Annotated in this window: 60 protein-coding genes and 1 tRNA gene (2 of these 61 cut by a window edge); 37 read left to right on the top strand and 24 right to left on the bottom strand. The window is 64.4% G+C overall.

Features of this window, described 5'->3' with window-relative positions; translation table 11 throughout:
• The 5 genes from C8N34_RS05815 to doeA all read right to left on the bottom strand — a co-directional run.
• Window positions 1-690: the 5' portion of a PaaX family transcriptional regulator C-terminal domain-containing protein gene (locus C8N34_RS05815; protein WP_108128170.1), read on the bottom strand. 159 nt of this gene lie to the left of the window's left edge; 690 of the gene's 849 nt are visible here — the first part of the coding sequence; its start codon is at window positions 688-690; its stop codon lies off the left edge, out of view.
• Between the two features lie 30 nt (window positions 691-720).
• Window positions 721-797 (bottom strand) — tRNA-Arg (locus C8N34_RS05810).
• Between the two features lie 51 nt (window positions 798-848).
• Entirely contained in the window at window positions 849-1310 is a 462-nt protein-coding gene (locus C8N34_RS05805) for a GNAT family N-acetyltransferase (protein WP_054302367.1), read from the bottom strand.
• Window positions 1311-1425: 115 nt separating this feature from the next.
• Window positions 1426-2424, bottom strand: coding sequence for a N(2)-acetyl-L-2,4-diaminobutanoate deacetylase DoeB (doeB, locus tag C8N34_RS05800; protein WP_108128169.1), 999 nt, complete (start codon window positions 2422-2424; stop codon window positions 1426-1428).
• Between the two features lie 4 nt (window positions 2425-2428).
• Window positions 2429-3610, bottom strand: coding sequence for an ectoine hydrolase DoeA (doeA, locus tag C8N34_RS05795; protein WP_108128168.1), 1182 nt, complete (start codon window positions 3608-3610; stop codon window positions 2429-2431).
• 159 nt (window positions 3611-3769) lie between these two features.
• Between doeA and C8N34_RS05790 the strand changes: the two genes are divergently transcribed.
• Together C8N34_RS05790 and C8N34_RS25905 are read left to right on the top strand one after the other, a co-directional pair.
• On the top strand, window positions 3770-5143 hold the full coding sequence (locus C8N34_RS05790; RefSeq protein WP_108128167.1) for an aspartate aminotransferase family protein: 1374 nt from the start codon (window positions 3770-3772) through the stop codon (window positions 5141-5143).
• Between the two features lie 45 nt (window positions 5144-5188).
• Window positions 5189-5491, top strand: coding sequence for a hypothetical protein (locus C8N34_RS25905; RefSeq protein WP_145693523.1), 303 nt, complete (start codon window positions 5189-5191; stop codon window positions 5489-5491).
• On the opposite strand, the gene C8N34_RS05780 is transcribed toward C8N34_RS25905, so the two are convergent.
• Window positions 5466-5654, bottom strand: a complete 189-nt coding sequence (locus C8N34_RS05780) for a hypothetical protein (protein ID WP_054302372.1) — start codon at window positions 5652-5654, stop codon at window positions 5466-5468. The genes C8N34_RS25905 and C8N34_RS05780 overlap by 26 nt on opposite strands.
• A 49-nt stretch (window positions 5655-5703) precedes the next feature.
• Here C8N34_RS05780 and C8N34_RS05775 point away from each other — a divergent pair, with 49 nt between their 5' ends.
• The gene (locus C8N34_RS05775; protein ID WP_054302373.1) at window positions 5704-6021 is read left to right on the top strand and encodes an antibiotic biosynthesis monooxygenase family protein; all 318 of its coding nucleotides are present in this window, start codon (window positions 5704-5706) and stop codon (window positions 6019-6021) included.
• A gap of 45 nt (window positions 6022-6066) precedes the next feature.
• On the opposite strand, the gene uvrB is transcribed toward C8N34_RS05775, so the two are convergent.
• Window positions 6067-8244 (bottom strand): excinuclease ABC subunit UvrB, encoded by a 2178-nt coding sequence (uvrB, locus tag C8N34_RS05770; RefSeq protein ID WP_054302374.1) that lies wholly within the window; start codon window positions 8242-8244, stop codon window positions 6067-6069.
• Window positions 8245-8592: 348 nt separating this feature from the next.
• Here uvrB and C8N34_RS05765 point away from each other — a divergent pair, with 348 nt between their 5' ends.
• Both C8N34_RS05765 and C8N34_RS05760 read left to right on the top strand, forming a co-directional pair.
• Window positions 8593-8904, top strand: a complete 312-nt coding sequence (locus C8N34_RS05765) for an ETC complex I subunit (protein ID WP_108128165.1) — start codon at window positions 8593-8595, stop codon at window positions 8902-8904.
• A gap of 71 nt (window positions 8905-8975) precedes the next feature.
• Window positions 8976-9344: a hypothetical protein gene (locus tag C8N34_RS05760; RefSeq protein WP_054302376.1), complete on the top strand. Its 369-nt coding sequence runs from the start codon at window positions 8976-8978 to the stop codon at window positions 9342-9344.
• A 41-nt stretch (window positions 9345-9385) separates the two neighbouring features.
• Here C8N34_RS05760 and C8N34_RS05755 read toward each other — a convergent pair whose 3' ends face one another.
• Window positions 9386-11212, bottom strand: coding sequence for a M3 family oligoendopeptidase (locus C8N34_RS05755; protein WP_108128164.1), 1827 nt, complete (start codon window positions 11210-11212; stop codon window positions 9386-9388).
• A 312-nt stretch (window positions 11213-11524) separates the two neighbouring features.
• Between C8N34_RS05755 and C8N34_RS05750 the strand changes: the two genes are divergently transcribed.
• The 6 genes from C8N34_RS05750 to C8N34_RS05725 all read left to right on the top strand — a co-directional run bounded on the left by C8N34_RS05750 (window position 11525) and on the right by C8N34_RS05725 (window position 16705).
• On the top strand, window positions 11525-12916 hold the full coding sequence (locus tag C8N34_RS05750) for a circularly permuted type 2 ATP-grasp protein (RefSeq protein ID WP_054302382.1): 1392 nt from the start codon (window positions 11525-11527) through the stop codon (window positions 12914-12916).
• Between the two features lie 6 nt (window positions 12917-12922).
• Window positions 12923-13873, top strand: a complete 951-nt coding sequence (locus tag C8N34_RS05745) for an alpha-E domain-containing protein (RefSeq protein ID WP_108128162.1) — start codon at window positions 12923-12925, stop codon at window positions 13871-13873.
• Window positions 13873-14697, top strand: coding sequence for a transglutaminase family protein (locus C8N34_RS05740; protein WP_108128161.1), 825 nt, complete (start codon window positions 13873-13875; stop codon window positions 14695-14697). Before C8N34_RS05745 ends, C8N34_RS05740 begins: the two co-directional genes overlap by 1 nt.
• Window positions 14698-14766: 69 nt before the next feature.
• Window positions 14767-15492 (top strand): proteasome-type protease, encoded by a 726-nt coding sequence (locus tag C8N34_RS05735; RefSeq protein ID WP_108128160.1) that lies wholly within the window; start codon window positions 14767-14769, stop codon window positions 15490-15492.
• A 107-nt stretch (window positions 15493-15599) separates the two neighbouring features.
• Window positions 15600-16217 carry a GcrA family cell cycle regulator gene (locus C8N34_RS05730; RefSeq protein WP_108128159.1) on the top strand — a complete coding sequence of 206 codons (618 nt, stop codon included), beginning with the start codon at window positions 15600-15602 and terminating at the stop codon, window positions 16215-16217.
• Between the two features lie 77 nt (window positions 16218-16294).
• Window positions 16295-16705, top strand: a complete 411-nt coding sequence (locus tag C8N34_RS05725) for a PaaI family thioesterase (RefSeq protein WP_108128158.1) — start codon at window positions 16295-16297, stop codon at window positions 16703-16705.
• A 63-nt stretch (window positions 16706-16768) separates the two neighbouring features.
• Here C8N34_RS05725 and glpX read toward each other — a convergent pair whose 3' ends face one another.
• The 3 genes from glpX to C8N34_RS05710 form a co-directional block, all read right to left on the bottom strand.
• Complete coding sequence (gene glpX, locus C8N34_RS05720; protein ID WP_108128353.1) at window positions 16769-17737, bottom strand: class II fructose-bisphosphatase; 969 nt, start codon at window positions 17735-17737, stop codon at window positions 16769-16771.
• 117 nt (window positions 17738-17854) lie between these two features.
• The gene (locus C8N34_RS05715) at window positions 17855-19150 is read right to left on the bottom strand and encodes a homoserine dehydrogenase (RefSeq protein WP_108128157.1); all 1296 of its coding nucleotides are present in this window, start codon (window positions 19148-19150) and stop codon (window positions 17855-17857) included.
• Window positions 19151-19217: 67 nt separating this feature from the next.
• Window positions 19218-19508 (bottom strand): hypothetical protein, encoded by a 291-nt coding sequence (locus C8N34_RS05710; protein WP_108128156.1) that lies wholly within the window; start codon window positions 19506-19508, stop codon window positions 19218-19220.
• A 104-nt stretch (window positions 19509-19612) separates the two neighbouring features.
• Between C8N34_RS05710 and C8N34_RS05705 the strand changes: the two genes are divergently transcribed.
• The 4 genes from C8N34_RS05705 (at window position 19613) to C8N34_RS05690 (ending at window position 25704) form a co-directional block, all read left to right on the top strand.
• Window positions 19613-20218 carry a TetR/AcrR family transcriptional regulator gene (locus tag C8N34_RS05705; RefSeq protein WP_108128155.1) on the top strand — a complete coding sequence of 202 codons (606 nt, stop codon included), beginning with the start codon at window positions 19613-19615 and terminating at the stop codon, window positions 20216-20218.
• A gap of 134 nt (window positions 20219-20352) precedes the next feature.
• Window positions 20353-22947 carry a bifunctional lysylphosphatidylglycerol flippase/synthetase MprF gene (mprF, locus tag C8N34_RS05700; protein ID WP_108128154.1) on the top strand — a complete coding sequence of 865 codons (2595 nt, stop codon included), beginning with the start codon at window positions 20353-20355 and terminating at the stop codon, window positions 22945-22947.
• A 116-nt stretch (window positions 22948-23063) separates the two neighbouring features.
• Window positions 23064-24818 (top strand): tetratricopeptide repeat protein, encoded by a 1755-nt coding sequence (locus C8N34_RS05695; RefSeq protein ID WP_108128153.1) that lies wholly within the window; start codon window positions 23064-23066, stop codon window positions 24816-24818.
• On the top strand, window positions 24811-25704 hold the full coding sequence (locus C8N34_RS05690; protein WP_108128352.1) for a 4-(cytidine 5'-diphospho)-2-C-methyl-D-erythritol kinase: 894 nt from the start codon (window positions 24811-24813) through the stop codon (window positions 25702-25704). The genes C8N34_RS05695 and C8N34_RS05690 overlap by 8 nt, the downstream gene beginning before the upstream one ends.
• Here the strand turns inward: C8N34_RS05690 and C8N34_RS05685 are convergent.
• Window positions 25680-26681 (bottom strand): polyprenyl synthetase family protein, encoded by a 1002-nt coding sequence (locus C8N34_RS05685; RefSeq protein ID WP_108128351.1) that lies wholly within the window; start codon window positions 26679-26681, stop codon window positions 25680-25682. The two genes, C8N34_RS05690 and C8N34_RS05685, sit on opposite strands and share 25 nt — an antisense overlap.
• Here C8N34_RS05685 and C8N34_RS27290 point away from each other — a divergent pair.
• The 3 genes from C8N34_RS27290 to C8N34_RS05670 all read left to right on the top strand — a co-directional run bounded on the left by C8N34_RS27290 (window position 26571) and on the right by C8N34_RS05670 (window position 27974).
• Window positions 26571-26951 carry a putative signal transducing protein gene (locus C8N34_RS27290; RefSeq protein WP_422387658.1) on the top strand — a complete coding sequence of 127 codons (381 nt, stop codon included), beginning with the start codon at window positions 26571-26573 and terminating at the stop codon, window positions 26949-26951. The two genes, C8N34_RS05685 and C8N34_RS27290, sit on opposite strands and share 111 nt — an antisense overlap.
• Entirely contained in the window at window positions 26951-27709 is a 759-nt protein-coding gene (locus C8N34_RS05675) for a tRNA1(Val) (adenine(37)-N6)-methyltransferase (protein ID WP_108128151.1), read from the top strand. The genes C8N34_RS27290 and C8N34_RS05675 overlap by 1 nt, the downstream gene beginning before the upstream one ends.
• A gap of 97 nt (window positions 27710-27806) precedes the next feature.
• Window positions 27807-27974 (top strand): YdcH family protein, encoded by a 168-nt coding sequence (locus tag C8N34_RS05670; RefSeq protein WP_082400616.1) that lies wholly within the window; start codon window positions 27807-27809, stop codon window positions 27972-27974.
• Here the strand turns inward: C8N34_RS05670 and yddG are convergent.
• From yddG to C8N34_RS05650, 4 genes are all read right to left on the bottom strand, one after another.
• Complete coding sequence (yddG, locus tag C8N34_RS05665; protein ID WP_108128150.1) at window positions 27965-28846, bottom strand: aromatic amino acid exporter YddG; 882 nt, start codon at window positions 28844-28846, stop codon at window positions 27965-27967. The genes C8N34_RS05670 and yddG overlap by 10 nt on opposite strands.
• Before the next feature lie 124 nt (window positions 28847-28970).
• Window positions 28971-29696, bottom strand: coding sequence for an acetoacetyl-CoA reductase (gene phbB / locus C8N34_RS05660; protein WP_054300731.1), 726 nt, complete (start codon window positions 29694-29696; stop codon window positions 28971-28973).
• Between the two features lie 169 nt (window positions 29697-29865).
• Complete coding sequence (locus C8N34_RS05655) at window positions 29866-31041, bottom strand: acetyl-CoA C-acetyltransferase (RefSeq protein WP_054300732.1); 1176 nt, start codon at window positions 31039-31041, stop codon at window positions 29866-29868.
• Window positions 31042-31176: 135 nt separating this feature from the next.
• A complete protein-coding gene (locus C8N34_RS05650) occupies window positions 31177-32022 on the bottom strand; it encodes an EAL domain-containing protein (RefSeq protein ID WP_229825211.1) in 846 nt (281 codons plus the stop codon).
• Between the two features lie 85 nt (window positions 32023-32107).
• On the opposite strand from C8N34_RS05650, the gene C8N34_RS05645 reads away from it, so the two are divergent.
• On the top strand, window positions 32108-32686 hold the full coding sequence (locus C8N34_RS05645) for a DNA-3-methyladenine glycosylase I (protein WP_054300733.1): 579 nt from the start codon (window positions 32108-32110) through the stop codon (window positions 32684-32686).
• Between the two features lie 139 nt (window positions 32687-32825).
• Window positions 32826-33368, top strand: a complete 543-nt coding sequence (locus tag C8N34_RS05640; protein ID WP_054300734.1) for a DUF2087 domain-containing protein — start codon at window positions 32826-32828, stop codon at window positions 33366-33368.
• On the opposite strand, the gene C8N34_RS05635 is transcribed toward C8N34_RS05640, so the two are convergent.
• A complete protein-coding gene (locus C8N34_RS05635; protein ID WP_054300735.1) occupies window positions 33349-33897 on the bottom strand; it encodes a TlpA family protein disulfide reductase in 549 nt (182 codons plus the stop codon). The genes C8N34_RS05640 and C8N34_RS05635 overlap by 20 nt on opposite strands.
• Window positions 33898-33923: 26 nt before the next feature.
• Between C8N34_RS05635 and argH the strand changes: the two genes are divergently transcribed.
• From argH to C8N34_RS05605, 6 genes are all read left to right on the top strand, one after another.
• The gene (gene argH, locus C8N34_RS05630; protein WP_054300736.1) at window positions 33924-35348 is read left to right on the top strand and encodes an argininosuccinate lyase; all 1425 of its coding nucleotides are present in this window, start codon (window positions 33924-33926) and stop codon (window positions 35346-35348) included.
• A gap of 66 nt (window positions 35349-35414) precedes the next feature.
• Window positions 35415-35567, top strand: a complete 153-nt coding sequence (locus C8N34_RS05625) for an argininosuccinate lyase (protein ID WP_108128149.1) — start codon at window positions 35415-35417, stop codon at window positions 35565-35567.
• Window positions 35567-35785: a hypothetical protein gene (locus C8N34_RS05620; protein WP_054300737.1), complete on the top strand. Its 219-nt coding sequence runs from the start codon at window positions 35567-35569 to the stop codon at window positions 35783-35785. The genes C8N34_RS05625 and C8N34_RS05620 overlap by 1 nt, the downstream gene beginning before the upstream one ends.
• Window positions 35785-36066, top strand: a complete 282-nt coding sequence (locus tag C8N34_RS05615; protein WP_108128148.1) for a DUF2834 domain-containing protein — start codon at window positions 35785-35787, stop codon at window positions 36064-36066. The genes C8N34_RS05620 and C8N34_RS05615 overlap by 1 nt, the downstream gene beginning before the upstream one ends.
• Window positions 36067-36135: 69 nt before the next feature.
• Window positions 36136-37401, top strand: coding sequence for a diaminopimelate decarboxylase (gene lysA, locus C8N34_RS05610; RefSeq protein WP_108128147.1), 1266 nt, complete (start codon window positions 36136-36138; stop codon window positions 37399-37401).
• A 28-nt stretch (window positions 37402-37429) separates the two neighbouring features.
• On the top strand, window positions 37430-39877 hold the full coding sequence (locus C8N34_RS05605; RefSeq protein ID WP_108128146.1) for a DUF4175 domain-containing protein: 2448 nt from the start codon (window positions 37430-37432) through the stop codon (window positions 39875-39877).
• Between the two features lie 9 nt (window positions 39878-39886).
• On the opposite strand, the gene C8N34_RS05600 is transcribed toward C8N34_RS05605, so the two are convergent.
• Entirely contained in the window at window positions 39887-40726 is an 840-nt protein-coding gene (locus C8N34_RS05600) for a zinc-ribbon domain-containing protein (RefSeq protein WP_108128145.1), read from the bottom strand.
• Between the two features lie 172 nt (window positions 40727-40898).
• Here C8N34_RS05600 and C8N34_RS05595 point away from each other — a divergent pair, with 172 nt between their 5' ends.
• From C8N34_RS05595 to C8N34_RS05580, 4 genes are read left to right on the top strand one after another with little or no spacing between them, the layout of a single operon-like run.
• Window positions 40899-41570, top strand: a complete 672-nt coding sequence (locus tag C8N34_RS05595) for a cell division ATP-binding protein FtsE (protein ID WP_108128350.1) — start codon at window positions 40899-40901, stop codon at window positions 41568-41570.
• A complete protein-coding gene (locus C8N34_RS05590) occupies window positions 41570-42466 on the top strand; it encodes a cell division protein FtsX (protein ID WP_108128144.1) in 897 nt (298 codons plus the stop codon). Before C8N34_RS05595 ends, C8N34_RS05590 begins: the two co-directional genes overlap by 1 nt.
• Window positions 42467-43201, top strand: coding sequence for a lysophospholipid acyltransferase family protein (locus C8N34_RS05585; protein ID WP_170120534.1), 735 nt, complete (start codon window positions 42467-42469; stop codon window positions 43199-43201). It begins immediately after the preceding gene.
• Window positions 43198-43803: a pyridoxamine 5'-phosphate oxidase family protein gene (locus C8N34_RS05580; protein WP_054300744.1), complete on the top strand. Its 606-nt coding sequence runs from the start codon at window positions 43198-43200 to the stop codon at window positions 43801-43803. Before C8N34_RS05585 ends, C8N34_RS05580 begins: the two co-directional genes overlap by 4 nt.
• A 1-nt stretch (window position 43804) precedes the next feature.
• On the opposite strand, the gene C8N34_RS05575 is transcribed toward C8N34_RS05580, so the two are convergent.
• The 3 genes from C8N34_RS05575 to C8N34_RS05565 all read right to left on the bottom strand — a co-directional run bounded on the left by C8N34_RS05575 (window position 43805) and on the right by C8N34_RS05565 (window position 47197).
• Window positions 43805-44857 (bottom strand): Hint domain-containing protein, encoded by a 1053-nt coding sequence (locus tag C8N34_RS05575; RefSeq protein WP_108128143.1) that lies wholly within the window; start codon window positions 44855-44857, stop codon window positions 43805-43807.
• A gap of 106 nt (window positions 44858-44963) precedes the next feature.
• A complete protein-coding gene (locus C8N34_RS05570; RefSeq protein ID WP_054300746.1) occupies window positions 44964-45923 on the bottom strand; it encodes an acetyl-CoA carboxylase carboxyltransferase subunit alpha in 960 nt (319 codons plus the stop codon).
• A 314-nt stretch (window positions 45924-46237) separates the two neighbouring features.
• On the bottom strand, window positions 46238-47197 hold the full coding sequence (locus C8N34_RS05565) for an L-malyl-CoA/beta-methylmalyl-CoA lyase (protein ID WP_108128142.1): 960 nt from the start codon (window positions 47195-47197) through the stop codon (window positions 46238-46240).
• A 190-nt stretch (window positions 47198-47387) separates the two neighbouring features.
• Between C8N34_RS05565 and C8N34_RS05560 the strand changes: the two genes are divergently transcribed.
• A complete protein-coding gene (locus C8N34_RS05560; protein WP_108128348.1) occupies window positions 47388-48248 on the top strand; it encodes a D-amino-acid transaminase in 861 nt (286 codons plus the stop codon).
• Between the two features lie 18 nt (window positions 48249-48266).
• Here the strand turns inward: C8N34_RS05560 and C8N34_RS26270 are convergent, their stop codons facing one another.
• Together C8N34_RS26270 and C8N34_RS05555 are read right to left on the bottom strand one after the other, a co-directional pair.
• Window positions 48267-48419: a hypothetical protein gene (locus tag C8N34_RS26270; protein ID WP_158640449.1), complete on the bottom strand. Its 153-nt coding sequence runs from the start codon at window positions 48417-48419 to the stop codon at window positions 48267-48269.
• Between the two features lie 117 nt (window positions 48420-48536).
• Window positions 48537-49274 (bottom strand): N-formylglutamate amidohydrolase, encoded by a 738-nt coding sequence (locus tag C8N34_RS05555; RefSeq protein ID WP_108128141.1) that lies wholly within the window; start codon window positions 49272-49274, stop codon window positions 48537-48539.
• A 212-nt stretch (window positions 49275-49486) separates the two neighbouring features.
• Here C8N34_RS05555 and pyk point away from each other — a divergent pair, with 212 nt between their 5' ends.
• From pyk to pheS, 6 genes are all read left to right on the top strand, one after another.
• A complete protein-coding gene (gene pyk, locus C8N34_RS05550) occupies window positions 49487-50932 on the top strand; it encodes a pyruvate kinase (RefSeq protein ID WP_108128140.1) in 1446 nt (481 codons plus the stop codon).
• Between the two features lie 28 nt (window positions 50933-50960).
• Window positions 50961-51185: a hypothetical protein gene (locus tag C8N34_RS05545; protein WP_054300750.1), complete on the top strand. Its 225-nt coding sequence runs from the start codon at window positions 50961-50963 to the stop codon at window positions 51183-51185.
• Between the two features lie 109 nt (window positions 51186-51294).
• Entirely contained in the window at window positions 51295-51495 is a 201-nt protein-coding gene (gene rpmI / locus C8N34_RS05540) for a 50S ribosomal protein L35 (RefSeq protein ID WP_054300875.1), read from the top strand.
• 12 nt (window positions 51496-51507) lie between these two features.
• Entirely contained in the window at window positions 51508-51870 is a 363-nt protein-coding gene (rplT, locus tag C8N34_RS05535; protein ID WP_054300751.1) for a 50S ribosomal protein L20, read from the top strand.
• Window positions 51871-52072: 202 nt separating this feature from the next.
• Window positions 52073-53488: an alanine/glycine:cation symporter family protein gene (locus C8N34_RS05530; RefSeq protein WP_108128139.1), complete on the top strand. Its 1416-nt coding sequence runs from the start codon at window positions 52073-52075 to the stop codon at window positions 53486-53488.
• Window positions 53489-53578: 90 nt separating this feature from the next.
• Window positions 53579-54658, top strand: coding sequence for a phenylalanine--tRNA ligase subunit alpha (pheS, locus tag C8N34_RS05525; RefSeq protein WP_108128138.1), 1080 nt, complete (start codon window positions 53579-53581; stop codon window positions 54656-54658).
• Window positions 54659-54694: 36 nt separating this feature from the next.
• Here the strand turns inward: pheS and C8N34_RS27105 are convergent, their stop codons facing one another.
• Window positions 54695-54728, bottom strand: partial view of a calcium-binding protein gene (locus C8N34_RS27105; RefSeq protein ID WP_108128137.1) — the end only. The gene runs 881 nt beyond the window's last position; 34 of the gene's 915 nt are visible here — the last part of the coding sequence; the start codon falls outside the window, past its right edge; its stop codon occupies window positions 54695-54697.

Genomic DNA, 54728 nt, shown 5'->3' with positions numbered 1-54728 from the left:
CCAGTCGTCAGGCAAAGCGGCCTCGGGCAGACGCGGATCGCGCAGCAAAGCGCCTCGATAGGCATGAACCAGCAGCAGCCGCGCCACCAGCGCCGTCTCTGCTGAAACCGGCAGGCCGGAGGCAAGCCGGTTCCCCAGCGGCGAGAATTGCGCGATCATGGCGCGATAGGCGGCCGCATGACGGTCCAGCGGCCACAATCCGGCGACATATTCGGGCAAAAGCGCGATCCCCGTCAGAGGCTCGCTGCGAAAGCACAATCCCGGCGCGGCAAAACCCGGATGATCGGGGCGCAACCACAGATCCCCCGCCATGCGTGCCAGCGCGCCGCGCCGCGCCGCCTCCTCCGTCAGACCCGGCGCATGATGAATCTGCCAGCCGGTCGCGCGGGCGGGCTTGCCATAAAGCAGACGCGCCGCCGCCGAAAATTCCTGTCGGGCATTCTCGGCCAGCCGGTAGAAACTGCGCCGCCCTTCCCGCTCGCCTGCCAGTTGCCCGGCGGCCACCAGCCGCGACACCGCCGTGCGCACCAGCGTTTCACTGAAGCCCAGCGCGGCGCCGATCTCGATGAGGGTGCCCATCCACAGCACCCCCCCGCGCGGCACTACCACATCACCATAGATCGTGACGATCATCGCGGGCGCCCGCAGCGCCAGCCCGTCCCGCAGGGTCGTGATGAGTGTTTCGGCCATAGCCTGCCCGCCTGAAATGGCCTGAGAAACTGGCGATCCCGGTAGGACTCGAACCCACAACCTAGCGCTTAGAAGGCGCTTGCTCTATCCGGTTGAGCTACGGGACCGGAGAATGCGGGACGAGCCCGCGCCCGCCCCTTTTGCCGCGCAGATCGCGGTTAGGCAAGGCTCCGCGTCATGAAATAGCTGTTCGGGTCATCCCAATAGCCCTCAAACGGCGGGCATTGCACGAAGCCTGCGCGTTCATACAACCCGCGCGCCGGGCCGAACATATCCTGCACGCCGGTTTCGAGGCTGAGCCGGGTGAACCCCGCCGCCTGCGCCTCGGCCACCAGATGATCCAGCAGACGCCGCGACAGCCCGCCGCCCCGACGTTCAATGAGCACATGCATCGACTTGATCTCGGCATGGCTGTCGTCGATCCGCTTGAAGGCGCCCATCGCCACCGGCACGCCCGCATCGCGCATCACGAAGAAAAACACTTCGGGAATATCCAGTTCCGAGGCATCCATCATATGAATGCTCTCCGGCGGGGTATCCGCATGCATATCGGCGGTATGCCGTTCAAACAGCAGCGAAAGGTCGGCTCCGGTCGGGTTTTCCCGCGCGATGGTCAGCATCTGGCACATCCGTTCAGTCGTTATTTTCACCGCTTTGCGCGGAAGATGCGCGGACTATAGGAGCGCCGTTTGCCAGCGTAAAGCACCCGCGCCGCGGCGGAAACGGGAGGCCGGGTTACACTTCAACCGCGACCACAGCCACGCAATCGCCCGGCTTCACAAGGCCCGGAAAATGCCGCGCCATGAACAGGCCCGCCCGGCGTGCCGTCACCGTCACCGGCGCAAGCCCGGTCCGGCCGGTCGGATATATCTGCGCGACGGGCTGCCCGGCCGTGACCCGATCACCCAGATCGGCCAGAAATGTGATCAGCCCGCCATCCTCGGCAAAGGTGAAGCAATCGGCATCGGGCATGTCGAGCCAGCGGGTCGGGCGGGGCACGACCGCGCCCTGCATCACCCCGGCGGCGACCAGCAGGTTGCGCAGCCCCTCCTTCGCGATAGCCGCCGTCCGCGCCGATGCCGTACCGCCGCCGCCCAGTTCGGTGGTGACGAAGACCTTGCCCATTTCCTCGGCGGCGGTGTCATACATGCCGACCGCGTCGATTTCGAGCATCCGGCACGACCAGGGTGCCCCGAAGGCCCGGACCAGATCGAAGGCGCGCGCCTCGACCGCCTTGTCGGGCAGAACATGCGCTGCACAATAGGGCAGGAAATCCAGCGTCTTGCCGCCCGAATGGAAATCCAGCACCACATCCGCCACCGGCAGCAGCACCCGTTGAAAGTAGTCGGCGATTTTCTGGGTCACCGTGCCATCGGGGCGGCCGGGAAAGCTGCGGTTCAGATTGCCCCTGTCAATGGGCGAGGTACGGGTTCCCGCCAGAAAGGCCGGGTAGTTCATCGCCGGAATGATGATCAGCCGCCCGCTCACCTCCCCGGCCTGCACCGTTGCCGCCAGATCGAACAAGGCAATCGGCCCCTCGTATTCGTCCCCGTGGTTTGCGCCGGTCAGCAGCACTGTGGGCCCGCTGCCGTTGTTCACCACCGTCAGCGGGATCATCACCGAGCCCCAGGCCGCATCGTCACGACTGTAGGGCAGCCGCAGGAAGCCATGACTGACGCCCTGTGCATCGAAATCCACCGTTGCGGTGACCGGCGACGGAGGAAGCTGTGACATCGGCTCAATCCTTCACGAAAAGCTGGCGCGGCACATTGGCCAGACATTCGACCCCGGTTTCGGTGATCAGGATGGATTCGGTGATTTCCAATCCCATATCTTCCAGCCAGAGGCCGGTCATGAAATGGAAGGTCATGCCGGGTTGCAGTTCCGTCCGGTCGCCGGGCCGCAGGCTCATGGTGCGTTCGCCCCAGTCCGGCGGATAGCTGACGCCGATGCCATAGCCGGTGCGGTTGTCCTTCACGATGCCGTATTTCGCCAGCACGCCGAAGAAGCCGCGCGCGATATCCTCGCAGGTATTGCCGGGTTTCGCGGCGGCAAGGCCAGCCTCCATCCCTTCCAGCGTCGCCTTCTCTGCCTCCAGAAACGCCTGGGTCGGCTTGCCCAGAAACACGGTGCGCGACAGCGGCACATGATAGCGGTGATAGCAGCCCGCGATTTCAAAGAAAGTGCCCATGCCACGCTGCATCGGCCGGTCATCCCAGGTCAGATGCGGCGCCGAGGCGTCGCGCCCCGAGGGCAGCAGCGGCACGATCGCAGGATAATCGCCGCCCGCCCCTTCCACGCCTCGAAGACCTGCATCCTGGATTTCGGCCACCAGATCGCATTTGCGCATCCCCGGCTCGACCTTTTCCAGAATGCGCTCGTGCATCTTTTCCACGATCCGCGCGGCTGTGCGCATGTAGGCGATTTCCTGCGGGCTCTTGCAGGCGCGTTGCCAGTTCACCAGCGCGGTGCAATCGCTGAACCGTGCATTCGGCAGATGCTTTGTCAGGCTGGCGAAGGCCGCGGCTGTGAACCAGTAATTGTCCATCTCGACCCCGATCCGCGCCTTCCCGTGGCCCCGGTCGGTCAGAATCTGCGACAGCAGGTCCATCGGGTGCCGTTCGGTCGACTGCACATAATGATCGGGATAACCGATGATGTTGTCGGGGCGCAGATAGGCGGTCAGCCGCGCGCCATTGGCATCCTGCCCCCGGCCATACCAGACCGGCTCGCCCTGCGGCAGCACCACGACACATTGATGGACATAGAACGACCAGCCGTCATAGCCGGTCAGCCAGTTCATACTGCTGGGATCGGTGACGATCAGCAGATCGACCCCTTTCGCCTCCATCGCCCGCCGGGTCTTTTCCAGGCGGGCGGCATATTCCTCGCGGCTGAACTTCAGGATGACATCCGACATTTCCACGCCTCCGCTTCTGCGACGCATTCCCGCTCCGGCAGCGCGTCACGCCGATGCAGGTTAGCTTGCCGGGAGACATTATCAAGCGCCTGGCCTTGCGGCTGGATCGGCAGGGCGCCTTGGTCTAGCCTTGGGGCAAAGCGCAGGGAAAGGACCGACATGGCCGACCACGACAACGAGCTGAATGCCTGGGACCGCGACCATTTCTTTCACCCCTCCACCCATATGGGCATGCATGCGCGGGGCGAAAGCGCGCGCCGGGTCATCGCCGGGGGCGAGGGTTGCCATATAACCGATACCGCGGGTAAGCGCAGCCTCGACGCCTTTGCCGGGCTGTACTGCGTGAACGTGGGATATGGCCGGACCGAGATCGCTGAAGCGATTGCCGAACAGGCCCGCGAGCTCGCATATTACCACGCCTATGTCGGGCACGGCACCGAGGCCAGCATCACCCTGGCCCGCATGATCATCGAACGCGCGCCTGCCCATATGAGCCGGGTCTATTTCGGTCTCTCCGGGTCGGACGCGAATGAAACGAACATCAAGCTGATCTGGTATTACAACAATATCCTCGGCCGCCCCGAGAAGAAGAAGATCATCTCGCGCTGGCGCGGCTATCACGGCTCGGGCGTGATGACCGGCAGCCTGACCGGCCTTTCGCTGTTCCACGCGCATTTCGACCTGCCGCGCGCGCCCGTCCTGCATACCGAGGCACCTTATTTCTTCCGCCGCGAGGATCGCTCGATGACCGAGGCGCAGTTCAGCGCCCATTGCGCGGCAAAGCTGGAAGAGCTGATCCTTTCCGAAGGCCCCGACACCATCGCCGCCTTCATCGGCGAGCCGATCCTTGGCACCGGCGGCATCGTGCCCCCGCCCGAGGGCTATTGGGCCGCGATTCAGGCCGTGCTGAAGAAATACGACATCCTGCTGGTGGCGGATGAGGTGGTGACGGGCTTCGGGCGCCTCGGCACCATGTTCGGGTCGACCCATTACGGGATGGAGCCGGACCTCATCACCATCGCCAAGGGGCTGACCTCGGCCTATGCGCCGCTGTCGGGGTCCATCGTGTCGGATCGGCTGTGGCAGGTGCTGGTGCAGGGATCGGATGACTTCGGGCCGATGGGCCACGGCTGGACCTATTCCGCGCATCCGATCTGTGCCGCCGCCGGGGTGGCGAACCTGCGGCTGATCGACGATCTGAGTCTGGTGCAGAACGCCGGCACAATCGGCGCGCATTTCCGCAGAGGGCTGGCCGATGCGCTGGCCGGGCATGCTCATGTCGGTGAAGTGCGCGGCGACGGGCTGATGGCGGCAGTGGAATTTGTCGAGGACCGCGACGACCGCCGCTTCTTTGATCCCGCACGCAAGGTCGGTCCCGCCATTGCCGCCGCGCTGCTGGATCGTGGCGTGATCGGCCGCGCTATGCCGCAGGGGGATATTCTGGGTTTCGCCCCGCCGCTCTGCCTGACGGAGGCCGAGGCCGATACGGTGATCGCCGCCGCCGCTGATGCGGTGAAATCCGTGCTGGGCTAACCTGCGTTAGGCATTCGTCAACCAATCGGCGCGCAAGGTGGCAGGATGCGAATCCTGCTTTTGCTCCTGCTCTGCGCCGGTTGCGGCGCCCAGCCCGCGCCGCTGATGTTCGGCGGCGCGCGGCATGAAACCGTTGTCGACGGCCATCGCTACACCGTCTACCGAAAGGCCAATCAGGTGGAGGTCATCCGCGAAGGCTGGGCCGCGCCAGGGGAACATGCGAACATCCGGGCGACCATGATCGCCGTGGTTCCGTGGCTCACCGGCTGCGACGTGCTGCCTTCGACCGTGCGGGGTGACAGCGGCGAGATGCGCGCCCGCGTCACTTGCCCGAAGGGCCGACGATGATCAGTTCGTATACTGCAACCGCGCCCGCCAGACCGAACATGACTGCCCAGCCGGTATTCCCCGCCGCCAGTTCCAGCCCCGCCCAGATCAGCGGCAGCACCGCCGTCAGCCAGCGTACCACGGGCCGGGCGAACATCGGATGGTCGGCGTCGATGAGGCGCATGTTTCCTCTGGCTTTTTCTGTTAGGCTGCCTGGGCAGGAGGAGCCAACCATGCCAGACATCCGCACCGCCTTTCAAGGCCAGACTGTCATCACCACCTTCGAACTCAGCCCCGGCACCGCCCATGACCTGATGGAGGCGCTGGAAGACGCCTATCGCGAATTCATCAGCAAGCAACCCGGTTTCATCGCGGCGGGCCTGCATATGAATGATGCGCAGACCCGGATCTGCAACTATTCGCAATGGCAGCGGCGCGAGGACTATCAGGCCATGCTGCGCAGCCCCGAGATGCGCCAGCGCAACAAGGTTATCGCCACGCTCTGCCGCAGTTTCGAGCCGGTGATGTACGAAGTGGCGGCTGTTCTTTAACGCCGCAACCCGGCGGGCGGGCCCTGCCGGTCCGGTGACGCCGGTTCAGCGCCGCCGCTTGTTGCCGCCGCGCTGACCCGCCCGCCCGGCGGTGGACCGTCCGCTTTGCTTCACCGCTGCATCGACGGCCTCTTCCACGGCTTCCTGCCGGGCCAGAGGATCGTCCGCAACGGCAAGCTCCACGGCCTCCAGACGCTTGACCTCGTCCCGAAGGCGCGCGGCCTCCTCGAATTCGAGGTTCTCGGCGGCCTTGCGCATCTGCACCCGCAGCGCTTCCAGATGCGCCGCGAGGTTCTGCCCAACCATGGGCTTGTCCACCCTGGTCGTGATACGCGCCTGATCGGTATCGCCCTGCCAGAGACCCGCGAGCACATCCTCGACGTTCTTCTTCACCGTCTGCGGCGTGATGCCATGCGCCTCGTTATAGGCCATCTGTTTCTCGCGCCGCCGATTGGTTTCGGCGAGTGCGCGCTCCATGCTGCCGGTGATCCGGTCGGCATACATGATCACCCGACCCTCGGCATTCCGCGCCGCCCGCCCGATGGTCTGGATCAGCGAGGTTTCCGACCGCAGGAACCCTTCCTTGTCCGCATCCAGAATGGCAACCAACCCACATTCGGGGATATCCAGCCCCTCGCGCAGCAGGTTGATGCCCACCAGCACATCAAAGGCCCCCAGACGTAAATCCCGCAGGATTTCAATGCGTTCGATCGTGTCGATGTCCGAGTGCATATAGCGGATGCGGATGCCCTGTTCGTGGAAATATTCGGTCAGGTCTTCGGCCATGCGCTTGGTCAGCGTGGTGACCAGAACCCGCAGCCCCTGCGCCGCGACGCGGCGGATCTCGTCCAGCAGGTCATCGACCTGCATTTCCACCGGGCGGATCTCTACCACCGGGTCCAGAAGGCCGGTCGGGCGGATCACCTGTTCGGCGAAGACGCCGCCGGCCTGCTCCATCTCCCACGCCGCCGGGGTGGCCGAAACGAAGATCGACTGCGGGCGCATCGCGTCCCATTCCTCGAACTTCAGCGGCCGGTTGTCCATGCAGGAAGGCAACCGGAAGCCGTGTTCCGCCAGCGTGAACTTGCGCCGATAGTCACCGCGATACATGCCGCCGATCTGGGGCACGGAAACGTGGGATTCATCGGCGAAAACAATGGCATTGTCGGGGATGAATTCAAACAGCGTCGGCGGCGGCTCACCCGGCGCGCGACCTGTCAGATAGCGTGAATAGTTCTCGATCCCGTTGCAGACGCCGGTCGCCTCCAGCATTTCCAGATCGAAATTGCAGCGCTGCTCCAGCCGCTGCGCCTCCAGCAGCTTGCCCTCCCCCACCAATTGTTCCAGCCGCTGCTTCAGCTCCAGCCTGATACCCTTGATCGCCTGCTGCATGGTCGGGCGCGGCGTGACGTAGTGGCTGTTGGCGTAAATACGGATCTGCTTGAACACATCGGTCTTCGCGCCGGTCAGCGGGTCGAATTCGACGATGCTTTCCAGTTCCGGCCCGAAGAAAGAAAACCGCCAGGCCCGATCCTCAAGGTGGGCGGGCCAGACTTCCAGACTGTCGCCCCGCACCCGGAAACTGCCGCGCTGGAAGCCCGAATCGTTGCGCCGGTATTGTTGGGCCACCAGTTCGGCAATCACCTGCCGCTGTTCATACATCTGCCCGACGACCAGGTCCTGCGTCATGGCCGAATAGGTTTCGACCGAGCCGATACCGTAGATGCAACTGACCGAGGCCACGATGATCACATCGTCGCGTTCCAGAAGCGCCCGGGTGGCCGAGTGGCGCATCCGGTCAATCTGTTCGTTGATCTGGCTTTCCTTCTCGATATAGGTGTCCGACCGCGGCACATAGGCTTCGGGCTGGTAGTAATCGTAATAGCTGACGAAATACTCGACGGCGTTTTCGGGGAAGAAGCCCTTGAACTCGCCATATAATTGCGCAGCCAGCGTCTTGTTGGGCGCAAGGATGATGGCGGGACGCTGGGTTTCCTCGATGATCTTGGCCATTGTGAAGGTCTTGCCGGTGCCGGTGGCGCCCAGCAGAACCTGATCATGCTCCCCCGCCTGCACGCCCCCCACCAGTTCCGCGATAGCCGTCGGCTGGTCGCCTGCGGGCTGGAAGGGCGAATGCATGACGAAGCGACGCCCGCCTTCAAGCTTGGGACGGGTCAGCACCTCGGGCCGTTCGGTCGGGGCGTTGGTATTGTTGTGCGGCATAGCGATTCCTTGGCTTGCCCTCAAGATGATCCGTTTTTGTTCCGGTTCAAGGGGCGAATACCTGCTGCCTTTCAGACAGCGTTAACCCTGATTGCCAGAGTCTGAAGACGGACGGATCAATTTTACAGAAAATTGATTGCGTCGGTTTCAGCTTTTGGTTGCGAAGTTTTGCAGAATGCCGCATCGTAACAGGGCAAGCAACGCACTGTCGGCTGGTCGCACCCCACACCCCAACCACACTCCCAGACCAGCCGACAGACCTTGCTCAGGCGGCGGATTTCGCTGCGGCGGCCCTTGCCTAACCTGCGGTTTTCGCCAATAAGAAGGCAGATCTGCAAGGAGCTTCCCATGCGCGCACGCATCTACCAGCCCGCCCGCAACGCCATGCAATCGGGCACCGCCAAGACAAAGGGCTGGGTGCTGGAATTTGCACACGCCAGCGCGCGCGAGGTCGATCCGCTGATGGGCTGGACTTCGACCACCGATACCACCACCCAGGTCAAGCTGCGCTTCGACAGCCGCGAAGCTGCGGAAGATTACGCCCGTGACAACGGGATCGAGTTCGAAGTGCTGGAAACCCACAAGCGCAAACCCAACGTGCGCCCGCTGGGCTATGGCGAGAATTTCGCCACCAACCGTCGCAGCGCCTGGACGCACTGACCCTGCCGTGCCCTTGACCGGGCGCACCGCTGGTCCCATGTGATTTCCCGGACCGAAGCAAAGGACAGGCCATGCGCAACGCCGCTCTGGTATTGGGATTGATTGGCGGCATCTTCGCCATGATCGTGGGCTTCTTCAGCTTCGGCTATACCGAGGTCGTTCAGAATCACGCCGAAGTCGGGCGGATGTTCGGCCAGTTCGAGAATGCGCAGACCATCCGGCTTGCGAGTTTCCTCGCCCCGTTGCTGGCCATTGCCGGCGGCGCCATGGCGCGGGCGCGCGCGCTCTGGGGTGGTATTCTGATGCTGTTGTCGGCGGGTCTGATCTATCTGGCCTTCGGCTTTGGCGTCTTCACCATGTTCCCGATCGGCTTCTGCCTTGTCGGCGGCTTGCTCGCTGTGGCGGCGGGCAAACCCGATGAGCCCAAGGCACATTTCTGACGACCACAAATGAAAACCGGCCCCGAAGGGCCGGTTCAGGATCAGGCTTCCATCGCCTCAAGCTCGTCAATGAAGCCCGCGATCATGTCGAGCCCCTTCTGCCAGAAACCGGGATCAGACAGATCCAGCCCGAAGGGCGCCAGCAGTTCCTTGTGGTGCTTCGAGCCGCCCGCCTTCAGCAGATCGAAATACTTCTCCTGGAACTCCGGCAGACCATCGGCATAGGCCGCGTAAAGCGCGTTCACCAACCCGTCACCGAAGGCATAGGCATAGACGTAGAACGGCGAATGCACGAAATGCGGGATATAGGCCCAGAAGGTCTCATACCCATCCATGAAATCGAAGGCCGGGCCAAGACTTTCGGCCTGCACGCTCATCCACAGGGCATTGATGTCGTCGGGGGTCAGTTCCCCTTCCGCCCGCGCCGCATGCAGCTTGCATTCGAAATCATAGAAGGCGATCTGGCGCACGACCGTATTGATCATGTCCTCGACCTTTCCGGCCAGCAAGGTCTTGCGCTCGGCCGGGGTTCTGGCTCCGTCCAGGAGCTTGCGGAAGGTCAGCATCTCGCCAAACACACTGGCGGTTTCGGCCAGCGTCAGCGGGGTGGAGGACAACAACTCCCCCTGTGCCGCCGCCAGCCGCTGATGCACGCCATGCCCCAGTTCATGCGCCAGCGTCATCACATCGCGCGGTTTGCCGAGGTAATTCAGCATCACATAGGGATGCACGGTGGTGACGGTCGGATGCGCGAACGCACCGGGGGCCTTGCCGGGCTTCACACCTGCGTCGATCCAGCCCTGCGTGAAGAACGGCTCGGCCAGTTCGGCCAGACGCGGCGAGAAGACGGCATAGGCATCGGAAACCGTCTTGCGTGCGGTATCCCAGTCCACGGTTTTCGGCTGTTCGATGGGCAGCGGCGCGTTGCGGTCCCAGACTTGCAGCCGGTCGAGACCCAGCCATTTCGCCTTCAGCGCATAGTAGCGATGGCTGAGCTTGGGATAGGCGGCAACCACGGCATCCCGCAAAGCCTGCACCACCTCGGGTTCCACATGGTTCGACAGATGGCGGCCATGCTGCGGGCTGGGCATCTTGCGCCAACGATCATGGATTTCCTTTTCCTTGGCCAGCGTGTTGTGCACCCGCGCAAACAGCTTGATATGGCGATCAAAGACTTCGGCCAGCGACCGCGCCGCAGCCTCGCGTTTCGCGCGGTCGGTATCGGTCAGCAGGTTCAGCGTGGCTTCGAGGTTCAGCTCCTCCTCCTCGCCCGCGACCTTGAACATCAGGCCTGCCATCGTCTCGTCGAACAGCTTGTTCCAGGCCGAGGCGCCGACGACGCTTTCGTCATGCAGGAAGCGCTCCAACTCGTCCGAAAGCTGGTGCGGGCGCATGGCGCGCATCCGGTCGAACACCGGCTTGTAGCGGGCCAGATCGGCATTGGCGGCCAGCAGCCGGTCCAGCGCCGCATCTTCCAGACGGTTGAACTCCAGGCTGAAGAACACCAGCGGCGTGGTGAAGGTGGTGACACGGTCCTGCGCATCGGCCATGAACTTGGCGCGCTCGCTGTCCATGGTGTTCTGGTAATAGCGCAGCCCGGCGTAAGACATCAGGCGCCCGGCGATCACGTCGATTGCCTCGTATTCCTGCACGCAGGCCAGCAACCCGGCAGCATCGAGGTCCGCCAGCTTGCCTTCATAGGCCGCCGCGAAATCGGCACAGGCTTTTTCCAGCCAGGCCATGTCGCGCGCAACTTCGGGCGCATCCGGCGCGGGGTAAAGATCGGTCAGATCCCATTCGGGCAGATTGCCCAGCCCGCCCCCGGCGGCATTGGCATCGAAAACCGGCGAAGGAAGCGGAAGAGTCATGGAGGAACCTCAAGCATGTTTGTTCCCATCTAGGTTCCCGAAGGGACCAAGCGCAAGCCTCAGGCCCTTCCGGGCCATGCAAATCTGATGCACGCGATAGGGAATTTTCGCCCGGATTCGGCCATCCGAAAGGCTTTGGCTCCTGCAATTCACCAAAATTTGCTCAAATATTAGGCGAATGACCCTGTTCCCGGCAGGTTTCAGGCCTTTTTGCCGCGAAAACCGTCACCGCCGCTTTCATGTCCGCCGGGGCGACGCTTAACTGAAATCAGCAAGATCGGGGGCGCTTCAGTGACGACCTATTTCAACGAAATGTATGATAACGGCGCAGTGCGCGCGCCTTATGCGCGGCTGGAAGACTGGATGCGGCATATGCCGGCCGAGCTCAGGCAGATGAAGCAGGCCGAGGCTGAAACGTTGTTTCGCCGCATCGGCATCACGTTCGCGGTCTATGGCGAGGGCGGCGACCCGGATCGGCTGATCCCGTTCGACATGTTCCCCCGCGTGTTCACCGCCCCGGAATGGACCCGGCTGGAACGCGGCATCAAGCAGCGCGCGCGGGCGCTGAACATGTTTCTGGCCGATGTCTATGGCCGGGGCGAGATCGTGAAGGCCGGGCGCATCCCGGCGCGTCTGGTGTATGAAAACGAGGCTTACGAAAAGGCCGTCGTCGGCTTCGTGCCGCCCAAGGGAGTTTACAGCCACATCGTCGGCATTGACCTCGTGCGCACCGGGCCTGACGAGTTTTTTGTGCTGGAAGACAACTGCCGCACGCCCTCGGGTGTCAGCTACATGCTGGAAAACCGCGAAATCATGATGCGGATGTTCCCCGATCTGTTCCGCGAGAACCGCATCCAGCCGGTCGACAGTTACAGCGAAAGGCTGCGCCGTACACTCGCCTCGGTCGCGCCCGCGAAATGCACGGGCGAGCCGCGCGTGGTTCTGCTGACCCCCGGCCATTTCAACAGCGCCTATTACGAACACAGCTTCCTCGCCGATCTGATGGGGGTCGAGTTGGTGGAAGGGCAGGATCTGTTCGTGGAGGGCGAATTTGTCTGGATGCGCACCACCGAGGGCCCGAAGAAGGTGGATGTGATCTATCGCCGGATTGACGATGCCTTCATCGACCCGCTGTGCTTCCGCCCGGATTCCATGCTGGGCGTGCCGGGGCTGATGGATGTCTACCGCTCCGGCGGGGTGGCGATCTGTTCCGCACCCGGTGCGGGCGTGGCGGATGACAAGGCGGTCTATACTTTCGTGCCCGAAATGGTGCGCTTTTATCTGGGGGAAGAGCCGATCCTCAACAACGTGCCGACCTGGCAATGCGGCAAATCGGATGACCTGAAATATGTGCTCGACAACCTGCCCGAACTGGTCGTGAAAGAGGTGCATGGCTCAGGCGGTTACGGCATGCTGGTCGGGCCGAAATCCACCAAGGCCGAGGTCGAGGCCTTCCGGCTGAAGATCCTTGACGATCCCGACAATTATATCGCTCAGCCGACGCTTGCGCTGTCCACGACGCCGACTTTCGTGGCCGAAGGTATCGCACCACGCCATGTGGACCTGCGGCCCTATTGCCTGGTCGGCGAAAGCATCGACCTCGTGCCCGGCGCGCTGACCCGCGTGGCGCTGAAAGACGGCAGCCTTGTGGTGAACTCGTCTCAGGGCGGCGGGGTCAAGGATACCTGGGTGCTGGCGGAGTAATCATTGATGCTGAGCAGAACCGCAGACAACCTCTACTGGATCGCCCGCTATATGGAACGCGCCGACATTGCGGCGCGGCTGCTGGAAGTGGGATCGCGCATCACGCTGATGCCCTCCACCCATGGCTATCGCAACGAATGGGACAGCCTGCTGCAATCCTCGGGCACGGCCAACGGGTTTTCCCACAAATACGGCGACCCGGTGCAGCGCAACCTTGAAAGCTGGCTGTTCTTCGACCGCGACAACCCCTCCTCGGTGGCAAGCTGCATCACGGCGGCGCGGGAAAACGGCCGCATCGTGCGCACAGCGCTGACCAGCCAGGTCTGGGACGCGCTGAACACCGCTTTTCAGGAGTTGCGGCAACTGGAACGCACCCCGCGCAGCGAGCTGGAACTCAGCCGCCTGACCGAATGGGTGATGCGCCACACCGCCATGGTGCGCGGCGCCATCGACGCGACGCTGCTGCGCAATGACGGCTACAACTTCCTGAATATCGGCTACTATCTGGAACGCGGCGACAACACCGCCCGGATGCTGGATGTGAAATATTACGTCCTGCTGCCACGCATCGAATTCGTGGGGTCCGGGCTCGACAATTATCAATGGACGACGCTTCTGCGGGCCATGGGGGCGCATCGCGCCTTCCACTGGGCCTATGGCGGCGAGGTGACGGCGGCCAAGATCGCGGATTTCCTGATCCTCAATCCGCAAAGCCCGCGTTCGCTCATCACCTGCCTGTCCGGCGTGAACAACCACCTGACGCGACTGGCCAAGGCCTATGGCCGCACCATGCCTGCACAGGGCAAGGCCACCGCCATGCTGAACGAGCTGGAAACCACCAATGTCGAGGCGATTTTCGACGAGGGGCTGCACGAGTTTCTGTCGCGGTTCATCCGCGATTCCGCCGAACTGGGCACTGCCATCCATGAATCTTATCTGAGCGGGGATCTGCGCTGATGCGTCTGACCGTCGATCATGTCACCTGTTATCGCTATGCCGCGCCCGTGCGCGGTGTGGTGCAAAGCCATCGCCTGACGCCTTCGGTGTTCGAAGGGCAGACGGTACTGGACTGGAAGGTTACCGTCAGCGACGGACTTCAGGGCGGCAGCTTCCGCGACGGCGCGGGCGACCGGATCAGCGCCTGGTCCGTGATCGGCCCGGTCAGTGAAATTCTGGTGCAGGTCACCGGCACGGTCGATACCCGCGACCTTGCCGGGGTTCTGCGTGGCCATCGCGAGACGGTGCGCCCCGAAGTCTATCTGCGCGACACCCTGCCCACCCGCGTCGATACCGCGCTGGTCGATCTGTCAGAGGCGGCAGAAGGCGCCGACGGCCCGCTGGATGCCGCGCACCGGCTTTCCGCTGCGGTGGCAGAAGCGATCACCTATCGCCCCGGCGTGACCGAGGCGCATACCACAGCCGCCGAAGCACTGGGTCTGGGCGAAGGTGTCTGCCAGGATCACGCCCACGCCCTGATCGCCATTGCACGGCACCGGGGGATGCCCGCGCGCTATGTCTCGGGCTACCTGTTCGCGGATGCCGGGGGCAAGGCGCATGAGGCCGCCCATGCCTGGGCCGAAATCTGGTTGCCCGGTCTGGGCTGGGTCGGTTTCGATCCGGCCAATGCCTGCTGCCCGGATGAACGCTACATCCGGCTTGCCTCCGGCTTCGACGCACAGGATGCGGCGCCGATCCGCGGCATCGCGCGCGGTCCCGGCGCCGAAACCATGGCAGTGCGCGTGGCCGTCTGCACGCAGGGCCAGCAGCAGGAACAGCAGTGACGAAGCGGTGGTTGCGCCCGCGCGGGCGCAGCCCTAGTGTTGCGTCAAACGCCACTCACGGAAACGAACATGACCTATTGCGTAGGCCTTCTGCTGAATGAAGGCATGGTGCTGCTGTCGGACACCCGGACCAACGCCGGACTCGACAATATCTCGACCTACCGCAAGATGTTCACTTTCGAAGAGCCGGGCGAGCGTGTCATCGCCATCATGACTGCTGGCAGCCTCAGCGTGACGCAGACCACCATCGCACGCCTGCGCGAAGCCATCGAAGAACCCGACGCCGACGGCGAAACCTCGATCCTGAAAGCGCCAACCATGCTGAAGGTGGCCGAGATTGTCGGCAACATGCTGGCCTCCGTCCGCAATGAGGTGGACGAGAAGATGAGCGCGATGCGCCAGAGCGCCTCTGCCTCGATGATCGTTGCAGGTCAGCGGCGCGGCGGCGTGATGCGGCTGTTCCTCATCTACCCCGAGGGCAATTTCATCGAGGCGACCGAGGATACCCCCTTCCTCCAGATCGGCGAACACAAATACGGCAAGCCGATCCTTGACCGGGTGGTGCGGCCTGAAACCTCGCTGGCCGATGCGCAGAAGGCGGTGCTGCTGAGCATGGATTCCACGCTGCGATCCAATCTCTCGGTCGGCATGCCGCTCGATATGTGCGTGATCGAACGCGATGCATGCCAGATCAGCATGCGGCGGCGGATCGAGGCCGGGGACGAACAGTTCCGCGCCATGAGCGAGGCCTGGTCCAGGGCCCTGCGCGACGGCTTTACCCAGATTGAGGTCTGAGGCGGACGCGCTTCATCTGCATGGCTTGTATCTGCGGCGTGGCAGGGTAAAATAGCGTCCGACCCCGCGCCCGGCCGTGCCGCGGGAGACCCAAGCCGGAGAACAGCATGTCGTGGACTGACGAGCGCGTCGAGACGCTCAAGAGGATGTGGTCTGAAGGCCAGAGCGCCAGCCAGATCGCCAAAGAGCTGGGCGGCGTGACCCGCAACGCGGTGATCGGCAAGGTTCACCGTCTGGGCCTGTCGAACCGTGTCGGCGGCGCTGGCGGCAAAGAGGATGAGGAAGAGGTCGCGGTCGAGGCTCCGGCCCCGCGCGTCGAAACCCCGCGCCCGGCCCCCGAACCGGCCCCGCGCGCGGCAGAGCCGCCGCGCCCTGCCCCGCCCGAACGCCCTGCCCCGCAACCGGCAGCGGCTGCCCCGGCCCCCTCGGCCCCGATCCCGCTGCGCAAGGCCATCGTTCCGGCAGGCCAGCCGCTGCCGCCGCAACCTTCGGCCAACGAGATCAGCCCCGAGGCGCTGGCCTCGGTGCGCGAGGTGGAAAAGCGCGCCCGCAAGCTGACGCTGATGGAACTGACCGAACGCACCTGCAAATGGCCGATCGGTGATCCGGCGACCGAAGATTTCTGGTTCTGCGGCCTGCCCTCGCAGGCGGGCAAGCCCTATTGCGACGCCCATGTCGGCGTGGCCTTCCAGCCGATGAGCGCGCGGCGCGACCGCCGCCGCTGACCCGGCCTTGTGAGATTCGAACGCCCGCCCCGCAAGGTGGCGGGCGTTTTCTTCTCAACACAGTCCCCGAGTTTCACATGTCTGACATTCCGCCCATCGCTGCCGATCAGCCTGCCTTCGCCCGCCTGCTGGGTCTGAGGATCGTGTCGGCCACGCCCGACCGGGTGGAGGCCGAACTTGAGGTGACCGAGGCTCTGGGAAACCGGAACGGCGTTCTGCATGGCGGCGCCATCATGGGCCTAGCGGATAACCTGGGCGGGACGGCGACCTTCCTCAACCTGCGCGAGGGTGAGGGGACGGTGACAGTGGAAAGCAAGACCGGCTTCTTCCGCCCCGTGCCGCTGGGCACCACCGCCCGCGCGGTGACCGAGCCGCTGCACAAGGGGCGCAAGACAATTGTGTGGCAGACCCGCATCCTGCGCGAGGATGGCAAGCTGGCGGCGATGGTTACGCAGACCCAGATGGTGCTGCGGCCCGAGGACAGGTGAAAACCCGACACTCAAAATGCAAAAGGCCCCCGAAACCGGGGGCCTTTTTGACATTTCGGAACCTCAGGCTTTCACAGGGCTGCGATAGCTCATCCGCCGCACCGATCCGGTTTTCGACCGCATCAAGAGCGTCTCGGTCGTCACCCAGCCCGGCTCGCGCTTGATGCCCGACAGGATCGAGCCATTGGTCACCCCGGTCGCGGCAAAGATCACATCGCCGGTCACCATCTCGTCACGGGTATAAATCCGGTTCAGATCGGTGATCCCGGCACTTGCGGCGCGGGCGCGTTCGTCATCGTTGCGGAACAGCAGCTGGCCATAGATCTGGCCGCCCATGCACTTCAGGGCCGAAGCTGCCAGTACGCCCTCCGGCGCCCCGCCCGACCCCATATACATGTCGATGCCGGTCTTGTCGCTTTCGGCGCAATGGATCACGCCCGCCACATCGCCGTCGGTAATCAACCGGATCGCCGCGCCGGTGCCGCGCACCTCGGCAATCAGCGTCTCGTGGCGCGGACGCTCCAGGATGCAGACGGTGATATCGCCCGGTGCACAACCCTTGGCGCGGGCCAGCGCCTCCACACGCTCCGCCGGGCTCATCTCCAGCGTCACGATGTCGGGCGCATAGCCCGGACCGATGGCCAGCTTTTCCATGTAAACATCGGGCGCATGCAGCAACGTGCCGCGCGGCGCCATGGCGATCACGGTCAGCGCGTTCGGCATGTCCTTGGCGGTCAGCGTGGTCCCTTCCAGCGGATCGAGCGCGATATCCACAGCCGGGCCGTTGCCGGTGCCGACTTCCTCACCGATATACAGCATCGGCGCCTCGTCACGCTCGCCCTCGCCGATCACCACAACACCGGCAATGTCCAGGAGGTTGAGCTGATCGCGCATCGCATTGACGGCCGCCTGATCCGCCGCCTTCTCGTTCCCCCGGCCGATCAGCGTCGCCGAGGCAAGTGCTGCCGCCTCGGACACGCGGGCGAGTCCGAGGGAAAGCATCCGATCCTGAAACTGAGCCGCATCGGCCATGAAAACCCCCATTGTCTGCCCCGTATGGAGGCCGGTTAAAGACTTTGCCCTGTCCTAGCCGCCGCAAGCCCTGCCCGCAAGGATGGTTCCGCTAACGCACTGGCGCGGCCTGCCCGCTTACAGTTCCTCGATGCGGATGGCGACGGGCTGACCAACAAGCACGCCGGTCTGCGCAAAGCTTGTGAGTGCATGTGCCACATCGGCCGGGGCCGCTTTGTGCGTGACGAAGATGACGATCGCATCGTCATCTTCCTCGCCCGGCTGGTTGATCTGGCGCATCTGGTCGATGGAGATGCCCGCCTCGCCCAGACAGGTGGCGATCTTGGCCAGGGCGCCGGGTTTGTCCAGCAGCGTCATCCGCAGGTAATAGGGCGCGGGGGTCGCGGCCTTGGCCGGAACCGCCGGAACCAGCGTGGCGGCAGGCCGCCCGAAGGTCGGCAGTCGCAGACCGCGCGCGATGTCGATGACATCGGACATCACCGCGCTGGCGGTCGGGCCCTCGCCCGCGCCGGGGCCGCGCAGCACGATCTGGCCCACACTGTCGCCTTCCAGCATCACCATATTGGTGCCGCCTTGCAGCTGGCCAAAGGGGCTTTCGGCAGGCACAAGGCACGGGGTCATGCGCTGTTCCAGCCCGCGTCCCGACATCTGCGCCACGCCGAGGAGCTTGATGTGATAGCCCATGTCGTCGGCCAGTTCGATATCCTCGATCGAGACATTGCCGATGCCTTCAAGCTCTACCGCGTCGAAGGCGACGCGGGTGCCGAAGGCGATGGCGGCCAGCAGCGACAGCTTGTGTCCGGCATCGATCCCGCCCACATCAAGATTCGGATCGGCCTCAAGATAGCCCAATTGGCGGGCTTCCTCGAACACGGTTTCATAGGGCAGGCCTGCGTTCTGCATCCGGGTCAGGATATAGTTGCAGGTGCCGTTCATAACGCCCATGACACGGGTGATACGGTTGCCAGCCAGACCTTCGGTCAGCGCCTTGATGACGGGGATCCCCCCCGCCACCGCCGCCTCAAACCGGATCACCCGGCCCGCGGCCTCGGCCGCTTCGGCCAGTGTCTGCCCGTGATGCGCCAGCAGCGCCTTGTTCGCGGTCACAACATCCTTGCCCGCTGCGATGGCGGCCTCGGTCGCAGCTTTCGCCGCGCCCTCATGCCCGCCCATCACCTCGACGAACACGTCGACATCTTCGCGCTGCGCAAGAGCAACCGGATCGGTTTCCCAGGCATAGGCCGAAAGATCGGCATCGCGGTTCTTCGTGCGGTCCCGCGCCGAAACGGCGGTAATCACCACGGGGCGGCCAGTGCGCGCAGTGATCAGATCGGCATGTTGCTGAACGATCTTCACCACTCCGATGCCGACTGTTCCAAGACCGGCGAGCCCGAGACGCAGGGGCTGAACCATAATATGCTCCGTGATTTGTCTGTCCGTCTGTTAGCCCGTTCAACCGCCCTGCGCAATCGGGCTGGCGTCAGCCGTCTGTTGCCGGGGTCGGCTCCGGCGTCGTCAGACGCAGCGCGCGCAGGGCAGCCGCACGGGACTGCAGCGCGGCGGCCCGACCCGCCAGACCATCCGCCGCGTTGACCGGCACGGCATCAAGCTGCGCCTCTGCCAGCAGCGTATCAATCGGCTGAAGCGCGGGGGCCGGTCCCGCAGGGGCGGCAGGCGGCGCCAGTTCCGGCATGGCCGTGCAGGCCGCAAGGGCCAGCGGCGCAAGAAGGAAGGGGCGGAAAGCATTCATCGGCAGGTCCGGCGCTGGCATCGTGCCGCCTATCCTTACAGGGAGGCCGGGCCTTTCGGCAAGCCAGAGCCGCGGCCCGGAAAGGGCGGGCTTGAACTGAACATGCGTTCAGATAGCATGGACACATGGCACGCAAGACCGGCTCACACTCCGAAATCACCGGCCCCCGCATCCGCGCGGCGGCTGAACACCTGTTCGCCCGGCACGGCTATGCCGCCGTTTCCATGCGGCAGATCGCAGCCGAGGTCGGTGTGCAGGCCGGGGCGCTGTATCTGTACACGCCCGACAAGCAAAGCCTGCTGGCCGATCTGATGCGCGACCATCTGGACGGTCTGCTGGCCGCCTGCGCCGCCCTGCCCCCTGTCAACGGCCCCGAGGCCCGGCTGGATCAGTTCGCCCGGTTCCATATCGGCTATCACATCGACCGGCCCGACGCGGTTTTCGTTGCCTACATGGAATTGCGCAATCTGGAGCCTGCCAATTTCACCGCCATCGAAGCCCTGCGACGCCGCTACGAGAATACGCTTGAGGCGATCCTGCGCGATGGCCGCGCCGCCGGGGTCTTTGCGGTGCCCGACACCAAGCTTGCCACGCTGGCGCTGATTGCCATGCTGACCGGGGTGACGAACTGGTATCGCGAGGGCGGTCGCCTTGGTCGCGCCGAGGTCGAGGCGATCTATGCCGCCATGGCACTGAATGCGGTCGGAGCCTCCCCCTTGCCGACCCGCTGAATGCCCCCGATGCGCGGCGCTCTGCCACAGCGGCCGCTCCGCCACGGCACAATCCTCCCGTCAGTGTTTACACGCGCACGGTGATGGCCTAGCTGAAACGGGGCCGGAAGACCGCGACAGGCTGCATTTTCAAGATGATCTCATCCACTCTCACTTTCCTGCGCCGAAGCTTTCCGATCCTGCTGGGTATCGGGTTGTTCGGGCTGGGTCTTTATGCGCTGTATCACCTGCTGCGGCCGGTCGATCCGGCGGATGTGATGGCACATATCCGTGCAACACCGTGGCACAGCCTGATCGGCGCGGTTCTGGCAACAGCGGTCGGCTATGCGGCGCTGGTGGGTTATGATGTCTTCGCGCTGCATTTCATCGGACACCGGCTGCCGTGGCGGGTCGTGGGGCTGGGCGGTTTTCTGGGCTATGCCTTCGGCAATACCATCGGCGTCAGCATCGTTTCCGGCGGGGCGGTGCGCTATCGCATCTATTCCGCCTTCGGGCTGAATGCCTTCGAGGTGGCGGCGGTTTCAGCCTATATCGCCATGGCGCTCGGCACCGGCCTGACCCTGATCGGCCTGGCCGCGCTGGCGGTGCATCCGATGGCGGCCTCGGACGTGCTGCCGCTGTCCCCCGGCCTGGTACGCTGGGGCTCGCTGGCGGTTCTGGTGATCTCGGTCGCGGTGATCGTGTTCATTTCCTGGGGCAACCGCTCCCTGAAGGTCTGGCGGTTCGACCTGCGCCTGCCGCCGCCGCGCAGTCTGGCCGGGCAGCTTGCGGTGACGCTGATCGACGTGGTGGCAGCGGCCTATACGCTCTGGGTGCTGATGCCCGCCGGCACCCCCGATTTTGCATCCTTCGTGGCGATCTACGCCATCGCCATGATGATCGGCATTCTGAGCCACGTGCCCGGCGGCGTCGGTGTGTTTGAAACCGTGGTCATCGGCACCCTGCCTCCGGAAGTGCCCGTCAGTGAGGCTGCCGCCGCGCTGCTGATGTTCCGAATGATCTATTACATCCTGCCCTTCGTGCTGGGCTTCGTCATCGTTTCGGTCAACGAGGCGCGGATGGCGGGCGGGTTCATCACCCGGCTGATGGGGCGCCTGCCCGCGCAAAGCCGCCCCGTGACCGAGGCTCTGGGCGGCGTGGTGCCCTCGCTGGTGGGGCTGGTGACCTTCGGCTTCGGGGTCTATCTGCTGATGGCCTCGCTGATCCCGTCGGTCCGGGGGGATGCGATGGCGGACCGCGACGTCATCGCGGCCCTGCTGATCGAAGGCGGCACGCTGGCCTCCGCTGTGGCCGGGGTGCTGCTGCTGATCCTGTCGCACGGTCTGGCCCGGAGGGTGGAGGCCGCGTTCTGGCTGACACAGGCAGTGCTGGCGGGCGGCCTGGTTGCCTCGCTGCTGAACGGGTTTGATGTGGACAGCGCGCTGCTGCTGGGGGCGGGCCTGCTGCTGCTGTTGCCGTTCCGGGGAGCCTTCCACCGTAAGGCCAAGCTGACCGAGGGTGTATTCAGCCCGGCATGGTTCGCACTGGTTCTGGGGGTCGTGCTGGCGGCGGCGGTGTTCTTTTTCTTCGTCCACCGCACCACGCCCTATTCCAACGATCTGTGGACCGAAATCGCCCATGGCGCCAATACGCCCCGCGCGTTGCGGGCCGGGCTGGTCGCCTCGGCCATCCTGCTGTTTTTCGGCATTTATCTGGCGCTGCGCCCGGTGCGCAGCCGTCCGGTACGCGCGCAAGATCCCGGCGTGCTGGAGCGCGCAGCGGCCATCGTGGCGGCGGCGGGCGATCCGCAGGGCTGTATCGGCCTGTCGGGTGACAAGCGTTTTCTGTTCTCGGATGCCGGTGGCGCCTTCATCATGTACGGCGTGCAAGGCTCGACCTGGGTCGCGCTGAGCGATCCCGTCGGCCGCCCGGAGGAGGTGCCTGACCTTTGCTGGGCCTTCATCGACCAGGCGCAGCGCGCCAATTGCCGTCCGATGTTCTACGAAGTCGGGCCGCAGCATCTGCCGGTCTATGTCGATCTGGGCATGGCGCTCCACAAGGTCGGCGAAGAGGCCGTCATCCCGTTGCAGAATTTCAGCCTGTCGGGCGCCGCCTTCAAATCCCTGCGCGCCACCCACAACCGGCAGGAGCGTGACGGCCTGCGGATGGAGCTTCTGACACCGCCGCATGACGCCGCGCTGCTCGCGGAACTGGCCACGGTGTCGGAGGCCTGGCTCGGCGGCAAGACCGCACGCGAAAAGGGCTTTTCCGTCGGACGGTTCGAGCCGTCCTATCTGGCCCGCTTTCCGATCGCCGTGGTGCGGCGCGCGGCAGACGGGCCGATCCTCGCCTTCGCCAATGTGCTGGCTCCGGGTGACGGGCGGCGGGTGTCGGTGGACCTCATGCGCTATCTGCCCGATGAGGCTTCAGGCATGATGGAGTTCCTGTTCCTGACGCTGATGGAACATTACCGCGATCTGGGCGCGACCGAATTCAGCCTTGGTGTCGCGCCGCTGGCGGGCCTGTCGGAGCGGTCGGTCGGGCGGCTGTGGAACCGTTTCGGGCGGCTGATCTATCGCCATGGCGGGGCTTTTTACAATTTCGCGGGCCTGCGTGCCTTCAAGCAGAAGTTCCACCCGGACTGGCAGCCGCGCTATATCGCCGTACCACCCGGACTTTCACCCACACGGGCGATGACCGATGTTGCCCTGCTGATCGCAGGCGGGGCGCGCGGGCTGTTGCGCAAGTGATTGAAATAACATCTGCGCGACTTCACGCCATCAACGCCCCTGCGCGGCCCCCGGCGCATTGCGCTGTGCCCAAGCGCAGCCTAATCTGGCGCATCGGCCAGTCAGCGGAGATTTGAATGCGCCTCGGACCTACCGCCCTCGTCCTTGCCCTTGCCGCCCTTGCGGGCGCGCCGCTGGCACGGGCCGAGACAGCCCCCGCGCAAACGACCGAGACCGCATCCGCCCCGGAACAGCCGGTGGATGCCGGCGCCTATCTGGCCGCCCGTGTCGCCGCCACGGACAGCAATTACGCCGAGGCGGCAGGCTGGTTTGCCCGCGCGCTCGCGAAGGACCCGCAGAACACCGATATGCTGAATGGCGCCATCGTCGCCACCATGGGTTCGGGTGATTTCGAGGCTGCGGCGCGCTATGGCCAACAGCTTGTCGATCTGGGGGGCAAAAGCCAGTTCGCCAGCCTCGCCCTGCTGGCCGACGAGGCCAAACGCGGAGATTACGCCGCCATCGTAGCGGCTATTGCCAAGGGGCAAAGCACCAATACGCTGTTCGACCAGCTGGTCGGCGCCTGGTCCGAGGCCGGTCAGGGCCGGATGACCGAGGCATTGGCTGCCTTCGACAAGGCCGCCGAGGCAAAAGGTGCCGCCCTCTTCGCGCGCTATCACAAGGCGCTGGCGCTGGCATCGGTCGGTGATTTCGAAGGGGCAGACAAGATCCTGTCGGACCCTGCCCTCGCCCCCCTGAAAACCGTGCGCCGCGCTTTGCTCGGTCATGCCCAGATCCTCAGCCAATTGGAACGCAATGCCGATGCCGTCGCGCTTCTGGACGGCGCTTTCGCGCAGGGGCAAGATCCGGCGGTCGATGAGATGCGCGCACGTCTGGATGCGGGCGAGCCTGTGCCCTATGCCATCGCAACCAACCCTGCCGAAGGCGTGGCCGAGGCCTTCTACACCATGGCCGTGGCGCTGAATGGTGAGGCGGACAACAGCTATACCCTGATCTATGCCCGCACGGCTGCCTGGCTGCGCCCCGATCACACCGAGGCGGTGCTGATGTCGGCGAGCCTGCTGAATGCGGAAGGCCAGCATGATATGGCCGCCGCAACCTTTGCGCTGGTTCCGAACACCGCGCCGGAATTCTATATGGCTGAACTGGGCCGGGCCGACACCCTGCTGGCCAGTGACCGCACCGATGCCGCGCTGGAGGTGCTCCAGAACCTTGCCCGTACCTATCCGAAGCTTCTCAGCGTGCAGATCGCCTATGCCGACCTGCTGCGTCGCGAGGATCGGTTCGAGGATGCGACCAAGGGCTATGACGCCGCCATCGCGCTGGTCGGCACCCCGACCGCCCGCGACTGGCCGCTGTTCTTCAGCCGCGGCATCTGTCACGAGCGCCAGAAACGCTGGGATCAGGCCGAGGCCGATCTGCGCAAGGCGCTGGAACTGAGCCCCGATCAGCCGCAGGTGCTCAATTACCTCGGCTACAGCTTTCTTGAACTGAACAAGAACCTCGACGAGGCGCTGGACCTGATCAAGCGCGCCGTCGCCGCGCAACCCGACAGCGGGTATATCACTGACAGCCTGGCCTGGGCCTATTTCCGCCTTGGCCGCTATGACGAGGCGGTCGAGCCGATGGAAGCCGCCTCGCTGATGGAGCCGGTGGACCCGATCGTGACCGACCATCTGGGCGATGTCTATTGGGCGGTCGGTCGCAAGCTGGAAGCGCAATTCCAGTGGCGCCGCGCCCTGTCGTTCGACCCCGACGAAAAAGAGGCGAAGCGCATTCGCCGCAAGCTGGAAATCGGGCTGGACCGCGTGCTTGCCGATGAAGGCGCCGCCCCGCTGGGCAAGGTCGATGCTGCCGAAAACGATCACTGAATTCGCTCATGCCAAGATCAACCTCTGCCTGCATGTCACCGGACAGCGGGCAGACGGTTATCACCTGCTGGACAGTCTGGTTGTCTTCGCCGGGATCGGCGACGGGCTGCGCGCGACCCCGGCGGACGGGCTGAGCCTGCGGATCACGGGGCCTTTTGCAGCGGGCGTGCCTGCCGGTGACGATAATCTGGTCCTGCGCGCGGCACGGCTGGTTGCGGGCGACATGGGTGCCGAACTGGTGCTGGACAAGCGCCTGCCCCCGGCCAGCGGGATTGGCGGCGGGTCGGCTGATGCGGCGGCGGCCATCCGCGTGCTGCTGCGGCTTCAGGCCATGGCAGGGCGAATGCCGGTCATGGCACAGGCGCAGGCCGATGCGGTGGCCGCGCTGGGGGCGGATGTGCCGGTCTGTCTTGCCTCGCATCCTGCCCGGATGCGTGGCATCGGAGAGAAGCTGGACTGGCTGCCGCCGCTGCCCGAAGTGCATGTGGTTCTGGCCAATCCGCGCGTCGAGGTGCCGACGCCAGCGGTTTTCAAGACCCTGCCCCATAAGGAAAACCCGTCTCTGCCCGAGGCTTTGCCGGGATGGATCGACGCCGCCGCGCTGGCGGATTGGCTGCGCGAGACCCGCAATGATCTGGAGGCCCCCGCCCGGACTATTGCCCCGGTGATCGGCGATGTGGTCAGCGCGCTGGCGGCCCTGCCCGGCGCGCTGTTCGCGCGCATGTCAGGATCGGGCGCCACCTGTTTCGCACTGTTCGCGAAGGAGGCCGAGGCGATTGCGGCGTCCGAGGCTCTGGCAGCAGACCAGCCCGAGTGGTGGGTCGCGTCGGGCCTGATCTATCCGGGACGGGCCGATATGGCTCAGTTGATCCGCGCGACCACATAGGCAGCGAGATCCGACAGCATGCCGCGCAGCGGATGGTCGGGCAGCGTGTCGATGGCGGCCCGCGCCTTTGCGGCCCAGGCCAGCGCATCGTCGCGCGCCGCTTCCATCGCGCCATGACGGGCCATGATGGCCAGCGCCTGCTCCAGATCACCGTCTTCCTGACGGCCCTTTGCTATCGTGCGCTCCCAGAAGGCAAGCTCTGCCGCATCGGCCTGCGCCACGGCCTTGATCACCGGCAGGGTCAGCTTGCGCTCGCGAAAATCATCACCCACATTCTTGCCGATGGCGGCAGAGGTGCCGCCATAATCCAGCAGGTCGTCAGCAATCTGGAAGGCAATGCCAAGCGCATCCCCATAGGTATAAAGCGCCTGCACCTGTTCAGCCGAAGCTCCTGCGATGACGCCACCCACCTCGGTCGCGGCAGAAAACAGCGCCGCCGTCTTGCCGCGCACGACTTGCAGATAAATGCTTTCCGTTGTCGCAAGATCCTGCGCTGCCGTCAGTTGCAGCACCTCGCCTTCGGCAATCGTGGCGCTGGCGTTGGACAGAATCTCCATCACCCGCAGCGAGCCCGTCTCGGTCATCAACTGAAAGCTGCGGGCGAACAGGTAATCGCCGACCAGAACCGAGGATTTGTTATCCCACAGCAGGTTGGCCGTCGGACGCCCGCGCCGCTGGGTGCTTTCATCCACCACATCGTCATGCAACAGGGTGGCGGTGTGGATGAATTCCACCGTCGCCGCCAGATGGATGTGGAACGGGCCGTCATAGCCACACAGCCGCGCCGCCGCCAGCGTCAGCATCGGGCGTAACCGCTTGCCCCCGGCCTCCACCAGATGCGCGGTGACCTCGGGAATGCGCGGCGCATGTTCAGACGCCATTCTGGCGCGGATCATGGCGTTCACCGCCTCCATATCGGCGGCCAGCCATTCGCCAAGGCGATCATGCGGTTTCTGTGCAGCCTCGTCCAACCCCATATCGCCCCCGTTCATCCCCTCGACAAGCGCGCCTTTTGCCGACATTGCTGCGACATGAAGGAAATCCTGCGCAGCACAGACCCGACCGTCATCGCCTTCGCCACGACCCTTCTTGAGGGCGAGGGTATAGCGGTGTTTCCGCTCGACGTCCACATGAGCATCCTTGATGGAAGCCTTGGCATTCTGCCGCAGCGGCTGATGGTGGCGGACCGTGACCTTTTCATCGCGCGCGCCGTGTTGCGTGACAATGAGATCGACCCGGGGCGCTGATGTTTTCCGACGCGGACCTCAGTGATGACAAGTTTCTGTGCGGAAAGCTGCGATTGTGGCAGCCGCTGAAAGGCTATCGCGCGGCGACAGATCCGGTGCTGCTCGCCGCCGCCTGTCCGGCAGAGGCGGGGCAGAGCGTGCTGGATCTTGGCTGCGGTGCCGGGGCTGCCTCCTTATGTCTGGGCTGGCGTGTGCCGGGCCTGCGTCTTGCCGGGCTGGAATTGCAAGCCGACTATGCGGATCTTGCCCGCCGCAACGCCGCCCGCAACGGCATCGCGCTGGAGGTGGCAGAAGGCGACCTGCGCGACATGCCGCGCGATCTGCGCCGCGACTTTGACCATGTGATCTGCAACCCGCCCTACTACCCGCCTGGCGGCACCCCCTCGCCCGTCGCCGGCCGCGCGCTGGCCATGCGGGTCGAGGCTGTCGCTATGGGAGAATGGGTCAGCACCGCCGCGCGCCGGCTGCGCCCGGGCGGCTGGCTGACCATGATTACTGGTGCAGATGCCCTGCCCGACCTTCTGTCGACACTTGGCACGCTCGGCTCGGCCAGTGTTCTGCCGCTGGCTTCCCGCGAGGGCCGCGCCGCGCGCCGGTTGATTCTGCGCGCCCGCAAGGGCGGGCGGGCACCTTTCCGGCTGCTCACCCCCTTTGTCATCCATCACGGCGCATCACATGAGGGCGACCGCGAAAGCTATACCCCCGCCGCGAACGAAATCCTGCGCACCGGCGGCGACCTTTCGGCGCAGTTCGGCTAATTGCCCGAAAATGCCGCGCCGCAGCGGTGACATTTTGATGACAAGCGAATGAATCCGTGGTGCAATCAACCTGTCGAACACAAAACAGGAGGCTTTGATGACCGTCGCTTCGCATATTGTCGAGCTGAGGAGAAAGCACGAACACCTGTCCGAAATGGTTGAGCGCGCTCAGCGCGCCCCCGGAAGTGACGATCTCGAAATCGCGGCGCTGAAAAAGCAGAAGCTCAAGCTCAAGGAAGAGATTGAGCGGCTGTCTCACGCCTGACCGCGTTTCGCGCCGGGCCGCGCCGGTCTTGACCGCGCGGCCAGCGCAGCCCCTCCGGTGATCAGAACCGCCGAGACAAGCAGTGTCAGCGATGGGGGCGCGATACCGGCAATCACCAGCGCCAGCGTGGAGAGGAGCGGCGCAGCATAAGAGGCGACTCCAAGCAACTGGATGTCGCCTTTTTTCATGCCGATATCCCATGTGAAAAACGCCAGCCCCACTGGCCCAAGCCCCAGCGCCAGCACCGACAGCCAGCCTGTCGCGGTTGCGGGCCAGACCGTCTGTTCGATGGCCAGATGCGCAATCGCGGACAGCAGCGCCGTTGCCAGGCAATAGACTGCCACCGCGGCCGTCGGCACCTGCCCGAAGGCGCGTGAAGCGACCGAATAAACTGCCCAGGTGATCGCGCAACCGAAGGCCAGCAGAAGCCCCGTCACATTGGCCTGCCCGCCGTCGCGGCCCAAAACGATCAGCGCCGCCCCGGCGAAGGCGATCAGCGCGCCGAGGATATGCCCCGCGCGCAAACGCTCGCCCGGCAGAAGGCCCGACAGCAGCACGATGAAGAGTGGCCAGAGATAGGCGATCAGCCCGGTTTCTGCAGAGGGCGCGATGCGGAAGGCGGTGAAATAGAGGGCGTGATACCCGAAAAGCCCGATGGTGCCGAAGAGATAGACATACCACGGCACACGGCGCAGCACCGCGCCCTCGCCGCTGGCGAGAACGCGAACCAATCCAAGGCCACCGCCAATGGCGAAGCAGATCGCATTCAGCAGAAAGGGCGGCACCGGCGCCGAACCGATAGTGAACAGCGCAAGCAGTGCCCAAAGCAGCACTGCACTGAATCCAATGGCGGTCGCCCTGCCCTGTGTCATCTGCCCCCGCAAATTTCTTGCAAGAAATTTGCAAAAATCTTTCAAAGATTTTTGCGTCCGACCGCAGGTCTAGGCAAAGAAAAAGGCCCGCGCAAGCGGGCCTTTGAGCGATTGTGTGAACGGGTCAGACGAAGAACTGGCCGCCATTGGCGCTGATGGTCGCGCCGGTGATGAAGCCTGCATCCTCGGCCGCAAGGAAAACCACGCAGCGCGCGATTTCTTCGGGCTCCCCCAGACGACCGACCGGGATCTGCGGGATGATGCGCTCGTTCAGCACCTTTTCATCAATCGCGCGGACCATCTCGGTGCCGATATAGCCCGGACAAATTGCATTGACGGTGATGCCCGCCCGCGCGCCCTCTTGCGCCAGCGCCTTGGTGAAGCCCAGATCGCCCGCCTTCGCCGCCGAATAGTTCGCCTGCCCCGCCTGGCCTTTCTGCCCGTTGATCGAGGAGATATTAATCACGCGCCCGAATTTGCGGTCACGCATTCCCGACCACAGCGGATGGGTCATGTTGAACAGGCCGGTGAGGTTGGTATCCATCACCTCCTGCCATTGCGCACGGGTCATCTTGTGGAACATCGCATCGCGGGTGATGCCCGCATTGTTCACCAGAACCGATACCGGACCCAGTTCTGCCTCGACCTTGGCGATACCGGCCGCGCAGGCATCGTAATCGGCGACAGACCATTTGTAGGTGGGAATGCCGGTTTCCTTGGTGAAGGCGGCGGCGGCATCGTCATTGCCAGCGTAATTCGCCGCAACGGAATAGCCCGCATTCTTCAGCGCGACCGAGATCGCCGCACCGATGCCGCGCGACCCGCCGGTGACCAGAGCAACTTTCGACATGATTCCTCCTTGAAATGTCTGCTTGGAATCTTGCTATCGGACAGAGCGCGCCTTCGCAACAATGTTGCGAAAGTTTTTTCGCAATTGCAGCAAAATTTCGCAAAGGATCAAAAGACAAGCGGCGCACTGTTGCCAGTGCGCCGCCGGAAGTTTTTAAAGTTTGAAATATTCAGACGCGCTCAAGGCACATGGCGACGCCCATGCCGCCCCCGATGCAAAGCGTGGCAAGGCCCTTTTTCGCGTCCCGGCGCTGCATTTCGAACAGCAGTGTGTTCAGGATGCGGCAGCCCGAAGCGCCAATCGGGTGACCGATGGCAATGGCACCGCCGTTCACGTTCACGATCGACGGGTCCCAGCCCATGTCCTTGTTCACCGCGCAGGCCTGAGCCGCAAACGCCTCGTTCGCTTCGACCAGATCGAGGTCCGCAGCTTTCCAGCCCGCCTTTTCCAGCGCCTTGCGGCTTGCATAGATCGGGCCGACGCCCATGATCGCCGGGTCCAGACCCGCCGTCGCGTAGGAAGCGATGCGCGCCAGCGGCTTCAGACCACGCTTCGCGGCTTCGTCCGCCGACATCAGCAGCACCGCCGCCGCACCATCATTGATACCCGAGGCATTGGCCGCGGTAACCGAGCCGTCTTTCACGAAGGCCGGTTTCAGCTTCTGCATCGCATCCATGGTCGCGCCGTGACGGATATATTCATCGGCATCCACCACGATGTCGCCCTTGCGACCCTTGATCGTGAAGGGAATGATCTCGTCCTTGAAGCGGCCGGCTTTCTGTGCCGCTTCGGCCTTGTTCTGGCTGGCCAGAGCAAATTCGTCCTGCATGTCGCGGCTGATCTGCCACTGGTTCGCGACATTCTCTGCCGTCTGCCCCATGTGATAGCCATTGAAGGCATCCCACAGCCCGTCCTTGATCATCGAATCGATGAACTTCATGTCACCCATCTTGTGACCCGCCCGCAGATGCGCGACGTGGGGCGACAGCGACATGTTTTCCTGACCGCCTGCCACGACGATGCTGGCATCGCCAAGCTGCACATGCTGTGCGCCCAGCGCGACCGCGCGCAGGCCGGACCCGCAAACCTGATTGAGGCTCCAGGCAGAGCTTTCCTGCGGCAGCCCAGCCAGGATATGCGCCTGACGGGCCGGGTTCTGGCCCTGACCGGCGGTCAGCACCTGACCCAGAATGGTCTCGGAAACTTCGGATTTGTCGATCCCGGCGCGGGCCACCACGCCCTCAATCACCGAAGCGCCCAGCTCATGCGCCGGCGTATTGGCAAAAGACCCGTTGAAGCTGCCGACGGCAGTCCGCCCGGCAGAAACGATAACGACATTCGTCATGGCTGTAGTCCTCTCCCTTGGCCGATGCGGCGGAGGGGCTCCTCTGCCGCCTTGCAGCATGGGGTAAGCAAGTTTCGGGCGCTGAGCAAGAAGATTGCGCGGCGACGTGCCAATTTTGGCGATTCGTCGCAGATGTCAGGCAAGCTTGCGATCCTCGGGCAAGAAAGCGGGCTTCAGCGTCGGCGCCCCGAAAAGGTAGCCCTGCATACAGTCAATGCCCAGAGTTTGCAGAAACTGCGCCTCTTCCACGGTTTCCACCGCCTCGGCCACGGTAAACATCTCGAACTGACGTGCGATGGAGATCAGCGCCCGGGTCAGCGCCTGATTGTCGCGGTCTGTATGGATGTTGCGGATGAACTGGCCATCAATCTTCAGGATGTCAAAGAAGAACTCCTTGAAGTAGCGGAAGGCGGTATAGCCCGCCCCGAAATCGTCGAGCGCGAAGGCAATGCCCTCACGTTGCAGATCATCCATGAAGGCCGTCACGGTTTCCGGCACCGCAATGGCCGAGCTTTCGGTGATTTCGAGGATCAGCCTTTCCCCGATGGTCGGGGATTGCCGCAACCCGCGTTTGAGAATGCGCATCCAGCGGGGATAGCCGATGGAACGGGCCGACATGTTGACTGACAGACGGATATCCGTATGGCGCGCCAGCGTCCGCAGCCCCAGATCCAGCGCGGCACAATCAATTTGTCGCCCGAGTTCCTGCGTTTCGACGGCGCCCATGAACTCCCGTGCCGGGATCACCCGCCCGGCAGGGTCCAGCAGGCGGATCAGCCCTTCGTGGAAGGCGATTTTCCGGGTATCCGCCGCGATCACGACGGGCTGGAAAGCCAGCCGCACCCGGCCATCGCGCAGCGCCTCCTCCACCATGGTCATGGTCTGCCGGTCCAGTTCGGATATCGCAAAGCTGAGCGGATCGGACAATGGCCCTTTCGGTTTGGCACCGCCTGGCTGCCGGAACTCCATCACCACCCCCATGCTTGCTTCCGCTCGACAGATTGCGTGGCCAAAGGTAAAGACCGGATGAAAGTTCACATTTAGTTCTAATTTTGCGGAGTTTGTCATGGAAGGCAGATGCACCTGGTGCGGCACCGAGCCGCTTTATGTCGCGTATCACGATACCGAATGGGGGGTGCCCGAACACGACAGCCGCGCCCTGTTCGAAAAGCTGATCCTCGACGGGTTTCAGGCCGGGCTGAGCTGGATCACCATTCTGCGCAAGCGCGAGACCTTTCGCGCCGCCTTTGAAGGTTTCCGCCCGGAGGTCATCGCAGGCTGGGGTGAGCCCGAGGTGCTGCGCCTTCTGGCCGATCCGGGCATCGTGCGCCATCGCGGCAAGATCGAGGGCACCATTGCAGGCGCCCGCGCCTGGCTGCGCATCGAGGAACGCGAGGGGTTTTCGCCCTTCCTGTGGCGCTTCGTCGGCGGCAACCCCATCGTGAACCGCTTCTCCAGCATGGCCGAAGTGCCGACCGAGACGCCCGAATCGCGGGCCATGTCGAAAGCGCTGAAGGCCGAAGGGTTCAAGTTCTGCGGCCCGACCATCGTCTACGCCTTCATGCAGGCAACCGGCATGGTGAACGACCACATGGTCACCTGCCCCTGTCATGGCCGGCTTGCCGCCGGAATACCGCCGCGCTAGACTTTGTGCAGGGTCCGCAGTTCACCCAGGCGTCACCAGCCGAAAGGCCAGCTAAACCTGCCGTCCCGCCAGCCATGGTTTCCCCATGCCCGGCCGCCAAGGGTGACCCGCGCCGTTCCGGGCCAGACATGAGGGTGCCATGACACGCCTTTCCCTGCCCTATCGGGCAGAAGACATCTCTGTGCTCGCGCGCCGTCTTGGCGCGGAGCTCGCCGGACATGAGGGCCAGCCAGGCCATCTGACCTTGCTGAACATGCTGGCGCGCGGTGCAGGCTTTCGGAACTTTCAGCATTTCCGGGCCCAGGACGCCGCCCGGCTCCGGCTTGATCCACCGCTCCTGCCCGAGGTCGACCTGCGTGCGGTCGAAAAGGTCCGGCGGTATTTCGATGCGGAGGCGCGGCTGAAAAGCTGGCCCGCCAAGACCTCGGCCCAGCATCTGGCGCTGTGGGGGCTCTGGGCACAGGTGCCAAAGGGTCAAAGCTGGACGGAGCGCGCGTTTTCATCCCTGCTGGACCGGCTGCACCTGTTCGGAGATGCCGCCATCCTGCGCCGCACCATGGCGCAGAGCGGCCTGATTGCCAGGCAGCCCGACGGAACCGGTTATCGGCGGATCGAACAGGCTCCCCCGGCCGAAGCAGTGGCACTGATCCGGTCGCTTCGGCTCAGCGCATCAGCGCGGTAAGGACGGCCCGCGCCTCGGCGCTGTTCCAGTCGGCATCGCCGATCAGGCGGCCAACCTCCTCGCCCTCGGGGTTGAGGATCAGCGTCACCGGAAGGCCCGCGATCCCGACATTGCGGGCCAGCGCCGATTTCGGATCGCGCAGCGCGGTCAGATGGGTGACACCCGCCTCTTCGAAGAACTCTTCGATGGCCGGAACGGCATTGCGGCCGGTGGCGACAGTCACGACCTCGAACTCCGGCCCGCCCATCACCTGTTGCAAGGCTCCGAGCGAAGGCATCTCGTGGCGGCAAGGCGGGCACCATGTGGCCCAGAAGTTCACCACCGTCCACTTGCCGCGAAACTCAGACAATGCGCGGGGGCTGTCGTCCAGCCCGACCAGCCCGATTTCGGGCAGTTCCTGAGCCTCGGCGAAGTTCAGCTTCTTCATGTCACCGTCGCGCAGCGCATCGGCGGCGGCAATATCGGCAGCAGCCGGGTTTGCACCGAACAGCAAGGCCGTATAAAGGACGGCGGCACGGACAGGCAGCATTTTCCCTCCACAAAGGCAGGCCCAGAATGAGCGCAGACGACAAGACCCAGACTTCCGCAAACGCCCCGGATACGGCGAATGCCATGTGGGGCGGTCGCTTCAGCAGCGGGCCGGATGCCATCATGCAGGCGATCAACGCCTCCATCGGCTTCGACCAGCGGCTTTACGCCCAGGATATTGCCGGTTCGCGCGCCCATGCCGCGATGCTGGCGGCGCAGGGCATCCTTACCGATAAAGACGCCGGGGCGATCCGGGAAGGGCTGCTCACGGTCTTGTCAGAGATCGAGGCCGGAAACTTCACCTTCAGGGTCGAACATGAAGACATTCATATGTCGGTCGAGGCCCGCCTGACCGAGATCGTGGGCGAGGCCGGCAAGCGGCTGCACACGGCACGGTCGCGCAATGATCAGGTCGCCGTCGACTTCCGGCTTTGGGTCCGCGACCAGTGCGATGCGGCGATTGCCGGAGTGACTGCGCTGATGAAAGCCTTCCTGTCGCAGGCCGAAGCAGGCGCCGACTGGATCATGCCGGGCTTCACCCATCTGCAAACCGCGCAGCCCGTGACCTGGGGCCATCACATGCTGGCCTATGTGGAAATGCTGGCGCGGGACCGTTCGCGGTTCGAGGACGCGCGGCGCCGGATGAACGAATGCCCGCTGGGCGCCGCGGCGCTGGCCGGAACCTCCTTCCCCATCGACCGCCATGCCACGGCGGCGGCTCTGGGTTTTGACCGGCCGACAGCCAACAGTCTCGATTCGGTCAGCGACCGCGATTTCGCGCTGGAATTCCTGTCGGCCTCGGCGATCTGCGCCATGCACCTGAGCCGCTTTGCTGAAGAGCTGGTGATCTGGTCCTCGGCCCAGTTCCGCTTTGTCAAACTGTCGGACAAGTGGACGACAGGCTCGTCCATCATGCCGCAGAAGAAGAACCCCGATGCGGCGGAACTGCTGCGCGCGAAACTCGGGCGTATCCTCGGCGCGACGGTGGCGCTGTTCACCGTGATGAAGGGTCTGCCATTGACCTATTCCAAGGACATGCAGGAGGACAAGGAACAGGTGTTTGACGCCGCAGACACGCTGATGCTCGGTCTGGCCGCGATGACCGGCATGGTCAGCGACATGCAGGCGATGACCGAAAACCTGCGCGCCGCCGCGGCCTCGGGCTTCTCCACCGCGACCGATCTGGCCGATTGGCTGGTGCGCGAACTGGGCCTGCCCTTCCGCGAAGCGCATCATGTGACCGGCACGCTGGTTGCGCTGGCCGAGAAGAAGGGCTGTGACCTGCCCGAGCTGACCATGACCGAAATGCAATCCGTTCACGAAGGTATAAACCAAAGTGTATATTCGGTGCTGGGGGTCGAGAATTCCGTGATCTCCCGGCAGTCATATGGCGGAACATCGCCGGTTCAGGTGCGCGAACAGATCGCGCGCTGGCAGGGGCTGTTGCGCTGACGCTCGCCGCCTGATTGCCTGCGGCGCATGTGCCGCGACAGGCGGCGGAAAGTCTTGGAGACGAAAATGACGAATGCAGGCAAAGGGTTGATCGGGCTGGCGCTGGCCGCGCTTCTGGCAGGCTGCGGGGCCGACGGCCCGCCGAAGGCGCCCGAGGCCCAGACCGGGGTTACGCTGTCCGGCGACGCCCGTGCCGGACTGACCCATGTGAGCCCGTGATGCGAACAGCCGCCGTTCTCGGGCTGATCCTGCTGGCCGCCTGCGCCGCCCCGGTGCCGGAGCCGCAGACCAACCTGAACGTTCATGCCACGCCCACCGGCGTGGCGGTGACACCCTCTGTCAGCACGCGGGTCGGAACGGCTCGGGTCGGCGTCACGCCTCATGGCGCGCGGATCGGAACCCGGATCGGCGGCATCGGAATCGGGATCGGCCTCTGATGTCGGCGTTGCGCCTTCTGTATCTGGCGCTGACACTGGCCGGGGCGGTGGCTCCCCTGTCACAATTACTGGCGGGCGGGCTGCCCGCCGCCCTCGCCCGCTTCACACCCGGCCCGTCGGACATGCTGATCACCGCCATCGCGCTTGCCCTCTGGGCCATCGCGGAAACCTGGGTGCGGCGCAACTGGCTGGCGCTGATCGCCCTGCCGGTGACCTTTCTGCTTGGCCCCGGCTGCGGTCTGCCGCTCTACCTGTTTCTGCGCACCGCGCCGGTGCGGTAACCCTTTGCGCCGCGATTGCGAAGATGCTGTGTTCTGCTATAGGCGGGGCGACTGCTTGAGGAGGCGCGCATGGATCACTTCATCTACCGCAATGGCAGCCTGCACGCCGAGGATGTGCCGCTGACCGAAATCGCCGCTGCGGTGGGTACGCCGTTCTATTGCTATTCCGCTGCGACGCTGACCCGGCATTACCAACTGTTCAAACAGGCGCTGGACCCGCTGCCGAACATGGTCTGCTTCGCCATCAAGTCGCTGTCCAACGTGGCGGTGCTGAAGCTTCTGGGCGATCTGGGCGCGGGGATGGACGTGGTCTCCATCGGGGAATATCTGCGCGCCAAGGCCGCCGGGGTGCCGGGGGATCGCATCGTGTTCTCGGGCGTCGGCAAGACGCGCGAGGAAATGCGGATCGCGCTGGAAGGCGGCATCCGCCAGTTCAACCTGGAAAGCGAACCCGAGATGCGGGCGCTGTCCGACGTCGCCGCCTCGATGGGACTGCGGGCGCCCGTCACCGTCCGGGTAAACCCGGATGTGGATGCCCGGACCCACGAAAAGATCGCCACCGGGAAAAGCGAGAACAAGTTCGGCATCCCGATCGCGCGCGCGCGTGAAGTCTATGCCGAAATCGCACGGCTGCCGGGGCTGGAGATCGTGGGTATCGACGTGCATATCGGCAGCCAGCTGACCGATCTGGAGCCGTTCGGCCAGGCCTTTGACAAGGTGGCCGACCTGACCGCCGCGCTGCGGGCGGATGGCCACACGATCCGCCGCCTTGATCTGGGCGGGGGTCTGGGTATTCCCTATACCCGGTCGAACGAGGCGCCGCCGCTGCCACTGGATTACGGCGCACTGATCAAGCAGAAACTGGGACATCTGGATTGTGAGATCGAGATCGAGCCCGGGCGGCTGATTTCCGGAAATTCCGGCATTCTGGTGTCGAAGGTGATCTATGTGAAACATGGCGAGGGCCGTGATTTCCTGATCGTCGACGCCGCAATGAACGATCTGGTGCGCCCGGCGATGTATGGTGCGCATCACGACATCGTCGCGGTGGCAGAACCCGCCCCCGCCACGCCGACCCAGCCTTTCGACATCGTGGGCCCGATCTGCGAAACCGGCGATACGTTCGCCAAGGCACGCGATCTTCCGCTGATGGCAGAGGGAGATCTGGTGGCCTTCCGCTCGGCCGGGGCCTATGGCGCGGTCATGGCCAACGAATACAACTCGCGCCCTCTTGTGCCCGAGGTTCTGGTGCGCGACGATCACTTCGCCGTCATCCGGGAACGCCCGAGCTATGACGAGATGCTGAGCCGCGATAAGCTGCCGTCATGGCTGTGACTTCGCGGCCCCAACTGTGACGGAGGCAATGCAGGCGAAACCCGCGCCCGAGCTGTTTCACCGTATCCGTTGGCCGCTGCGGCTGACGTGGGCGGGGCTATGGGCCGAACGCCTGTCACGCGCCTTTTGGCCGCTGTGGACCGTGCTTCTGCTGGTCCTGTCCGTGCTGGCCTTCGGGCTTCAGGATATCCTGCCACTTGAAGCGGCCTGGACCGGGCTGGTCGCCGCCTGTGTCGGTGCAGGCTGGGCCCTGTGGCGCGGGTTACGCCGCTTTAACGCCCCCCGGCGGACCGAAGCTTTGGCGCGACTGGATGCTTCGCTGCCCGGCCAGCCGATTTCGGCGCTGACCGACGAACAGGCGGTGGGTGGCTCTGATCCGGCCTCGGTCGCGGTCTGGCAGACCCATCGCGCCCGCATGACAGCCCGCGCCGCCACCGCCCGCCCGGTGCGGCCCGACCTGCGTCTGGCGGAGCGCGACCCGTTCGGGCTCCGCTACATGGCGCTGACCGCCATGGTGATGGCGCTGCTGTTCGGCTCCATCTGGCGGGTCGCCAGCGTGTCCGGCCTCGCCCCCGGCGCCGCCGAGGCCATGATGGCCGGCCCCTCGTGGGAAGGCTGGGCCCAGCCGCCGCTTTATACTGGCAAGCCGGCGCTTTACCTCAATGACGTACCCGCCGGCCCGCTGGAGCTACCGCAGGGCAGCAAGGTCCAGATCCGGCTTTACGGCGATGTCGGCGCGCTGACGCTGAACGAAACCATCTCGGGCAGCACCCGGCCCGGTGCCGCCTCGGACCCGGCGCAGAGCTTTGAGGTGATGCAAAGCGGCGCTCTTTCGATCAGCGGACGCGGCGGACGCGAATGGCAGGTGGCCGTCAGCCCGGACAAGGCACCGGGCGTTTCAGTGACGGGGCCGGTAACCCGCGAACGCGATGGCAAGATGAAGCTGCCCTTCTCCGCGGAGGACGATTATGGCATTACCTCGGGCAGCGTCAGCATCACGCTGGACTTGCCGCAGGTTGACCGGCGGTATGGCCTTGCGACCGAGCCGGAACCGCGCCCTGCCCTTACGCTTGACTTGCCGCTGCCGATCAGCGGCAACCGCGCCAGCTTCGAGGATGCGCTGGTCGAGGATATCTCGGAACATCCCTTCGCCAACCTGCCCGTGCAGGTGCAGCTTGAAGTGACGGACGGACGCGGACAGACCGGCCAGACTGAGCCCCTGAGTCTCGTGCTGCCCGGCAAGCGCTTTTTCGATCCGCTGGCCGCCGCAATCGTCGAGATGCGGCGTGATCTGCTTTGGAACCGCAGCAATGCCCCGCGCGCCGCGCAGATTTTCCGAGCGATCACCTATCATCCCGACGGGTTGATCCGCGACGAAAAAACTTTCGACCGGCTGAAAACGGCGATGGCAAAGCTGGATACCAATGCCGCAACGCTGACCCCGGAACTGCGCGATGAACTGGCGAAAGAGTTCTGGGAGATTGCGCTGCTGGTCGAGGAAGGCGATCTGGCCTCAGCCCGCGCCCGGCTGGAACGCGCACAGGACCGGCTGAACGAGGCGATCCGCAACGGCGCCGATCCGGCCGAAATTCAGGAACTGATGGAAGAGCTGCGCGCCGCAACGCAGGATTATGTGCGCATGCTCGCCGAACGCGCCCAGCGCAACCCGGATGGGCAGCAGGCCGAAAATCAGGAACGCATGCAGATCACCGGCAACCAGATTCAGGAAATGATGGATGAAATCCAGCGCCTGATCGAGGAAGGAAAGATGGCCGAAGCCGCGCAGGCCATGGCCATGTTGCAGCAATTGCTGGAGAATTTGCAGATCACCGAAGGTGGCGCGGGCGATGATGGCTTTTCGGTACCCGGCATGGGGGCGCTTCAGGAAACGCTGCGCGACCAACAGGATCTGTCAGACGAATCCTTCCGCCAGTTGCAGCAGGGCGATCAGGGTCAGGGCGAAAAGGAAGAGGGCGAAGGCGGCAGTCTGGCCGAGCGTCAGCGCGCTTTGCGCGAACGGCTGGAAGGGCTGGGCAATCGCCAGCTTCCCGGCGAGGGCAGCGAGAAGGGTCAACAGGGACGGCAGGCGCTGGATGGGGCCGAGCAATCCATGGACGAGGCGGAACGCGCGCTGCGCGACGGCGATCTGTCCGGCGCACTGGACCGGCAGGCCGAAGCGATGGACCGGCTGCGTCAGGGGATGCGGGCGCTTGACGAAGCCGCGCGCGAAGCCCGGCGTGCCGATCAGGCCGAGCAGCAGCCTGGCGGCAACGATGAGCCCGGCCGCTCCCGCGATCCGCTGGGCCGTGAGCAGGGCGACAGTCGCGCCATCGGTTCGGACAGCAACATGGCGCAGGGGCAGGATGTTTACCGCCGCGCGCAGGATCTGCTGGACGAGATCCGGCGCCGCGCGGGCGAGCAACAGCGCGCCGACAACGAACTTGGTTATCTGAAGCGGCTGCTGGATCTGTTCTGAAGCCGGGCGTCAGCCCTGCAAGGCGGCAATTGCTCGCTGCATCAGCCCGTCAAGCCAAAGTCGTGCCGCATCGACGCCTTCGACATAGCCCGCCAGAGGTTTCGCAAGCGCCGGGATTTGCTGGGCAATCCGGGGCGCCATCACATAGGCCAGCGCAAGGGCGACCGCGACCAGCAGCATCAGCGCAAAGCCGCTGCGGAACGAACTGCCCTGCGGCTGCGCCGCCGACGAGACCTCTGCCTCGTTGACACCGCGCTCGCTTGAGGGGCGGAGCGTGGAATTGATTTCCTCGATATCGGGCAGCAAATCCCGGCCCTTGGCGATACGCGCCGCGGCGGCTTCGCCCTCGGCATCCTCCTGCGAGTCGGTCTCGATTCCTTTCAGCCGGGCCACGCGCTGCGCAGACGCAGGCACAACAGCCCCCACGGAATCCAGCCCGAGATCACCCTGCACTTCCAGCCCGCGCGGCTCTTCCCTCGCCCGAGCCTGCGCCTCACGTTCCGCCTCTTCGCGCAGGACGGCCATCAGGCTGTCGTCCAGACTGCTGCGGCGGGGTGGTGCTGCGACGGGCGGGACCGGGGGTTCCGGAACGGGCTCGACAATCGGCGGCGGTGGCACAGGCGCCGGTTCCGGCTCCGCCAGCGGCGGCGTCCCGGTTTCCAGCACGGGATCGGGCAGCGTCAGCGCGGCTTCCAGCGCATCGGCCTCTTCGCGGGCTTCAAGAACCGACGGGTGCTCCTGATACCAGGCGTGGCCACAATTCGAACATTGCACATCGCGGCCCTCGGTCGGAATGGCATCATCCGCGACCTCGTACTGCGCATCGCAATTGGGGCAAATCAGCCGCATCCTGTCCCGCTCCCGCCCGCCGTTTCCGGCTTGTTACTGGCCCAGTTGTAGCAACGATATGTTGCTTGTCCAACCCCAAGTCGGACAGGATTCTCCGCAAGTCGTCGCGCATGTGGTTGAATCCGCCGCGCCACTGGGCGAATGTGCGCGCCATGCGACAATGGGGCATCCGGTGATTTCCTTCGAGAACGTGGCCTACAGTTACGGCGGGGGCGAACTGCTCTCGGACATGACGCTCCGGCTGGCACCGGGGTCTTTTCATTTTCTGACAGGCCCTTCGGGCGCTGGCAAATCGACCTTCCTGAAGCTTTGCTATGCCGAGCTTTCGCCCACGGCAGGCCATGTCACGCTGTTTGACCGCGAAGTCCGCAGCCTTGGCCGCGATGACGTGGCGCAGATGCGGCGACGCATCGGGGTGGTGCACCAGGATTGCCAGTTTCTTGACCATCTGCCGCTGGCCGCCAATGTGACGCTGCCGCTGACCGTTTCGCAACGCGAGATCGACAACCGCGATCTGGGCGATCTTCTGGCCTGGGTCGGGCTGAAACATCTGGCCGATGCCTTGCCCCCCTCGCTGTCCGGAGGCGAGCGACAGCGGGCGGTTCTGGCCCGCGCCATCATCATGGACCCGGAAGTCATCCTCGCGGACGAGCCGACCGGCAACCTCGACTGGGAAATGTCGCTGCGGCTTCTGACCCTGCTGGTCGAACTGAACCGGATGGGCAAGACCATCGTTGTCGCCACCCATGACATGAACCTGATCCGGCAGGCCAAGGCCCAGATCGCGGCACGCGTGCTGCGGATCAGCAATCGTCGGCTGCAACTGGCCGGGGCGGATCTGTGATGCGCGCCCTTCTGCCCCAGCTTCTGCGTCGTGACCGGCAATCCGACCGGGTTGTGCCACGGTCAGGCCATACCGCATGGCTGACCTCGTTCACCGCAGGCGCCATGACGTTCCTCGCGGTCTTCGCACTGGCCCTGTCGATGGCCGCCGGCCGGATGGCAGACCGCTGGTCCGATGCGCTGGCCCGAACTGCGACGGTGCGGATCTCTGCCCCGGCCGATCAGATCGAGATGCAAACCCGCGCCGTTCTTGACGTGCTGGCCACCACACCCGGCGTCGAAAGCGCCCGCGCGCTGAGCGACGAGGAACAGCGCAAGCTGCTGGAGCCGTGGTTCGGGCCCGACCTGCCGGTCGACAGCCTGCCCCTGCCCCGTCTGGTCGAACTCACCGAGGATTCCACGGGTTACGATGCCGACGGGCTGCGACAGCGGCTGCTGGCAGAGGCACCGGGTGCCGTACTGGATGACCACACGCGCTGGCGCCGCCCGCTGGCGGTAGCGGCGGGGCGGTTGCGGCTGCTGGGTCTGGTGTCGATCCTGCTGATCGGCGGCACCATGGCCGGGATGATCACGCTGGCCGCCCATGCGGCACTGGCCGCCAATGCACAGGTGATCCGCGTGCTGCGGCTGGTCGGTGCGCGTGACAGCTATATCGCGCGGGCTTTCGTGCGGCGGTTCACCCTGCGGGCACTGGCCGGTTCCGCCGTCGGCGCCCTGCTGGGCATGATCGGTGTGGCGATCCTGCCCTCTGCCGACACGGCGGGCGGCTTTCTGACCGGCCTCGGCTTTACCGGCTGGGGCTGGCTTCTGCCTGCTGTCCTGCCCCTGCTCGCCGCTGCAGTGGCCTTTGCCGCCACAAGGTTTGCCGCCTTCTCGCGCCTCAAGGAGCTGACCTGAATGCGCCGCATCCTGCCCCTGCAATGGCTGTTGTCGCTGATCTTCAGCATCCAGATGTATCTGGCGATGTTTGTCATCGGCGTCGTGCTGCTGATCCCCGCCCTGATAGATCGCCGCTATGCCCATACCGCCTGCCGCAGCTTCTGCGCATGGGTGCGGTTCAGCCTGCGGCTGCTGACGGGGCTGAATACCGAAGTGCGTGGCACCCCGCCGCAGGGCGAGGTGCTGATTGCCGCGAAACACCAGAGCTTTCTGGATATCATTCTGATCTTCGGCGCGGTGCCGCGTGGCAAGTTCATCATGAAGCGCGAACTGGTCTGGGCGCCCGTGCTGGGCTGGTATGCGCTGCGCATCGGTTGCGTGCCGGTCAACCGTGGCAAGCGGGGCGCGGCGATCATGAAGATGATGGCCGATGTGAAATCGGGCGCCAGCCTGCCGGGGCAGCTGATCATCTATCCCCAGGGCACGCGTGTCGCACCCGGGGTGAAAGCCCCTTACAAGGTCGGGTCTGCCCTGCTTTATAGTCAGCTTGGTCAGGATTGCGTGCCGGTCGGCACCAATGTCGGCCTGTTCTGGCCAAGGCGCGGCGTGCTGCGCAAGCCCGGCACCGCCGTGGTGGAGTTTCTTCCCGCCATCGGCCCTGGTCTTGGAAATGGCGAGTTCATGGCCCGGCTGGAACGCGAGATCGAGGCCTCCTCTGACGCGCTGATGATCGAAGCCGGGTTTTCCGCATGAGCTGGGTTGAGGATCTGGACGCGCTGCATGCGCTCTACGGCACTCCGGGCGAAGCTGCGCGGATCAAGGTCACCCCCATACTGACCCCGGCCTATCGCGCTCATATCGAGCGGTCCCGGTTCTGCGTGCTGACCACCGTAGGGCCGGAAGGCACCGATGGCAGTCCGCGCGGAGACTGCGGGCCGGTGGTGCGCATCGCGGATGCACGCACCCTGCTGATGCCTGACTGGAAGGGCAACGAACGCATCGATTCCCTGCGCAACATCGTGCGTGATGGCCGGGTAAGCCTGATGTTCCTCGTCGCCGGCAGCTCCACGGCGATGCGGGTGAACGGCTCCGCCCGTCTCAGTGCGGCGCCCGAGCTGTGTCAAAGCTTCGCCCGCGATGGCAAGGCCCCGCGCACGGTCATCGTGATCGAGATTGCGGAGGTCTATTCCCAATGTGCGCGTGCATTGATCCGTGCCGAACTCTGGACCTCCGGCGACCAGTCGGCGGGCCTGCCCACTATCGGAGATATGCTGCGTGAAATTACCGAAGGCCGGTTTGACGGGGCCAGCTATGATGCCGAATGGCCGGGCCGGGCGGCGAAAACCATGTGGTAACTCAGGCAGCCAGCACGGCTGCCTCGCGCGCCGACAACACGGGCCGCGCACTGTCAATGATGTTCCGCTGCTGCCGAAGCTGCGGGAACAGCCGCAGAATTTCTTCCCGCGCCGCCTCTTCCACTCCGCCCAGTGACAGGCCGGTGGGCAGAAAGCTTTCGGCCAGACATCCTTCAACCTCGACGATTTCGTGCCTGTCAAACAGGAAGTGCACATAGGTCACCGCCTGCTCGGGTTTTGCAAGCCGGATACCCTTACCGTCGATCAGAGCTTTCGCAGGCACCAGCACCTCGCTTTCTCCGAAATAAAGCTGGCTGCGCCAGTCGCGCAGGCACATGCGATGCTGCTGCGAAACGCGAAGCCGGTGCGCGGGCTGACCCTCGCCCAGCGTACCCGGCTCGAATATCACCGGGCGCAGAGCGGGGGTGGCGCGTTGCTGTGCCTGGCTGATCCGGCGCTGCCCCGACCAGCGGACGGTCTGCAAGCCATGATCCGCGGTCCAGATCCGCATGCCGGGTTCGACCGCCTCGACCGGAACCATACCGGTTTCGGCACGGATACGCGCGCCAGCGACGAAGCACACCAGCAGCGACACGTTGTCCAGAACCGAGCCGAGGCTGTCATCCGCCCCCGAAGCGGCTTCGTTGAAGCGCACGATGTAATTTCCGGCGCTCGGGAAGGTGACGGTGTAACTCTGGTTGACCCAGGTGGTCGAGGTCGGCGAGATCGTGTGCGACAGGATCACGCTGCCCGTGGTCGCATTGATGATCTGCACATTATAGGCACCGGAGGACGGATTGCCGGTCAGCGCCGAACGCAGGGCGGTATCAAAGCTGAAGGTGCCGGTCTGGCCATCACGCGCAACAGTGACGGTCTGTTGCAGGACGGTGCGATAGCCGCTGCGGCCATCCATTTCGGTAACCGTTCCGGCAGACGGGTTGGAGCCGCCCGATACACCATAGGAGGTATATGGGTTCAGCTCGATATCGGTGCCGGTCCAACTGGTGCTGCCAGCCGAAAAGCTCCCGTTCTGGATAAGCTGGTTGGGCGCCATGAACCATTACCTTCCGTCCGATACACATGGACGGAAAGGCTGGATCATGGCCATGGCCGCAGTCGGTCGCAAATGCGGCCATCCTGCGGCAGCCACGCGGATGTGATCAGGCCGCGAGGCCCTTCGAACCCATTTTGAGGAACTTTTGCCGCCGGTCGCGTACCAGAACCTCGCGCGACTTGCCCGAAAGCTCTTTCAGCATCATCTCGACCGCCTTGCCAACGGCATCAATCGCCTCTTTCTTGCCGCGCTGCGCGCCGCCCAGAGGTTCCTTGATGATGCGGTCGATAACGCCCAGCTTTTGCAGATCCTGCGCGGTCAGGCGCAGCGCCTCGGCCGCCTCGCGCATCTTCTCGGCATCCTTCCAGAGGATCGAGGCACAGCCTTCGGGCGAGATCACCGAATAGACAGCATGTTCCAGCATGGCGATCCGGTCGGCCGTAGCAAAGGCCACCGCCCCGCCGGAGCCGCCTTCGCCAATGATGACCGACACCAGCGGCACACCGATTTGCAGGCATTTCTCGGTCGAGCGCGCGATGGCCTCTGACTGGCCACGCTCTTCCGCGCCCTTGCCCGGATAGGCACCGGGCGTGTCGACCAGCGTGATGACGGGCAGGTTGAAACGGTCGGCCATATCCATCAGCCGCACCGCCTTGCGATAGCCCTCGGGACGGGCCATGCCGAAATTGTGCTCGATCCGCGATTTGGTGTCGTTGCCCTTTTCGTGGCCGATCACCACCACCGGCATGTCATTGAACCGCGCGAGGCCGCCCATGATGGCGTGATCGTCGGCAAAGTTCCGGTCCCCGGCCAGCGGTGTGTATTCGGTAAACAGCGCGTCGATGTAATCGCTGCAATGCGGGCGGTCCGGGTGGCGGGCAACAAGGCATTTCCGCCAGGGCGTCAGATCCTTGTAGAGGTCTTTCAGAAGCTGCTCGGCCTTGCGATCCAGCGCGGCGGCCTCTTTCTCGACATCCATCTTCTCGTTCTGCCGGGCGAGGGCGCGCAGCTCTTCGGCTTTGCCTTCGATCTCCGCAAGGGGCTTCTCGAATTCGAGATAGGTCATTGCTCTCTCCGCATTGCGATTGCGGCTTATATGCAGGCGGTTGCGAGGAATTGCAACGTGACTGAGCTGCGACAGGCCGAAACTCCGCTTGCTGAAGCATTGAAAGCAGGGGCCGGGCGGGGCAACGCGCCACCAGGCCAGAGGCTGAAAACAGCAAGACCCCGCGATCAGATCGCGGGGTCTGCTCCTCCCGTGATGCCGCCGGAGGCCTCCTCTCCCCGCTGGCGGCGCGGGTATCGCTACGGCGAGCGATGAATTGTTAAGCTTTCGTGAAATCAGACTGCGACCAAAGGCAGCAGTTTGTCAACGATTCATCACGATGCCGCGATGATATCGGCCTGGCGCACGATCACTTCGGCCTGGCGCATTGATGCGATGTCGACCAGACGCCCCTTGTAGACGGCGGCGCCCTGCCCTGCCGCCTTGGCCTCTTCCATCGCGGCAAGGATTTCCCGCGCCTCCGTCACAGCCTGTTCCGATGGGGTAAACACCTCGTTGGCCAGCGCGACCTGCTTGGGATGGATCGCCCATTTGCCGACCATGCCCAGCGTGGCGGACCGGCGGGCCTGCGCACGAAAGCCCTCGTCATCGCTGAAATCGCCGAAGGGGCCGTCGACCGGAAGGATACCATGGGTGCGGCAGGCGGCGACGATGGCCGTCTGTGCCCAGTGCCACGGGTCCGACCAGTATTTCGCGCCGTCGCGATACATATAATAGTTTTCCTGCGTACCGCCGATGCCGGTGGTCTGCATCCCCATCGAGGCCGCGAAATCGGCGGCACCGAGGCTCATGGCCTGCAGGCGCGGCGAAGAGGCGGCGATTTCCTCGACATGGGCTATGCCGGCGGCGGTTTCGATGATGACCTCAAGGCTGATCGGCTTGGTGCGGCCCATGTTCCGTTCAATGGCCGTCACCAGAGCATCCACCGCATAGACATCGGCGGCGCAGCCCACCTTGGGGATCATGATCTGGTCGATCCGCTCGCCCGCGCCTTCCAGCACCTCGACGACGTCGCGATACCAGAACGGTGTATCCAGCCCGTTGATGCGCACCGACAGGTATTTCTTGCCCCAGTCGATCGTGTTGATCGCCTCGATGATGTTCTTGCGGGCCTGCGGCTTGTCCGCGGGTGCGACCGAGTCCTCCAGATCAAGGTTGATCACATCCGCCGCCGATGCCGCCATCTTCTCGAACAGCGCGGGACGCGAGCCGGGGCCGAACAGCTGGCAGCGGTTCGGGCGGGCGGGGGCAGCGGGCTGGATACGGAAGCTCATCGACGTCTCTCTGCAAGTAAATTTCAGGGAAGATTGCGGAATAGTTAGATTGTTGCGCAGGCGTTGGCAAGCAGGATTTGCGAATGCAGCATTGCGTATGCGGCATAGCGGCGAGGATGAATGCTTGACCTGCCCTGCCATCTGCCGCACACCGCTGGGGGTTCCGGGCAAGATTCAAAGGAAATTCAAGATGAGCCGCACCGTCTATGTGAACGGGGACTACCTGCCGGAAGAAGAGGCGAAGGTCTCGGTCTTCGACCGTGGCTTCCTGATGGCCGATGGCGTCTATGAGGTGACCAGCGTGCTGGGTGGCAAGCTGATCGACTTCGACGGTCATTGCAAACGCCTGGCCCGCAGCCTGACCGAGCTGGAGATGACCAACCCGCATTCCGATGCCGAATGGCTGGCCATCCACCGCGAACTGGTGGCGCGGAACGGCATCGACGAGGGGATGGTTTATCTGCAGGTGACCCGCGGCAATCCGGGCGACCGTGATTTCGCCTATCCCTCGGCCGATACCGCCCCGACCGTCGTTCTGTTCACGCAGGCCAAGCCCGGTCTGGCCGACAGCCCGGCGGCAAAGACCGGCTGGCGCGTGATCTCGGTGCCCGACATCCGCTGGCACCGCCGCGATATCAAAACGGTTCAGCTCCTCTATCCCTCGATGGCCAAGATGGCCGCCAAGAAAGCGGGCGTGGATGACGCCTGGCTGGTCGAGGACGGGTTCGTGACCGAAGGCACCTCGAACAACGCCTATATCGTGAAGGGCAACAAGATCATCACCCGCGCCCTGTCTTCCGACATCCTGCACGGCATCACCCGTGCTGCCGTGCTGCGTTTCGCCAAGGAAGCGCAGATGGAAGTCGAGGAGCGCAACTTCACCATCGACGAAGCACAGAAAGCGGATGAGGCCTTCATCACCTCGGCCTCGGCCTTCGTGATGCCTGTCGTGGAAATTGACGGCGCGGCGGTAGGCACCGGCGCGGTTGGCCGCGTGGCCACCCGGATGCGCGAAATCTATCTGGACGAGATGCGCAAGGCCGCCGTCTGACCCCCGCGCGGCGCGGCCTCAGCCCCGCGCCGCATCCAGCAGGTCGCCGTTGGCGGCCTGCTCTTCTTCCTCGGTCCCGGCGTGATCATCGTCTGAACCGGAGTGATGGCCCGCAAAGCTCATCCCCACGAGGGCGAGCGGCAGTGTCAGCAACATTCCAAGCAGTTCCATGGCAAGTCTCCGGTTCAGAACGCCACTGTGCCGCCCTGCCCCGGTTTCGTCAAATTTTTGACGTATTTAGCTGTCGGACGGGAAACACCGCCGGATCAGGCGCCGGATTGTCGCCGCCTAAAGCCCCGACAGGACCGCAGACAGAATCGGCGCCAGACGCGCGGCCCAGTATTCCTGTGCCTCCGCCGTCCCGATCAGATCATTGCGCAGTTCGATCAGCGTGTTGTGCCGCCCCGGCTGCAAGGCATGACGATCAACCGAGTCACCGGGCAGATGGCCGGAATAAGGTTCATTGTCGCCGATGCACAGATCCGGTTCCGCCTTCAGACGGTCGATCAGCGGGCGTGACAGCCGGTCATCCAGGTGGCTGTAAAGCACACCCACCTGCCAGGGCCGGGGCGCCCTGCCCCGCAGACAAGGCGTGAAACTGTGAATCGCCAGCAACACCGTATCGTCGCGCCGCGCAGCCAAAGCCTCCAGCGCGTCGTGATAGGGGCGGTACAGCGTGTCGAGCCGCCGCTCCACCTCTGCCGCACCGACCGGGCGATTGGCGGGAATGATGGTGCCGTCATACAGCTTCATCACCAGCGTCGGGTCATCTTCGCCCCGGTTCGGGTCGATCACCAGGCGCGAGAAATCGGAACAGATCACGGGGCTGTCCAGCGCCAGGCCCAAAGCCCGTGCCAGACCGGCGGCGCCCACGTCATAGGCGATATGGCGGGCCATATCCTCGGGCGCGATCCCCAGATCGCCGCCGCAGATATCCTGTGGCACTCGATTGGTCGCATGGTCGCAGGTAATCAGCCAGCGGCCGGGCCGCGTGGCGCCTTCAATCGAATAGGGCTGCACTGTCATTCTCGCGTCATCCTGTAGCGTCATTTGCATTAGGGGATTGGCCCGCGAAAGGGAATGGCGAAGCGGATTTGCCGCCTTTTCCCTTGCTGCACGCCAATGTTAACGCTAACATGTGCAGCATTGCCCGAAGACCGGAATTCGGCCATAAGGGACGCGGCCCGACGCAAACGACCGCCGCCGAGACGCGCGCGAAGAACCAAGGACTTGCTGGAATGAGACGCATGCGCAATGTCAAGATCGTGGCCACCCTGGGCCCGGCCTCGTCGGATTATGAAATGATCCGCAAGCTGTTCGAGGCGGGTGCCGATGTCTTCCGCCTGAATATGAGCCATGGCGCGCATGAAGATATCCGTGCCCGGCATCAGATCATCCGCCAGATCGAGGCCGATACCGGCCGCCCCATCGCCATTCTCGCCGACCTTCAGGGGCCTAAACTGCGGGTGGGCACCTTTGCCAATGATTCCGAGGAACTGGAGGAAGGCGCAAGCTTCCGTCTGGACCTGAGCGATGCGCCGGGCGATGCGACGCGCGTGCAGCTCCCCCACCCCGAGATTTTCGCGGCGCTGGAAGCCGGAGCCTCGCTTCTGATCAACGACGGCAAGATCCGCCTCAAGGTCGAGGCCTGCGGCAAGGATTTCGCCGATTGCACCGTGACCGTGGGCGGCACGATTTCCAACCGCAAGGGCGTGAACGTGCCCGACGTGGTGCTGCCGCTGGCCGCGCTGTCGCAGAAAGACCGCAAGGATCTGGAATTCGTCTGCGAACTGGGCGTGGACTGGCTTGCGCTCAGCTTCGTGCAGCGCCCCGAGGATGTGATCGAGGCGCGTGCATTGGCCAATGGCCGAGCCGCCATTCTGGCCAAGATCGAAAAACCCGCCGCTGTGCAGGTCTATGACAGCATTCTGGCGGTGGCCGATGGCATCATGGTCGCGCGTGGCGATCTGGGCGTGGAACTGCCGGTCCATGCCGTGCCGCCGATCCAGAAACGCCTGATCCGCAAGGCCCGCGCCGCCGCCAAGCCCGTGATCGTGGCGACGCAGATGCTCGAATCCATGATCGAAAGCCCGGTGCCGACGCGGGCCGAGGTCTCGGACGTGGCAACCGCGATCTATGAAGGCGCCGACGCCATCATGCTGTCCGCCGAAAGCGCCGCCGGAAGCTATCCGATCGAGGCGGTGACCACGATGAACAACGTGGCCATCAGCGTGGAAAGCGACAGCACCTACCGCGACGTGATCGAGGCCAGCCGCAAGGTGGTGCGCACATCGGTTGCCGACGGGATCGTTGCCGCCGCGCGCGAGATTGCCGAATCCGCCGACATCAAGGCGATCTGCTGCTTCAGCCAGTCGGGCACGACGGTCAGCCTCGTGGCGCGGGAACGCCCGCGCGTGCCGATCATCGGTCTGACCCCGCTGGTGGGCACCGCACGCAGGCTGTGCCTGACCTGGGGCACGCATTGCGTGATCACCGAGGAACAGGACCGTTTCAAGGGCGCCGTCATCTCGGCGGTTCGCGCAGCGCGCGAGCAGGGCTTCGCGACCGAGAAGGAACATATCGTCGTCACGGCAGGTGTGCCCTTCAACGTGCCGGGCACGACCAACATCCTGCGCGTCGCCCCCTGTGATGAACGGTTGATTCACCGCGCCGAGGCCGAGTAATCTGCCCCAGTAACCCGGAGGTGGCCGCGTGAATCCCGATCTGTTGCTTGTCATTGGCATCGTGCTTGCGGTTCTGGCCGTTCCGGCGATGGTTTCCGCCTTCAGCGATGGCCGCGCCCCGCGCGCGGCCTCCATCACCGTGCTGATCGCAGGTGTTCTGATTGTCTTTGCCTTCACCAAGAAGCCCGGCGGCTACGAGGTGCGCGACATTCCGAACGCCTTCTACCGTGTCATCGGCCAGTTCCGGCACTGACCCACTTGCACTTTTCCCGACAGGGCCCTATACGGCCCGCTCTATCCCCGCGCGGCCGGCCGGTGTGGCATTGCCGAGTCGCGCGTTCACCCTCAACGAGGAGATGGAAATGCCCAAGATGAAGACCAAATCGGCGGCCAAGAAGCGCTTCAGCTTCACCGCCTCGGGCCGTGTCAAGGCTGGTGTGGCAGGCAAGCGCCACGGCATGATCAAGCGCTCGACGAAGTTCATCCGCGATGCATCCGGGACCATGATCCTGTGCGACGCCGATGAGAAGATCGTCAAAAAATACATGCCGTATAACCGCTAAGGAGCGCCAGATATGTCCCGCGTCAAATCCGGCAAGGTCACCCACGCCCGCCACCGCAAGGTCATCAAGGCCGCGAAGGGCTACTACGCCGCCCGCTCGACCAACTTCCGCACCGCGACCCAGGCCGTCGACAAGGCCAACCAGTATGCGACCCGCGACCGCAAGGCCCGCAAGCGCAACTTCCGCGCCCTGTGGATTCAGCGCATCAACGCCGCCGTGCGTCTGTATGACATCGAGATGACCTATTCGCGCTTCATCAACGGTCTGGCGAAAGCCGGGATCGAGGTGGACCGCAAGGTTCTGGCCGATCTGGCCGTGCACGAGCCGGAGGCATTCAACGCCATCGCCGCGCAAGCCAAGGCCGCGCTGGCCTGATCGGTTCAGCCCTGCTGAATGCAAGCCCCCGCCGGGTCCCGGCGGGGGCTTTTTCATGTCCGAAGGCCAAAAACACTCCATCACCTCTCGGCCAGATGGCGAAAACCCTTTGCCAGCCTCTGCCAAAGGGTGCATCCCGGTAACAGGGAGCATGGTTCCGCCGCGCTGGCCCCGTGGCGACAAAAGCGAAAGGACAGTTCGCATGACAGCAATCATCGGGTTTCTGAACACAATATTCTGGGGCTATGTCCTGATTTATGGCCTTCTGGCTGTTGGTGCCTTCTTCACTGTGCGACTCGGCTTTCTTCAGTTTCGCCATTTCGCCGAGATGTTCCGCTGCGTGATGGGCTCGGGCGCGACCGACAGAGACGGGATTTCGCCCTTTCAGGCGCTGACCGTGAGCCTCGCCTCGCGCGTGGGCACCGGCAATATCGCGGGTGTGGCGGTTGCACTGTATCTGGGCGGCCCCGGCGCGATCTTCTGGATGTGGATGGTGGCGCTGGTCGGTATGGCGACCGCTTACGCCGAAAGCACGCTGGCCCAGCTTTACAAGACCCATGGCGCCGAGGGCGGCATTTATCGCGGCGGCCCTGCCTTCTACATTTCGCGCGGGCTTGGGCTGCCGTGGCTGGGTGCCATCTTCTCGGTCTGTCTGATCATCTCGTTCGGGCTGGTGTTCAATGCCGTTCAGGCCAATTCCATCGCCGACGCCTTCGCAGGCGCATTTGGCCTGCCGAAGCTTGCCACCGGCCTGCTTGTCGCGGTGCTGACCGGCGTCGTGATCTTTGGTGGTGTGCGCCAGATCGCCCGTGTGGCCGAGATTGTGGTGCCGTTCATGGCCGGGGTCTATCTGCTGCTGGCCATCGTGGTTCTGGTCATGAACATCGGCGCTGTTCCCGGCGTGCTGGGCCAGATCTTCGCCAGTGCCTTCGGATTTGGCGCGGCGGCGGGTGGCTTCGCAGGCGGAATTGCGGCTGCGGCGCTGAACGGTATCAAGCGCGGCCTGTTCTCGAACGAAGCTGGCATGGGGTCTGCCCCGAACATCGCGGCCACCGCCAGCCCGGCGCCGCACCACCCCTCCAGCCAAGGCTTCGTGCAGTCGCTGGGCGTGTTCATCGACACGCTGCTGGTGTGCACCGCAACCGCCGTGATGATCCTGCTGTCGGGCGTGCTGGATCCGACGAACGGTGTAACAGGCACAGCGCTGACCCAGGCCGCGCTGACCCATCACTTCGGCAGTTTCGGCGCGATCTTCGTGGCAGTGGCGATCTTTTTCTTCGCCTTCACCTCGATCATCGGCAATTACGCCTATTGCGAAAGTGCGATGGAGTTTCTGGGCCTGGGCCACAAGGGGGCCCTGACCGGCCTGCGCGGTCTGGTGCTGATCATGGTGATCTGGGGGGCGCTTCAGGCGGTTGCCACGGTGTTCGACTTCGCCGATGCCTCAATGGGGCTGATGGCGACGATCAACCTGATCGCCATTGTCGCCCTGTCGGGCGTGGTCGCCGCGCTGACCCGCGACTACCTTGCGCAGCGCAAGGCGGGGCAGGAGCCGCGTTTCCATATTGCCGAACATCCGGGCCTCGCACGCGGGGTCGAGCCGGAAATCTGGAAGTGACACCACATTGCAGGGGCGGGGCACGGCGCCTCGCCCTTGCAAATCCGCCCCTGCCCCGCTAGCACGATGCCGCAAGAAGCGGAGGCGGACATGGACCTGAGCGAACTTCGTGGCAAGTATATCGAGGCTGTCGCCGGTGCCGCCGACGAGACCGCGCTGGAAGAGGTGCGACTGGCTGCCCTTGGCAAGAAGGGCGAGATTTCGGCGCTGATGGCGACGCTGGGCAAAATGGACCCGGAAGAGCGCAAAAGCTCCGGCGCCGCACTGAACGTGCTGAAGACCGAAATCGACGCCGCGCTGCGCGCCCGCAAGTCGGCGCTGTCCGATGCGGCGCTGGATGAACGGCTGAAAGCCGAGTGGCTGGACGTCACCCTGCCCGGCCGGCCGCGCCGTACCGGCACCATCCACCCGGTCAGCCAGGTGATGGACGAACTGACTGCAATCTTCGCCGACATGGGATTCTCGGTCGCCGAAGGCCCGCAGGTCGAAAGCGACTGGTACAACTTCGACGCGCTGAACATTCCGCCGGAGCACCCTGCCCGGCAGGAGCATGATACCTTCTTCATGCACCGCGCCGAGGGCGACAACCGCCCGCCGCATGTGCTGCGCACCCATACTTCGCCGGTACAGATCCGCGCCATGATGGATCAGGGCGCCCCGATCCGCGTCATCGCGCCGGGCCGCGTCTACCGCATGGACATGGACCAGACCCACACCCCGATGTTCCATCAGGTCGAGGGGCTGGCGATCGACCGCGACATTTCGATGGCGAACCTCAAATGGGTGCTGGAGGAATTCTGCCGCGCCTTCTTCGAGGTCGACAAGGTCGAGCTGCGCTTCCGCGCCAGCCACTTCCCCTTCACCGAACCTTCCGCCGAGGTGGACATCCGCTATTCCAATGTCGGCGGTCAGCTGAAGATCGGCGAAGGCGACAAGTGGATGGAGATTCTGGGCTCTGGCATGGTGCATCCCAAGGTGCTGGCCGCCGCCGGGGTGAACCCGGACGAATGGCAGGGCTTCGCCTTCGGCATGGGGATCGACCGCATCGCGATGCTGAAATACGGCATCCCCGACCTGCGCGCCTTCTTCGAGGCCGATCTGCGCTGGCTGCGCCATTACGGCTTTGCCGCGCTGGATCTGCCGGACCTGCCCGGTGGCCTCAGCCGCTGAGCCAAGGGCGCCCACGGGCGCCCTTTTCATTTGCAGTCAGATGATCTGGAAGTGATCGGCATTGAGCCGG

This window comes from Gemmobacter caeni (assembly GCF_003054195.1).
Classification (GTDB): domain Bacteria; phylum Pseudomonadota; class Alphaproteobacteria; order Rhodobacterales; family Rhodobacteraceae; genus Gemmobacter; species Gemmobacter caeni.
This window is presented reverse-complemented; position numbering and strand designations above follow the sequence as displayed.

Coding starts and splice junctions, on each gene's coding strand:
- C8N34_RS05805 (WP_054302367.1), bottom strand. CDS start 1,310: ATGCTGACCATCGCGCGGGAAAACCCGACCGGAGCCGACCTTTCGCTG.
- doeB (WP_108128169.1), bottom strand. CDS start 2,424: ATGTCACAGCTTCCTCCGTCGCCGGTCACCGCAACGGTGGATTTCGAT.
- doeA (WP_108128168.1), bottom strand. CDS start 3,610: ATGTCGGATGTCATCCTGAAGTTCAGCCGCGAGGAATATGCCGCCCGC.
- C8N34_RS05790 (WP_108128167.1), top strand. CDS start 3,770: ATGGCCGACCACGACAACGAGCTGAATGCCTGGGACCGCGACCATTTC.
- C8N34_RS25905 (WP_145693523.1), top strand. CDS start 5,189: ATGCGAATCCTGCTTTTGCTCCTGCTCTGCGCCGGTTGCGGCGCCCAG.
- C8N34_RS05780 (WP_054302372.1), bottom strand. CDS start 5,654: ATGCGCCTCATCGACGCCGACCATCCGATGTTCGCCCGGCCCGTGGTA.
- C8N34_RS05775 (WP_054302373.1), top strand. CDS start 5,704: ATGCCAGACATCCGCACCGCCTTTCAAGGCCAGACTGTCATCACCACC.
- uvrB (WP_054302374.1), bottom strand. CDS start 8,244: ATGCCGCACAACAATACCAACGCCCCGACCGAACGGCCCGAGGTGCTG.
- C8N34_RS05765 (WP_108128165.1), top strand. CDS start 8,593: ATGCGCGCACGCATCTACCAGCCCGCCCGCAACGCCATGCAATCGGGC.
- C8N34_RS05760 (WP_054302376.1), top strand. CDS start 8,976: ATGCGCAACGCCGCTCTGGTATTGGGATTGATTGGCGGCATCTTCGCC.
- C8N34_RS05755 (WP_108128164.1), bottom strand. CDS start 11,212: ATGACTCTTCCGCTTCCTTCGCCGGTTTTCGATGCCAATGCCGCCGGG.
- C8N34_RS05750 (WP_054302382.1), top strand. CDS start 11,525: ATGTATGATAACGGCGCAGTGCGCGCGCCTTATGCGCGGCTGGAAGAC.
- C8N34_RS05745 (WP_108128162.1), top strand. CDS start 12,923: ATGCTGAGCAGAACCGCAGACAACCTCTACTGGATCGCCCGCTATATG.
- C8N34_RS05740 (WP_108128161.1), top strand. CDS start 13,873: ATGCGTCTGACCGTCGATCATGTCACCTGTTATCGCTATGCCGCGCCC.
- C8N34_RS05735 (WP_108128160.1), top strand. CDS start 14,767: ATGACCTATTGCGTAGGCCTTCTGCTGAATGAAGGCATGGTGCTGCTG.
- C8N34_RS05730 (WP_108128159.1), top strand. CDS start 15,600: ATGTCGTGGACTGACGAGCGCGTCGAGACGCTCAAGAGGATGTGGTCT.
- C8N34_RS05725 (WP_108128158.1), top strand. CDS start 16,295: ATGTCTGACATTCCGCCCATCGCTGCCGATCAGCCTGCCTTCGCCCGC.
- glpX (WP_108128353.1), bottom strand. CDS start 17,737: ATGGCCGATGCGGCTCAGTTTCAGGATCGGATGCTTTCCCTCGGACTC.
- C8N34_RS05715 (WP_108128157.1), bottom strand. CDS start 19,150: ATGGTTCAGCCCCTGCGTCTCGGGCTCGCCGGTCTTGGAACAGTCGGC.
- C8N34_RS05710 (WP_108128156.1), bottom strand. CDS start 19,508: ATGCCAGCGCCGGACCTGCCGATGAATGCTTTCCGCCCCTTCCTTCTT.
- C8N34_RS05705 (WP_108128155.1), top strand. CDS start 19,613: ATGGCACGCAAGACCGGCTCACACTCCGAAATCACCGGCCCCCGCATC.
- mprF (WP_108128154.1), top strand. CDS start 20,353: ATGATCTCATCCACTCTCACTTTCCTGCGCCGAAGCTTTCCGATCCTG.
- C8N34_RS05695 (WP_108128153.1), top strand. CDS start 23,064: ATGCGCCTCGGACCTACCGCCCTCGTCCTTGCCCTTGCCGCCCTTGCG.
- C8N34_RS27290 (WP_422387658.1), top strand. CDS start 26,571: ATGTTCAGACGCCATTCTGGCGCGGATCATGGCGTTCACCGCCTCCAT.
- C8N34_RS05685 (WP_108128351.1), bottom strand. CDS start 26,681: ATGGGGTTGGACGAGGCTGCACAGAAACCGCATGATCGCCTTGGCGAA.
- C8N34_RS05675 (WP_108128151.1), top strand. CDS start 26,951: ATGTTTTCCGACGCGGACCTCAGTGATGACAAGTTTCTGTGCGGAAAG.
- C8N34_RS05670 (WP_082400616.1), top strand. CDS start 27,807: ATGACCGTCGCTTCGCATATTGTCGAGCTGAGGAGAAAGCACGAACAC.
- yddG (WP_108128150.1), bottom strand. CDS start 28,846: ATGACACAGGGCAGGGCGACCGCCATTGGATTCAGTGCAGTGCTGCTT.
- phbB (WP_054300731.1), bottom strand. CDS start 29,696: ATGTCGAAAGTTGCTCTGGTCACCGGCGGGTCGCGCGGCATCGGTGCG.
- C8N34_RS05655 (WP_054300732.1), bottom strand. CDS start 31,041: ATGACGAATGTCGTTATCGTTTCTGCCGGGCGGACTGCCGTCGGCAGC.
- C8N34_RS05650 (WP_229825211.1), bottom strand. CDS start 32,022: ATGGGGGTGGTGATGGAGTTCCGGCAGCCAGGCGGTGCCAAACCGAAA.
- C8N34_RS05645 (WP_054300733.1), top strand. CDS start 32,108: ATGGAAGGCAGATGCACCTGGTGCGGCACCGAGCCGCTTTATGTCGCG.
- C8N34_RS05640 (WP_054300734.1), top strand. CDS start 32,826: ATGACACGCCTTTCCCTGCCCTATCGGGCAGAAGACATCTCTGTGCTC.
- C8N34_RS05635 (WP_054300735.1), bottom strand. CDS start 33,897: ATGCTGCCTGTCCGTGCCGCCGTCCTTTATACGGCCTTGCTGTTCGGT.
- argH (WP_054300736.1), top strand. CDS start 33,924: ATGAGCGCAGACGACAAGACCCAGACTTCCGCAAACGCCCCGGATACG.
- C8N34_RS05625 (WP_108128149.1), top strand. CDS start 35,415: ATGACGAATGCAGGCAAAGGGTTGATCGGGCTGGCGCTGGCCGCGCTT.
- C8N34_RS05620 (WP_054300737.1), top strand. CDS start 35,567: ATGCGAACAGCCGCCGTTCTCGGGCTGATCCTGCTGGCCGCCTGCGCC.
- C8N34_RS05615 (WP_108128148.1), top strand. CDS start 35,785: ATGTCGGCGTTGCGCCTTCTGTATCTGGCGCTGACACTGGCCGGGGCG.
- lysA (WP_108128147.1), top strand. CDS start 36,136: ATGGATCACTTCATCTACCGCAATGGCAGCCTGCACGCCGAGGATGTG.
- C8N34_RS05605 (WP_108128146.1), top strand. CDS start 37,430: ATGCAGGCGAAACCCGCGCCCGAGCTGTTTCACCGTATCCGTTGGCCG.
- C8N34_RS05600 (WP_108128145.1), bottom strand. CDS start 40,726: ATGCGGCTGATTTGCCCCAATTGCGATGCGCAGTACGAGGTCGCGGAT.
- C8N34_RS05590 (WP_108128144.1), top strand. CDS start 41,570: ATGCGCGCCCTTCTGCCCCAGCTTCTGCGTCGTGACCGGCAATCCGAC.
- C8N34_RS05585 (WP_170120534.1), top strand. CDS start 42,467: ATGCGCCGCATCCTGCCCCTGCAATGGCTGTTGTCGCTGATCTTCAGC.
- C8N34_RS05580 (WP_054300744.1), top strand. CDS start 43,198: ATGAGCTGGGTTGAGGATCTGGACGCGCTGCATGCGCTCTACGGCACT.
- C8N34_RS05575 (WP_108128143.1), bottom strand. CDS start 44,857: ATGGCGCCCAACCAGCTTATCCAGAACGGGAGCTTTTCGGCTGGCAGC.
- C8N34_RS05570 (WP_054300746.1), bottom strand. CDS start 45,923: ATGACCTATCTCGAATTCGAGAAGCCCCTTGCGGAGATCGAAGGCAAA.
- C8N34_RS05565 (WP_108128142.1), bottom strand. CDS start 47,197: ATGAGCTTCCGTATCCAGCCCGCTGCCCCCGCCCGCCCGAACCGCTGC.
- C8N34_RS05560 (WP_108128348.1), top strand. CDS start 47,388: ATGAGCCGCACCGTCTATGTGAACGGGGACTACCTGCCGGAAGAAGAG.
- C8N34_RS26270 (WP_158640449.1), bottom strand. CDS start 48,419: ATGGAACTGCTTGGAATGTTGCTGACACTGCCGCTCGCCCTCGTGGGG.
- C8N34_RS05555 (WP_108128141.1), bottom strand. CDS start 49,274: ATGACAGTGCAGCCCTATTCGATTGAAGGCGCCACGCGGCCCGGCCGC.
- pyk (WP_108128140.1), top strand. CDS start 49,487: ATGAGACGCATGCGCAATGTCAAGATCGTGGCCACCCTGGGCCCGGCC.
- rpmI (WP_054300875.1), top strand. CDS start 51,295: ATGCCCAAGATGAAGACCAAATCGGCGGCCAAGAAGCGCTTCAGCTTC.
- rplT (WP_054300751.1), top strand. CDS start 51,508: ATGTCCCGCGTCAAATCCGGCAAGGTCACCCACGCCCGCCACCGCAAG.
- C8N34_RS05530 (WP_108128139.1), top strand. CDS start 52,073: ATGACAGCAATCATCGGGTTTCTGAACACAATATTCTGGGGCTATGTC.
- pheS (WP_108128138.1), top strand. CDS start 53,579: ATGGACCTGAGCGAACTTCGTGGCAAGTATATCGAGGCTGTCGCCGGT.